Origin of the sequence: Mycolicibacterium rhodesiae, from assembly GCF_002086695.1 — a bacterium.
GTDB classification, from domain to species: Bacteria; Actinomycetota; Actinomycetes; order Mycobacteriales; family Mycobacteriaceae; genus Mycobacterium; species Mycobacterium rhodesiae.
In genome coordinates this window covers 169,081-224,342 of record NZ_MVIH01000008.1, presented here as the reverse complement: position 1 = coordinate 224,342, position 55,262 = coordinate 169,081, and the positions used below count along the sequence as shown (strand labels likewise).

Annotated in this window: 61 protein-coding genes (1 of these 61 running past the window's edge); 24 read left to right on the top strand and 37 right to left on the bottom strand. The window is 66.2% G+C overall.

Translation table 11 applies throughout. From position 1 onward, the window contains the following. The first annotated feature begins 58 nt into the window (after positions 1-58). A complete protein-coding gene (gene greA / locus BST42_RS18320) occupies positions 59-553 on the top strand; it encodes a transcription elongation factor GreA (protein WP_071950063.1) in 495 nt (164 codons plus the stop codon). A 12-nt stretch (positions 554-565) separates the two neighbouring features. Continuing rightward, positions 566-1,225, top strand: coding sequence for a GPP34 family phosphoprotein (locus BST42_RS18315; RefSeq protein WP_083120717.1), 660 nt, complete (start codon positions 566-568; stop codon positions 1,223-1,225). Here the strand turns inward: BST42_RS18315 and BST42_RS18310 are convergent. From BST42_RS18310 to BST42_RS18290, 5 genes are all read right to left on the bottom strand, one after another. Beyond that, entirely contained in the window at positions 1,217-2,389 is a 1,173-nt protein-coding gene (locus BST42_RS18310) for a cystathionine gamma-synthase (RefSeq protein WP_083120716.1), read from the bottom strand. The two genes, BST42_RS18315 and BST42_RS18310, sit on opposite strands and share 9 nt — an antisense overlap. 27 nt (positions 2,390-2,416) lie before the next feature. After that, complete coding sequence (locus tag BST42_RS18305) at positions 2,417-3,046, bottom strand: Rv1078 family RDD domain-containing protein (protein ID WP_083120715.1); 630 nt, start codon at positions 3,044-3,046, stop codon at positions 2,417-2,419. Between the two features lie 14 nt (positions 3,047-3,060). After that, the gene (locus tag BST42_RS18300; protein ID WP_083120769.1) at positions 3,061-3,723 is read right to left on the bottom strand and encodes an Rv1078 family RDD domain-containing protein; all 663 of its coding nucleotides are present in this window, start codon (positions 3,721-3,723) and stop codon (positions 3,061-3,063) included. A gap of 137 nt (positions 3,724-3,860) precedes the next feature. Then, positions 3,861-5,255 carry a cystathionine beta-synthase gene (locus tag BST42_RS18295; protein ID WP_083120714.1) on the bottom strand — a complete coding sequence of 465 codons (1,395 nt, stop codon included), beginning with the start codon at positions 5,253-5,255 and terminating at the stop codon, positions 3,861-3,863. A gap of 33 nt (positions 5,256-5,288) precedes the next feature. Then, positions 5,289-6,338, bottom strand: a complete 1,050-nt coding sequence (locus BST42_RS18290) for an alpha/beta hydrolase (protein WP_083120713.1) — start codon at positions 6,336-6,338, stop codon at positions 5,289-5,291. A gap of 191 nt (positions 6,339-6,529) precedes the next feature. On the opposite strand from BST42_RS18290, the gene BST42_RS18285 reads away from it, so the two are divergent. After that, on the top strand, positions 6,530-7,495 hold the full coding sequence (locus BST42_RS18285) for an SGNH/GDSL hydrolase family protein (RefSeq protein WP_083120712.1): 966 nt from the start codon (positions 6,530-6,532) through the stop codon (positions 7,493-7,495). Between the two features lie 38 nt (positions 7,496-7,533). Next, positions 7,534-8,751 carry an acetyl-CoA C-acetyltransferase gene (locus BST42_RS18280; RefSeq protein ID WP_083120711.1) on the top strand — a complete coding sequence of 406 codons (1,218 nt, stop codon included), beginning with the start codon at positions 7,534-7,536 and terminating at the stop codon, positions 8,749-8,751. Positions 8,752-8,793: 42 nt separating this feature from the next. Here the strand turns inward: BST42_RS18280 and BST42_RS18275 are convergent, their stop codons facing one another. Together BST42_RS18275 and BST42_RS18270 are read right to left on the bottom strand one after the other, a co-directional pair. Continuing rightward, on the bottom strand, positions 8,794-9,645 hold the full coding sequence (locus tag BST42_RS18275) for a hypothetical protein (RefSeq protein ID WP_083120768.1): 852 nt from the start codon (positions 9,643-9,645) through the stop codon (positions 8,794-8,796). Between the two features lie 164 nt (positions 9,646-9,809). Then, a complete protein-coding gene (locus BST42_RS18270) occupies positions 9,810-10,658 on the bottom strand; it encodes a Bax inhibitor-1/YccA family protein (RefSeq protein ID WP_083120767.1) in 849 nt (282 codons plus the stop codon). A gap of 225 nt (positions 10,659-10,883) precedes the next feature. Between BST42_RS18270 and BST42_RS18265 the strand changes: the two genes are divergently transcribed. The 3 genes from BST42_RS18265 to BST42_RS18255 are packed head-to-tail and all read left to right on the top strand — an operon-like array spanning position 10,884 to position 14,395. After that, positions 10,884-11,933 carry an enoyl-CoA hydratase/isomerase family protein gene (locus tag BST42_RS18265; protein WP_083120710.1) on the top strand — a complete coding sequence of 350 codons (1,050 nt, stop codon included), beginning with the start codon at positions 10,884-10,886 and terminating at the stop codon, positions 11,931-11,933. Further along, complete coding sequence (locus BST42_RS18260; protein ID WP_083120709.1) at positions 11,930-12,703, top strand: enoyl-CoA hydratase; 774 nt, start codon at positions 11,930-11,932, stop codon at positions 12,701-12,703. Before BST42_RS18265 ends, BST42_RS18260 begins: the two co-directional genes overlap by 4 nt. 9 nt (positions 12,704-12,712) lie before the next feature. Next, positions 12,713-14,395, top strand: a complete 1,683-nt coding sequence (locus tag BST42_RS18255; RefSeq protein WP_083120708.1) for an alpha/beta hydrolase — start codon at positions 12,713-12,715, stop codon at positions 14,393-14,395. Here BST42_RS18255 and BST42_RS18250 read toward each other — a convergent pair. Together BST42_RS18250 and BST42_RS18245 are read right to left on the bottom strand one after the other, a co-directional pair. Continuing rightward, on the bottom strand, positions 14,379-14,780 hold the full coding sequence (locus BST42_RS18250) for a rhodanese-like domain-containing protein (RefSeq protein WP_083120707.1): 402 nt from the start codon (positions 14,778-14,780) through the stop codon (positions 14,379-14,381). The genes BST42_RS18255 and BST42_RS18250 overlap by 17 nt on opposite strands. 4 nt (positions 14,781-14,784) lie before the next feature. Next, positions 14,785-15,345 carry a cupin domain-containing protein gene (locus BST42_RS18245; protein WP_083120706.1) on the bottom strand — a complete coding sequence of 187 codons (561 nt, stop codon included), beginning with the start codon at positions 15,343-15,345 and terminating at the stop codon, positions 14,785-14,787. Between the two features lie 114 nt (positions 15,346-15,459). Here BST42_RS18245 and lpqV point away from each other — a divergent pair, with 114 nt between their 5' ends. The 3 genes from lpqV to BST42_RS18230 all read left to right on the top strand — a co-directional run bounded on the left by lpqV (position 15,460) and on the right by BST42_RS18230 (position 17,390). Continuing rightward, positions 15,460-15,903, top strand: coding sequence for a lipoprotein LpqV (gene lpqV, locus BST42_RS18240; RefSeq protein WP_083120705.1), 444 nt, complete (start codon positions 15,460-15,462; stop codon positions 15,901-15,903). Positions 15,904-16,069: 166 nt separating this feature from the next. Next, positions 16,070-16,255, top strand: a complete 186-nt coding sequence (locus BST42_RS18235) for a hypothetical protein (RefSeq protein WP_083120704.1) — start codon at positions 16,070-16,072, stop codon at positions 16,253-16,255. Between the two features lie 82 nt (positions 16,256-16,337). Continuing rightward, the gene (locus BST42_RS18230) at positions 16,338-17,390 is read left to right on the top strand and encodes a patatin-like phospholipase family protein (protein WP_083120703.1); all 1,053 of its coding nucleotides are present in this window, start codon (positions 16,338-16,340) and stop codon (positions 17,388-17,390) included. Here BST42_RS18230 and BST42_RS18225 read toward each other — a convergent pair. The 6 genes from BST42_RS18225 to BST42_RS18200 form a co-directional block, all read right to left on the bottom strand. Then, on the bottom strand, positions 17,371-18,222 hold the full coding sequence (locus BST42_RS18225) for a patatin-like phospholipase family protein (RefSeq protein ID WP_083120702.1): 852 nt from the start codon (positions 18,220-18,222) through the stop codon (positions 17,371-17,373). The two genes, BST42_RS18230 and BST42_RS18225, sit on opposite strands and share 20 nt — an antisense overlap. Then, positions 18,219-19,442: an ankyrin repeat domain-containing protein gene (locus BST42_RS18220; RefSeq protein WP_083120701.1), complete on the bottom strand. Its 1,224-nt coding sequence runs from the start codon at positions 19,440-19,442 to the stop codon at positions 18,219-18,221. Before BST42_RS18220 ends, BST42_RS18225 begins: the two co-directional genes overlap by 4 nt. 156 nt (positions 19,443-19,598) lie before the next feature. Then, the gene (locus tag BST42_RS18215; protein ID WP_083120700.1) at positions 19,599-20,747 is read right to left on the bottom strand and encodes an aromatic ring-hydroxylating oxygenase subunit alpha; all 1,149 of its coding nucleotides are present in this window, start codon (positions 20,745-20,747) and stop codon (positions 19,599-19,601) included. A gap of 48 nt (positions 20,748-20,795) precedes the next feature. Beyond that, on the bottom strand, positions 20,796-21,674 hold the full coding sequence (locus BST42_RS18210) for an ABC transporter permease (RefSeq protein WP_083120699.1): 879 nt from the start codon (positions 21,672-21,674) through the stop codon (positions 20,796-20,798). Then, a complete protein-coding gene (locus BST42_RS18205) occupies positions 21,671-22,570 on the bottom strand; it encodes an ABC transporter permease (RefSeq protein WP_237159491.1) in 900 nt (299 codons plus the stop codon). The genes BST42_RS18210 and BST42_RS18205 overlap by 4 nt, the downstream gene beginning before the upstream one ends. Positions 22,571-22,575: 5 nt before the next feature. Beyond that, positions 22,576-23,820, bottom strand: a complete 1,245-nt coding sequence (locus BST42_RS18200; protein WP_083120697.1) for a polyamine ABC transporter substrate-binding protein — start codon at positions 23,818-23,820, stop codon at positions 22,576-22,578. A 134-nt stretch (positions 23,821-23,954) separates the two neighbouring features. Here BST42_RS18200 and BST42_RS18195 point away from each other — a divergent pair, with 134 nt between their 5' ends. Further along, complete coding sequence (locus tag BST42_RS18195; RefSeq protein WP_237159490.1) at positions 23,955-25,331, top strand: aspartate aminotransferase family protein; 1,377 nt, start codon at positions 23,955-23,957, stop codon at positions 25,329-25,331. Between the two features lie 25 nt (positions 25,332-25,356). Then, positions 25,357-26,499 carry an ABC transporter ATP-binding protein gene (locus BST42_RS18190; protein WP_083120766.1) on the top strand — a complete coding sequence of 381 codons (1,143 nt, stop codon included), beginning with the start codon at positions 25,357-25,359 and terminating at the stop codon, positions 26,497-26,499. On the opposite strand, the gene BST42_RS18185 is transcribed toward BST42_RS18190, so the two are convergent. Next, on the bottom strand, positions 26,496-27,149 hold the full coding sequence (locus tag BST42_RS18185; protein ID WP_083120695.1) for a TetR/AcrR family transcriptional regulator: 654 nt from the start codon (positions 27,147-27,149) through the stop codon (positions 26,496-26,498). The genes BST42_RS18190 and BST42_RS18185 overlap by 4 nt on opposite strands. Before the next feature lie 114 nt (positions 27,150-27,263). On the opposite strand from BST42_RS18185, the gene BST42_RS18180 reads away from it, so the two are divergent. Beyond that, complete coding sequence (locus tag BST42_RS18180) at positions 27,264-28,886, top strand: phytoene desaturase family protein (RefSeq protein ID WP_083120694.1); 1,623 nt, start codon at positions 27,264-27,266, stop codon at positions 28,884-28,886. Beyond that, on the top strand, positions 28,883-30,940 hold the full coding sequence (locus tag BST42_RS18175) for an acetate--CoA ligase family protein (protein ID WP_083120693.1): 2,058 nt from the start codon (positions 28,883-28,885) through the stop codon (positions 30,938-30,940). The genes BST42_RS18180 and BST42_RS18175 overlap by 4 nt, the downstream gene beginning before the upstream one ends. On the opposite strand, the gene BST42_RS18170 is transcribed toward BST42_RS18175, so the two are convergent. After that, the gene (locus BST42_RS18170; RefSeq protein ID WP_308207477.1) at positions 30,937-32,028 is read right to left on the bottom strand and encodes an ROK family protein; all 1,092 of its coding nucleotides are present in this window, start codon (positions 32,026-32,028) and stop codon (positions 30,937-30,939) included. The two genes, BST42_RS18175 and BST42_RS18170, sit on opposite strands and share 4 nt — an antisense overlap. Before the next feature lie 108 nt (positions 32,029-32,136). Between BST42_RS18170 and xylA the strand changes: the two genes are divergently transcribed. Then, positions 32,137-33,357 carry a xylose isomerase gene (xylA, locus tag BST42_RS18165; protein ID WP_083120765.1) on the top strand — a complete coding sequence of 407 codons (1,221 nt, stop codon included), beginning with the start codon at positions 32,137-32,139 and terminating at the stop codon, positions 33,355-33,357. Between the two features lie 106 nt (positions 33,358-33,463). On the opposite strand, the gene BST42_RS18160 is transcribed toward xylA, so the two are convergent. Both BST42_RS18160 and BST42_RS18155 read right to left on the bottom strand, forming a co-directional pair. Then, entirely contained in the window at positions 33,464-33,811 is a 348-nt protein-coding gene (locus BST42_RS18160) for a cupin domain-containing protein (RefSeq protein ID WP_083120691.1), read from the bottom strand. A 19-nt stretch (positions 33,812-33,830) separates the two neighbouring features. Continuing rightward, positions 33,831-35,027 carry an NAD(P)/FAD-dependent oxidoreductase gene (locus BST42_RS18155; protein ID WP_083120690.1) on the bottom strand — a complete coding sequence of 399 codons (1,197 nt, stop codon included), beginning with the start codon at positions 35,025-35,027 and terminating at the stop codon, positions 33,831-33,833. Positions 35,028-35,093: 66 nt separating this feature from the next. Between BST42_RS18155 and BST42_RS18150 the strand changes: the two genes are divergently transcribed. Beyond that, a complete protein-coding gene (locus BST42_RS18150) occupies positions 35,094-36,266 on the top strand; it encodes an acyl-CoA dehydrogenase family protein (protein WP_083120689.1) in 1,173 nt (390 codons plus the stop codon). Here the strand turns inward: BST42_RS18150 and BST42_RS18145 are convergent. Together BST42_RS18145 and BST42_RS18140 are read right to left on the bottom strand one after the other, a co-directional pair. Then, a complete protein-coding gene (locus tag BST42_RS18145; protein ID WP_083120688.1) occupies positions 36,263-36,736 on the bottom strand; it encodes an SRPBCC family protein in 474 nt (157 codons plus the stop codon). The genes BST42_RS18150 and BST42_RS18145 overlap by 4 nt on opposite strands. A 14-nt stretch (positions 36,737-36,750) precedes the next feature. Then, positions 36,751-37,809, bottom strand: a complete 1,059-nt coding sequence (locus tag BST42_RS18140; protein WP_083120687.1) for an NAD(P)H-dependent amine dehydrogenase family protein — start codon at positions 37,807-37,809, stop codon at positions 36,751-36,753. Positions 37,810-37,891: 82 nt separating this feature from the next. On the opposite strand from BST42_RS18140, the gene BST42_RS18135 reads away from it, so the two are divergent. Further along, positions 37,892-39,082: a lipid-transfer protein gene (locus tag BST42_RS18135; RefSeq protein ID WP_083120686.1), complete on the top strand. Its 1,191-nt coding sequence runs from the start codon at positions 37,892-37,894 to the stop codon at positions 39,080-39,082. On the opposite strand, the gene BST42_RS18130 is transcribed toward BST42_RS18135, so the two are convergent. The 5 genes from BST42_RS18130 to rpmB are packed head-to-tail and all read right to left on the bottom strand — an operon-like array spanning position 39,054 to position 40,278. Continuing rightward, entirely contained in the window at positions 39,054-39,329 is a 276-nt protein-coding gene (locus BST42_RS18130) for a hypothetical protein (protein WP_083120685.1), read from the bottom strand. The two genes, BST42_RS18135 and BST42_RS18130, sit on opposite strands and share 29 nt — an antisense overlap. Then, positions 39,326-39,577, bottom strand: coding sequence for a 30S ribosomal protein S18 (gene rpsR / locus BST42_RS18125; protein ID WP_435406045.1), 252 nt, complete (start codon positions 39,575-39,577; stop codon positions 39,326-39,328). Before rpsR ends, BST42_RS18130 begins: the two co-directional genes overlap by 4 nt. After that, positions 39,571-39,876: a 30S ribosomal protein S14 gene (gene rpsN / locus BST42_RS18120; RefSeq protein ID WP_083120683.1), complete on the bottom strand. Its 306-nt coding sequence runs from the start codon at positions 39,874-39,876 to the stop codon at positions 39,571-39,573. Before rpsN ends, rpsR begins: the two co-directional genes overlap by 7 nt. Position 39,877: 1 nt before the next feature. After that, complete coding sequence (rpmG, locus tag BST42_RS18115) at positions 39,878-40,042, bottom strand: 50S ribosomal protein L33 (protein ID WP_083120682.1); 165 nt, start codon at positions 40,040-40,042, stop codon at positions 39,878-39,880. Then, positions 40,042-40,278 (bottom strand): 50S ribosomal protein L28, encoded by a 237-nt coding sequence (gene rpmB, locus BST42_RS18110; protein ID WP_083120681.1) that lies wholly within the window; start codon positions 40,276-40,278, stop codon positions 40,042-40,044. The genes rpmG and rpmB overlap by 1 nt, the downstream gene beginning before the upstream one ends. Positions 40,279-40,392: 114 nt before the next feature. On the opposite strand from rpmB, the gene mrf reads away from it, so the two are divergent. Beyond that, complete coding sequence (gene mrf / locus BST42_RS18105; RefSeq protein WP_083120680.1) at positions 40,393-41,589, top strand: ribosome hibernation factor-recruiting GTPase MRF; 1,197 nt, start codon at positions 40,393-40,395, stop codon at positions 41,587-41,589. After that, complete coding sequence (locus BST42_RS18100; RefSeq protein WP_083120679.1) at positions 41,586-41,852, top strand: type B 50S ribosomal protein L31; 267 nt, start codon at positions 41,586-41,588, stop codon at positions 41,850-41,852. Before mrf ends, BST42_RS18100 begins: the two co-directional genes overlap by 4 nt. Here the strand turns inward: BST42_RS18100 and BST42_RS18095 are convergent. Together BST42_RS18095 and BST42_RS18090 are read right to left on the bottom strand one after the other, a co-directional pair. Then, a complete protein-coding gene (locus BST42_RS18095; RefSeq protein ID WP_083120678.1) occupies positions 41,836-43,464 on the bottom strand; it encodes a long-chain fatty acid--CoA ligase in 1,629 nt (542 codons plus the stop codon). The two genes, BST42_RS18100 and BST42_RS18095, sit on opposite strands and share 17 nt — an antisense overlap. A 46-nt stretch (positions 43,465-43,510) precedes the next feature. Continuing rightward, entirely contained in the window at positions 43,511-44,533 is a 1,023-nt protein-coding gene (locus BST42_RS18090; protein ID WP_083120764.1) for an alpha/beta fold hydrolase, read from the bottom strand. A gap of 95 nt (positions 44,534-44,628) precedes the next feature. Between BST42_RS18090 and BST42_RS18085 the strand changes: the two genes are divergently transcribed. Continuing rightward, entirely contained in the window at positions 44,629-44,961 is a 333-nt protein-coding gene (locus BST42_RS18085; RefSeq protein ID WP_083120677.1) for a YnfA family protein, read from the top strand. A 41-nt stretch (positions 44,962-45,002) separates the two neighbouring features. Here the strand turns inward: BST42_RS18085 and mbp1 are convergent, their stop codons facing one another. Further along, a complete protein-coding gene (mbp1, locus tag BST42_RS18080) occupies positions 45,003-45,236 on the bottom strand; it encodes a microaggregate-binding protein 1 (RefSeq protein ID WP_083120676.1) in 234 nt (77 codons plus the stop codon). 253 nt (positions 45,237-45,489) lie between these two features. Between mbp1 and BST42_RS18075 the strand changes: the two genes are divergently transcribed. Beyond that, positions 45,490-45,804 carry a hypothetical protein gene (locus tag BST42_RS18075; RefSeq protein ID WP_083120675.1) on the top strand — a complete coding sequence of 105 codons (315 nt, stop codon included), beginning with the start codon at positions 45,490-45,492 and terminating at the stop codon, positions 45,802-45,804. Here the strand turns inward: BST42_RS18075 and BST42_RS18070 are convergent. The 4 genes from BST42_RS18070 to BST42_RS29905 all read right to left on the bottom strand — a co-directional run bounded on the left by BST42_RS18070 (position 45,801) and on the right by BST42_RS29905 (position 49,803). Further along, positions 45,801-46,187 (bottom strand): nitroreductase/quinone reductase family protein, encoded by a 387-nt coding sequence (locus tag BST42_RS18070; RefSeq protein WP_083120674.1) that lies wholly within the window; start codon positions 46,185-46,187, stop codon positions 45,801-45,803. The two genes, BST42_RS18075 and BST42_RS18070, sit on opposite strands and share 4 nt — an antisense overlap. 21 nt (positions 46,188-46,208) lie before the next feature. Next, positions 46,209-47,348 (bottom strand): YncE family protein, encoded by a 1,140-nt coding sequence (locus BST42_RS18065; RefSeq protein WP_165760871.1) that lies wholly within the window; start codon positions 47,346-47,348, stop codon positions 46,209-46,211. A 686-nt stretch (positions 47,349-48,034) separates the two neighbouring features. Next, positions 48,035-49,285, bottom strand: coding sequence for a hypothetical protein (locus BST42_RS18060; protein ID WP_083120672.1), 1,251 nt, complete (start codon positions 49,283-49,285; stop codon positions 48,035-48,037). 44 nt (positions 49,286-49,329) lie between these two features. Continuing rightward, complete coding sequence (locus BST42_RS29905; RefSeq protein WP_207569526.1) at positions 49,330-49,803, bottom strand: hypothetical protein; 474 nt, start codon at positions 49,801-49,803, stop codon at positions 49,330-49,332. 177 nt (positions 49,804-49,980) lie between these two features. Between BST42_RS29905 and BST42_RS18050 the strand changes: the two genes are divergently transcribed. Next, complete coding sequence (locus BST42_RS18050) at positions 49,981-50,640, top strand: DUF3060 domain-containing protein (RefSeq protein WP_083120671.1); 660 nt, start codon at positions 49,981-49,983, stop codon at positions 50,638-50,640. A gap of 42 nt (positions 50,641-50,682) precedes the next feature. Here the strand turns inward: BST42_RS18050 and BST42_RS18045 are convergent, their stop codons facing one another. After that, positions 50,683-51,132 (bottom strand): cupin domain-containing protein, encoded by a 450-nt coding sequence (locus BST42_RS18045; RefSeq protein WP_083120670.1) that lies wholly within the window; start codon positions 51,130-51,132, stop codon positions 50,683-50,685. 183 nt (positions 51,133-51,315) lie between these two features. On the opposite strand from BST42_RS18045, the gene BST42_RS18040 reads away from it, so the two are divergent. Both BST42_RS18040 and BST42_RS18035 read left to right on the top strand, forming a co-directional pair. After that, a complete protein-coding gene (locus BST42_RS18040; RefSeq protein WP_237159496.1) occupies positions 51,316-52,701 on the top strand; it encodes an amino acid ABC transporter substrate-binding protein/permease in 1,386 nt (461 codons plus the stop codon). Further along, positions 52,698-53,471, top strand: coding sequence for an amino acid ABC transporter ATP-binding protein (locus BST42_RS18035; RefSeq protein ID WP_083120668.1), 774 nt, complete (start codon positions 52,698-52,700; stop codon positions 53,469-53,471). Before BST42_RS18040 ends, BST42_RS18035 begins: the two co-directional genes overlap by 4 nt. A 2-nt stretch (positions 53,472-53,473) precedes the next feature. Here BST42_RS18035 and thpD read toward each other — a convergent pair whose 3' ends face one another. The 3 genes in view from thpD to ectB are tightly spaced (at most 31 nt apart) and all read right to left on the bottom strand, a layout consistent with a single transcriptional unit that may run on beyond the window. Next, positions 53,474-54,376, bottom strand: coding sequence for an ectoine hydroxylase (gene thpD / locus BST42_RS18030; RefSeq protein ID WP_083120667.1), 903 nt, complete (start codon positions 54,374-54,376; stop codon positions 53,474-53,476). Beyond that, the gene (locus tag BST42_RS18025; RefSeq protein ID WP_083120666.1) at positions 54,373-54,765 is read right to left on the bottom strand and encodes an ectoine synthase; all 393 of its coding nucleotides are present in this window, start codon (positions 54,763-54,765) and stop codon (positions 54,373-54,375) included. The genes thpD and BST42_RS18025 overlap by 4 nt, the downstream gene beginning before the upstream one ends. Before the next feature lie 31 nt (positions 54,766-54,796). Next, positions 54,797-55,262, bottom strand: the 3' end of a protein-coding gene (gene ectB, locus BST42_RS18020) for a diaminobutyrate--2-oxoglutarate transaminase (RefSeq protein ID WP_083120665.1). 824 nt of this gene lie beyond the right edge of the window; only the last 466 of its 1,290 coding nucleotides appear in the window; its start codon lies off the right edge, out of view; its stop codon occupies positions 54,797-54,799.

Here is a 55,262-nt window from a genome sequence, read left to right as displayed (position 1 = left end):
AGCGACAACAGACTGCAACGCGAACATCGCGTAACCAACGAACGAGGAGCGCAGCGAGATGACCGATACCCAGGTGACCTGGCTGACCCAGGAGTCGTACGACCGCCTCAAGACTGAGCTGGATCAGTTGATCGCCAACCGTCCGGTCATCGCCGCCGAGATCAACGACCGTCGTGAAGAGGGCGATCTGCGCGAGAACGGCGGCTACCACGCCGCGCGCGAAGAGCAGGGCCAGCAGGAGGCCCGCATCCGCCAGCTGCAGGAGCTGCTGAACACCGCCAAGGTGGGCGAGGCACCCAAGCAGTCCGGCGTCGCGCTCCCCGGCTCGGTGGTCAAGGTCTACTACGACGGTGACGAGTCCGACACCGAGACCTTCTTGATCGCCACCCGCCAGGAGGGCATCGACCACGACAAGCTCGAGGTCTACTCCCCGAACTCCCCGCTGGGTGGTGCGCTGCTCAACGCCAAGGTCGGCGACACCCGCGAGTACGCGGTGCCGAGCGGCAAGACCGTGAAGGTCACGCTGGTCAGCGCCGAGCCCTACCACTCGTAACCTCTCTCGCGCGTGGCGCGCATCGCCGAAGACCTTCTGCTGCTGCTGCTCGACAATGCCGCGGCACAGCCTGCCGTGGAGCCGGCCCGGCTGCAACGGCTGTTGGCCGCCGCCGTGCTGCTGGACCTCGCCTACGACTGCCGGGTCCGGCCCGCGATACCAGGTGAACCCGTCCCGGCCGACCGACTGGTCGCGTTAGCCGGGCCGCCTCCCCTGGATCCGGTCGTGCGCCCGGCGCTGGCCCTGCTCGAACAGGCCCCGGTCAGCGCGGGCGAGGCGATCGGCAAGTTGCGCAAGCAGATCGAGGACGGCGTGATCGACCAGCTGCTGCGCACCGGCCAGATTCATCAGATTGCGTTGTCGCAGAATCGGTTTCGCAGGAGTACCTATGCCTGGCCGCTGGCCAGCAGGGCGCGGGTGGACCGGGCCCGATCCGCCATGCTGTCCGCCCTGTTCGACGGCAACCGCCCCGACCCGGCCACGGCGACGATCATTTCGCTGCTGCATACCGTCGGCGCACTGGGCGCGGTGTTGAGCCTCAACGACCGTGGCTGGCACTGGGTCTGCGATCGAGCCAGCGAAATCGCCAGCGGCACATGGGTTGACGATGCCAAGATGGCCGAAGTCAATCTGGCGGTGACGACCGCCGCGGTGCGGCCCGCACTAGTTTAGGGCTTGCTCGAGGTCGCCGAGCAGATCTGCCGGGTCTTCGATCCCGACCGAGAGGCGAACCAGGTCCTCTGGCACCTCGAGCTGCGATCCGGCGGTCGATGCGTGCGTCATGGCGCCGGGATGCTCGATCAGCGACTCGACCCCGCCCAGCGACTCGGCGAGGATGAAAACTTCGGTGCGCGAACACAACTGGCGTGCCGCGTCGATGCCGTCGCGCATCCGAACCGACACCATGCCGCCGAATCCGCTCATCTGCCGCGCTGCCACCTGGTGCCCGGGATGCGACGGCAGGCCCGGATAGAGCACCTGGCTCACCGCATCGTGCTCAGCCAGGAATTCGGCCACTTTCGCGGCATTCGCGCTGTGCCGCTGCATCCGCAGTTCCAGGGTCTTCAGACCCCGCATCGTCAGATACGCGTCGAACGGGCCGGGCACCGCGCCGGCGCCGTTCTGCAGGAACGCGAACTTGGTGTCCAGCTCCTCGTCGTTGGTGACCAGCGCACCGCCGACCACGTCGGAGTGTCCGCCGATGTACTTCGTCGTCGAATGCAGCACGATGTCGGCGCCGAGATTGAGCGGCTGCTGCAGCGCCGGTGAGGCGAAGGTGTTGTCCACCAACACCTTCTGGCCGCCGACAGCCGCGATCTCGGCGATCGCGGCAACGTCGGCGATCGATAGCAGCGGGTTGGTGGGCGTCTCGACCCAGATCAGCTTGGTGGCAGCGGTGATGGCCGCGCGCACCGCATCGAGGTCGGACAGTGCCACCGGCGTGTGCGCAACCCCCCACTGGGTGAATACCTTGTCGATGAGCCGGAAGGTGCCGCCGTAGGCGTCGTCGGGGATGACCACGTGATCGCCGGGACGCAGCACCGCCCGCAGTGCGCAGTCGGTGGCGGCCATGCCCGAACTGAACGCGCGTCCGCAGGTGCCGTCCTCAACCGCGGCGAGCACCGCCTCCAGCGCGGCGCGGGTCGGATTGCCCGTGCGGGCGTATTCGAAGCCACCACGCAGGCCGCCGACACCGTCCTGCGCGAAGGTGCTGCTGGCATAGATCGGCGCGTTCACCGCACCGGTCGCGGGATCGGGACGGTATCCGGCGTGGATGGCCCTGGTCGCGAACCCCTGGGCCCGGTGCCGGTCGGCGGCACTTCGTTGCTCACTCATCGGTTTCGAGCCTAACGGCTCGAGACATCAGAGCGGCACGCACACCGTCGTCATGATTTTATCGGCGAGCGTCTGCCGTTTGGCGTCCCACAACGGGAACAGGTAGCCGATGTAGCAGATGATCGCGTCGACGAAGTGGGCGATCTGGCGCACGATCGACATCCCGAAACCGATCGGCTGGCCGGTCTTTTCGCTGATCACCTTGAACTTCAGCACCGACTTGCCGATGCTCGACCCGGTGGTGCCCTGCCGGTAGCCGTAGTTCCAGACCCAGAACGCCAGGCTGGCGAGCCCGAACACGAACGACAGGATCAGGCCCAGCGTGGACGGCTGCGAGGTGCAGTAGACGCCGTAGCTGTTGTCGACGCTGCTCGAGGTGCAGTTGTTCTCGCCGGTGGCGACCATCAGACCCTGCCCGACTCCGGACAGGATCGCGATCGGGAGGGCATCGATGATGAAGGCGCCGACCCGTTTGATCCACGGGGTGTACGCCTCCTTCGACAGCACGCCGGCGCCAGGCGGAGGCGGCGGCGGATAGTTCCCCGGCGGCGGAGGCGGGTAATTCCCCGGCGGCGGATAGTTCCCCGGCGGAGGCGGCGGATAGTTCCCCGGCGGCGGGGGCGGGTAGTTACCGGGAGGAGGGGGCGGTTGCGTCATCGAAAGTCCTTTGTCTACAGGGGGAGGCAGACGGTCGTCATGATTTTGTCGGCCAAGGTCTGGCGCTTGCTGTCCCACAGCGGGAACAGCACGGCGATCAGCCACACGATGCCGAGGCAGATGTAGGAAGCCACCAGGTACAGGATCTCGCGGACGAAGGACAGTCCGAAACCGATTGGCAGCCCGGTCTTTTCGCTGACCACCTTGAACTTCATCACGGATTTGCCGATGCTCGACCCGGTGGTGCCCTGGCGGTAGCCGAGGTTCCAGACCACGAACGCGATCGCGACCAAGCCCGCGACGACGAGAGCAAGCGTGCCGACTGTCGAGGTGCCCGACGCGCAGTAGTCAGCGGTCTCGTACTGCGACGTGTCGGTCACGCATTCGGTGTCCGTGGTGGCGATCACGACGCCGTACCCGATGCCCAAGATGATGTAGGCCGGGATGTAGTCGATCAGCCACGCGACGACCCGGGTGAACCAGGACGTGTAGGCGCTCTGCGGCAGCTGGGGAACCGGCTGACCAGGCGCGGGGGGGCCGCCGAAGGAAGCCCCCGGTGGCGGCGGCGCGTAACCGCCCTGGGGCGGTGGCGGCGGCGGATAGTTACCGGCAGGCGGCGGCGGGTAATTCCCCGGCGGGTAGCTTCCCGGCGGGGGGCCTGGCGGTTGTTCGGTCATGGCGCCTTCCACTTCGAGAGTGATCACCTGGGATAAAGCGGCCTAAATGTACCTGAGAAGTACCTGCGTATCGCGACAAAGCGCAATCTTCATCTGAGCGCAATACACCGCCCAAAGAATTTGTCCGAGAAACTACTTCAGCGTCGACGGGGCCCGTCGGACAGGAAACCGAGCAGATCGTGGCGGGTGATGACACCGACCGGCTTACCCTCCTCGACCACCATCAATGCGTCCCGCTCCCCCAACGACTTCGCCGCCGCACTGACCAGCTCTCCCGCACCGATCAACGGCAGCGGTGGGCTCATGTGCACCGCCACCGCGTCGGCCAGCTTGGCGCGTCCCTCGAACACCGCGGACAGCAGTTCTCGCTCCGAGACGCTGCCTGCCACTTCGCCCGCCATCACCGGGGGTTCGGCGCCGACCACCGGCATCTGGGACACGCCGTACTCACGCAGGATGCCGATGGCGTCGCGAACGGTTTCCGACGGGTGGGTGTGCACCAGGTCGGGTAGCGCCCCGGACTTGCCGCGCAGCACATCGCCGACCGTCGGCTCGACCACCGACCCGTCCAGCCGGGTCCGCAGGAATCCGTACGACGACATCCAGCCGTCGTTGAAGATCTTGGAAAGGTAACCGCGGCCACCGTCGGGCAACAGCACCACGACCACCGAGTCGGGGCCGGCCTCCTGGGCCACCTTGAGCGCGGCGACGACCGCCATCCCGCAGGAGCCGCCGACCAGCAGCGCTTCTTCACGGGCCAGCCGCCGGGTCATGTCGAAGGAATCCGCGTCCGAGACCGCGATGATCTCGTCGGGGACGGCCGGGTCGTATGCGGCGGGCCAGAAGTCTTCCCCGACACCCTCGACCAGGTAGGGCCGTCCGGTGCCGCCGGAGTACACCGAGCCCTCCGGGTCTGCCCCGATCACCTTCACCTTGCCGCCGGACACCTCCTTGAGATAGCGGCCGGCGCCGGTGATGGTTCCGCCGGTGCCGACGCCGGCGACGAAATGCGTGACCTTGCCCTCGGTGTCCGCCCAGATCTCCGGACCGGTGGTTTCGTAGTGGCTGGCCGGTCCCATCGGGTTGGAGTACTGGTCGGGCTTCCAGGCACCCTCGATCTCGGTGACCAGCCGGTTGGACACGCTGTAGTAGCTGTCCGGGTCGTCGGGAGCGACGGCCGTCGGGCAGACGACGACCTCGGCGCCGTAGGCGCGCAAGACATTGCGCTTGTCCTCGCTGACCTTGTCGGGGCAGACGAAGATGCACTTGTAGCCGCGTCGCTGGGCGACCAGCGCCAGGCCGACGCCGGTGTTGCCGGAGGTGGGTTCGACGATCGTCCCGCCGGGCTTCAACTGACCGCTGGCCTCGGCCTCGTCGATCATCTTCACCGCGATGCGGTCCTTGGCGCTGCCGCCGGGATTGAGGTACTCGATCTTGGCCGCGACCACCCCCGAGCCTTCCGGCACGACGGAGTTCAGTTGGACCAGTGGGGTGTGCCCGATCAGCTCGCTGATGTGCGACGCGATTCGCATGCCTACATCGTGTCAGGCGGCGAATCCGCGCGGCTAGCCGGTCGCTTCGCGGATGTACTCGCCGATCTGACGCAGTGAGCGTTTGGCTTCGGGGATGAGCGGTGCGGCGAGCTGGAAGTCGTGGATCTGGCCGGGCCACACCCGCACTTCAGTGGGGACGCCGGCGGCGGCGAGCCGACGCGCCGCGAGCCGGGCGTCGTGCAGCAGTACTTCCGATCCGGACACGTGGATCAGCGTGCGCGGAAGGCCGGGCTCGATGTGGTCGAGCGGCTCATAGACGCCCTCGGGTTCGCCGTCGACGATGTTCTTGGCCGCGGCTCGCGCGACCAGGGCGACCAGGGCGTCGAACGCCTTGGGCGGGAACATCGCGTCGGTGCGCATATTCGGGTGGGCCACCTTCTGCTCATGGTCGAGCTGAAGCAGCGGCGAGATGGCCACCAGTGCGGCGGGCTCCTCGCCGAGGGCCTGCAGCCGCTGCGCCAGGGTCAGGGCCAGATAACCGCCCGCCGAGTCCCCGGCCAGCACGATCTGGTCGGGTTCGTACCCGCGGGTCCGCAGCCACTGGTACGCGTCATAGCAGTCGTCGACGGCGTTGCCGATGGTGTGCTTCGGGATGAGCCGATAGTCGACCACCAGCACCGGCGAGTCGGCGAACTTCGACAGCGCGACCGAGATGCGGCTGTGCGAGTTCACCCCGCAGGTGAGGAAGGCGCCGCCGTGCATGTACAGCACGATGCGGCGGTTGCCGTCGGCAGGCAGGACGCCGGGCGCCCGGACCAGTTGCGCTGAGGCGTTCGGCAAACCGACAGTGGCGCGCACCGTGCCGGGGGTGGGAAGCAGCGCGCGGGCGACGAAGTCGACCAGACCGAACGGCCATGGCCAGTGCGGCACATGGCTGAGCACTGCCAACGTGGGCCACATGGTGGCACGGGTGCCCATCGAGACCAGCCGCGCGGCGACACTCGGGCCGCTCTCGACGACCTCGACCGGCGCTCCGTCGCTGACCGGGTACCGGCGCGGGCGACCGCCACCAGCGTGAACATGATGAGGGGCAGAAGCCCGGACCTTGCTGGGTGCGGTCATCGTCAACACTCCCTACGCCAATGTAGATACGTGTCCCGGGCCTGTTAGTTAAGCCCGGTGACTTAGCTTGCCATCTGCCTTACCTATAACAACTAACGATCTGATTTCTTACCGGATCTGATACCTGTCTGTAATCGCGGGGCCACTGTTGCGCCCCGAATTGACGCCCGAGCAGCACCTAAACTGGACTCGTGGGGATACGCGCTCCGCGGAAGTCAACGGCCGCGCTGGCAGCGGCGGGGGTTCTGGCCTCGACCGGAACCGCCGTCCTGGGTGCGCGCAGTTTGCTCACCGGTCAGGCCGACCAGGTCCGCAATGTGATTCCGAAGTCGTGGGACATCCCACCGCGGGCGGACGGTGTCTACGCGCCGGGCGGCGGCCCCGTCCAGCGCTGGGAGCGCGGGATGGAGTTCGACCTGCATCTGATGGTGTTCGGCGACTCGACGGCCACCGGCTACGGCTGTCGCAGCGCCGACGAGGTGCCCGGCGTGCTGCTCGCCCGAGGCCTCGCCGAGGAGTCCGGCAAGCTCATCCGGCTGTCGACCAAGGCGATCGTGGGTGCGACGTCCAAGGGCCTGTCCGGTCAGGTCGACGCGATGTTCGTAGCCGGGCCCCCACCGGATGCGGCCGTGATCATGATCGGCGCCAACGACATCACCGCGCTCAACGGGATCAGCCCCTCGGCGCGCCGCCTGGGCGCGGCGGTTCAGCGCCTGCGTGCCTCCGGTGCGGTGGTGGTGGTCGGGACATGCCCGGATTTCGGCGTCATCAAAGACATCCCCCAACCCCTGCGATGGACGGCCCGTAACCGCGGCCTGCGGTTGGCCCGCGTGCAGGCGGCTGCGGTGCGCGCCGCGGGCGGGGTCCCGGTGCCGCTGGCGGATCTGCTGGCGCCGAACTTCCGGCAGGCGCCCGAGGTGATGTTCTCCGAGGACCGCTACCACCCGTCGGCCGCGGGATATGCGTTGGCCGCCAACCAATTGATGCCCGCGCTGTGCCATGCCCTCGGCGAGTGGACCGGTGTCACGGTGCCCGACCTGCCGTGGGCGACCAAGTCGGAGGTACGCGCACTGACCGACCGGCTCGGGCCGCTGGCACAGCTGCTGCGCCGCAGAACAACCGGGGTCCCCGCACCGATCGTGGTGACCGCGAGCTAGGTTCGTGTGCAGTCGTCGCTGCATACCAAGGAGCCGTCATGCCCGAAGCTGTCATCGTTTCCACCGCCCGCTCGCCGATCGGGCGCGCGATGAAGGGGTCGCTGGTCGACATTCGTCCCGACGATCTCGCCGCCCAGATGGTGCGCGCCGCGCTGGACAAAGTGCCCTCGCTAGATCCGCACGACATCGACGACCTGATCATGGGCTGCGGTCAGCCCGGTGGTGAGTCGGGCTTCAACATCGGCCGGGCGGTCGCCGTCGAGCTGGGTTACGACTTCATGCCGGGCACCACCGTCAACCGGTACTGCTCGTCGTCGCTGCAGACCACCCGGATGGCGTTCCACGCGATCAAGGCCGGCGAGGGCCACGCGTTCATCTCGGCCGGTGTCGAGACGGTGTCCCGCTTCGGCAAGGGCAACGCCGACGGCTGGCCGGACACCAAGAACTCGCTGTTCGCGGATGCGATGGCCCGCTCGGACGCGGCCACCGCCGGCGCCGACGAATGGCACGATCCGCGCGAGGACGGCCTGCTGCCCGACGTGTACATCGCGATGGGTCAGACCGCCGAGAACGTCGCGCTGTTCACCGGCATCAGCCGCGAAGACCAGGACCACTGGGGCGTGCGTTCCCAGAACAAGGCCGAGGAAGCCATCAACAGCGGCTTCTTCGAGCGCGAGATCGTGCCGGTCACCCTGCCCGACGGCACCGTCGTGTCCAAGGACGACGGACCGCGCGCCGGCACCACCTACGAGAAGATCAGCCAGCTCAAGCCGGTGTTCCGGCCCAACGGCACGATCACCGCGGGTAATGCGTGTCCGCTGAACGACGGCGCGGCCGCGCTGGTGATCATGTCCGACACCAAGGCCAAGGAGCTGGGGCTGACCCCGCTGGCGCGGATCGTGTCGACGGGCGTGTCCGGCCTGTCGCCGGAGATCATGGGCCTCGGCCCGATCGAGGCCGTGAAAAAGGCTCTCGCGCAGGCGAACATGACGATCGGCGACATCGACCTCTACGAGATCAACGAGGCGTTCGCTGTCCAGGTGCTCGGCTCGGCGCGGGCGCTCGGCATGGATGAGGACAAGCTGAACGTCTCCGGCGGCGCGATCGCGCTGGGGCATCCGTTCGGCATGACCGGCGCGCGAATCACCGCCACGCTGCTGAACAACCTGCAGACCCACGACAAGACGTTCGGCATCGAGACGATGTGCGTCGGCGGCGGCCAGGGCATGGCCATGGTGATCGAGCGCCTCAGCTAGTTCGCCATCGAGTCAGACCTCAGAGCGACGATCGCTACGACTTCATCGCCCTGGGGTCTGACTCGATGTCCATGCGCGCCTGGTCCGTTCGATGATGTCGGCCGTTCGGTCGCCGGCGACCACTCGGATTCTGCGCCACCCGATATCGGCGATGAATTCCGACCTGGTCCGATCGTTGCGATAGATGCCGCGATCCAGGCGATGCTGCTCGCCGTCGTACTCGACCGCGACCATCACATCGCGCCACCCCATGTCCAGGTAGTAGTGCGAACGACCGTCGGCGCGCAGCACTGGTATCTGCGTTTCGGGGCGCGGAAATCCAGCCGCGATCAGCAACAGCCTCAACCATGTCTCTCGCGGGGATTGCGATCCGGCATCGGCGAGGTCGAGGACCGCAGGCACTCGGCGCACTCCTCGCACATTGGGATGGCGTGGCAGCAACTCCAGTACCTCGTCGACGCTCAACCGGGTGGCGTTCGCGAGCGCATCGACTCGGGCCACCGCTTCGCCCAGCGTCCCCCGCCGCGCGAGATCGAAGGTCGTGCGCGCCAACGTGGTAACCGGTAAACCCGGTACGGAGTGCACCTCGTCTCCGAACAACGTCTCGGCGCGAGTGACGATCCCCGACGGCGCCTTGTTGTTCGGGTAGCTGAGCTCGATCGGTACCGATGCATCGATCCACTTCGCTCCGTGCACTGCAGACGCAGCCAAACCGGTCACGACAGCGCGACCTCGAGACCAGAGAACAGCCGCGACTGCACGGTCACGGACCGACAGCTCGCCGGCCCCGTATGCATACACGTCCGGAAAAATGCGTCGGCAGTGCGCCCGGAGCTGATATCTGGTCAGCTCGCCCGCAGCGATCGCGTCGCTTCCGATGAACACCCGCTGCACTCGCACAGGATGGCGGTGAACCGCCACTGCTGCGTTCGCTCATCCACAGCCCATCGAGTCAGAACTGAGTGCGCCGAAATCCGCGTGCGCATCGCACTGGCTTCTGACTCGACACAAAAAACAAAGCCCCGGCCGTCAGGCCGGGGCTTTGCACGGTGAGGCAGCTAGCGCTGTTGGAAGTAGCTGAGCAGCCGCAGGATCTCGATGTACAGCCAGACCAGCGTCACGGTCAGGCCGAGGGCCACGCCCCAGGCCGCCTTCTCCGGCGCACCGGCGCGGATCATCTGATCGGCAGCGTCGAAGTCGATCAGGAAGCTGAACGCCGCCAGCGCGATCACGAACAGCGAGAACATGATCGCCACCGGGCCGCCGCTGCGCAGGCCGAGGCCTTCGCCGCCGCCGACACCGAACATCGCCAGCACGAAGTTGCCCAGGATCAGCACCAGCACGCCGACCATGGCCGCGACGATCATGCGGGTGAACTTGGGGGTGACCCGGATGGCGCCGGTCTTGTAGACGACGAGCATGCCGAAGAACACGCCGATGGTGCCGAGCACCGCCTGGCTGATCAGCACACCGGCGTTGGCGCCGGACACCACCACGTTGGCGAAGATGAACGACACCGCGCCGACGAACAGCCCCTCGAGCGCGGCGTAGCTGAGAACGATGGCGGGGTTGTCCTGCTTACGACCGAACGTCGCGATCAGCACCAGGACCAGCCCGCCTAGCCCACCGATCAGGGTGAGCGGCGTGGCCAGGGCCAGGTTGGCCGAGACGAGGAAGTAGGAGATGACCGCGACGACGGACAGCACACCGAGGGTGATGCCGGTCTTGGTGACGACGTCGTCGATCGTCATGGGCCGCGAGACGCCGGTCTGCGGCTGGTAGGCGCCAGCGTAGGGATCGGTCTGGTAAGCCACCTGCTGAGCACCGGCTACACCGGTACCGAATTGTGCGTATCCGCCCTGCTGCTTGGGCAGCGAACGAAATACCGGGTTGCTGGTCTCCCGCACCGTCGGAATCCTCTCCTGGAAGTCGCGTAACACACCGTCAACGAACGGCTGCCGGAACCAGTTCCCAGGAAGTCCACAACGTTCTTCCCGGCGTGTCCGGCGCTACGAAGCCTGACCTTACCTGTGAGCGGCATCCGGCGGGTGACGATCTTTTGCCAACTGGTATTTTCCCCAGTGAAAAACTAGGACATCCAACCAATTTGATGGACGGAAGGACCGCCCGCCGTGACGGCTGAATCCGACGAAGTCTTGACCCGGGTCGACGGCGGCGTCGGCTTCCTGACACTCAATCGCCCGAAGGCCATCAACTCGCTGACCCACACCATGGTCACGATCATCGCGAAGGCGCTCACCGACTGGGCCGACGACGACGACGTCCGCGCGGTGGTCCTCGCCGGCGAGGGGGAACGCGGCCTGTGTGCAGGCGGCGACGTGGTGGCGATCTACCACAGCGCCCGCGGCGACGGTTCCGAAGCTCGCCGGTTCTGGCTCGACGAGTACCGCCTCAACGCCCAGATCGCCAACTTCCCCAAGCCCTTCGTGGCGATCATGGACGGCATCGTGATGGGCGGCGGAGTCGGCGTCGCCGCACACGGCAGCGTTCGCGTGGTGACCGACACCTCCAAGGTCGCCATGCCCGAGGTGGGGATCGGCTTCGTCCCCGACGTCGGCGGCACCTATCTGTTGTCCCGGGCCCCCGGTCAACTCGGCTCGCACGCCGCGCTGTCCGGCGCGCCGTTCTCCGGGGCCGACGCCATCGCGCTCGGATTCGCCGACCACTACGTCCCGCACGTGCAGTTGCAGGGATTCGTCGAAGCGATCGTCGCCGACGGTGTCGATGCCGCCGTTCAGGCGTTCGCCACCGACCCGCCGGCCAGTCACCTTCTGTCGCAACAGCATTGGATCGACGAATGCTATGCGGGCGAGACCGTCGCCGACATCGTCGCCGCCCTGCGCGCCTACGACGACGAGGACGCCAGGAAAGCAGGCGACCTCATCGCCTCCCGCTCCCCGATCGCCGCGTCCGTCGCCCTGGCCTCAGTGCGCCGCGCCGCCGCGCTGGAGACCCTGGAAGACGTTCTGGTGCAGGAGTACAGAGTGTCGTCGGCGTCGCTGGACTCCCACGACTTCGTCGAGGGCATCCGCGCGCAGATCATCGACAAAGACCGCAACCCGACGTGGAACCCGCCGTCACTGGCCGCGGTGACCGAGCAGGATGTGGAACAGTACTTCGCGCCGGCAGACCCGGACCTGACCTTCGAGGAGGACAAGTGAGTTACCAAACCATCCTGGTCGACCGCGACGAGCGGGTCGGCACGATCACCCTCAACCGGCCCAAGGCGCTCAACGCGCTCAACAGCCAGGTGATGGTCGAGGTCACCACGGCCGCCGCCGAATTCGACAACGATCCGGGGATCGGCGCCATCGTCATCACCGGCAACGACAAGGCGTTCGCCGCCGGTGCCGACATCAAGGAGATGGCCGAACTCTCGTTCTCCGAGGTTTTCGACGCGGACTTCTTCGCGGCGTGGAGCAAGCTGGCCGCCGTCCGCACCCCGACGATCGCCGCGGTCGCCGGCTACGCCCTCGGTGGTGGGTGCGAGCTGGCGATGATGTGCGACGTCCTGATCGCCGCCGATACCGCAAAGTTCGGCCAACCCGAGATCAAACTCGGCGTGCTGCCCGGCATGGGCGGCTCGCAACGGCTCACCCGGGCGATCGGCAAGGCCAAGGCGATGGACCTCATCCTGACCGGCCGCACCATCGACGCCGCCGAGGCCGAGCGCAGCGGACTGGTGTCGCGGGTGGTACCGGCAGACGACCTGCTCACCGAGGCGAAAGCCGTCGCGACGACCATCTCGCAGATGTCACGCTCAGCAGCACGGATGGCCAAGGAAGCCGTCAACCGCGCCTTCGAATCGACGCTGACCGAAGGTCTGCTCTACGAGCGTCGGCTGTTCCACTCCGCGTTCGCCACCGACGACCAGACGGAGGGTATGGCTGCCTTCACCGAGAAACGCCCTGCGAACTTCACGCACCGCTAAGGTGCTGACGTGACCGTCACCGAGCCGGAGGTTGTGGAGGAGCCCAAATCCGAGCCCAAGCCGGATTGGTGGCAGCGCCGCTACACGTTCACCGGAACGGCTGTCGGCCTGGTGTTCCTCGGCCTGTCCCTGAGCCCGTCGCTGCTGCCGCGCGGACCGTTGTTCCAAGGCCTCGTCAGCGGCGCCGCCGGCGCTGTCGGCTATGGACTGGGTGTGTTCGCCGTATGGCTGGTGCGGTTCATGTTGTCCCGTCCATCCAGCCCACGCCCGCCGCGGTGGGCGTGGCCGGTGCTGGTCGCCGTCGGAATCGTCTGGCTGGTCGTGACGATCTACTGGTTCCACGTCTGGCAGGACCACGTTCGCGACCTGATGGGTGTGCCGCGGCTGCAGTGGTACAACTACCCGCAGGCCGCGATCATCGGCGTGGTCGTGCTGTTCTTGTTCGTCGAAATCGGGCAACTGGTCGGCAGACTCGTCAGATATCTGGTCCGCCTGTTGAATCGGTATGCGCCACCGCGTGTTTCGGCGGTGGTTGTCGTGGTGCTGCTGCTCAGCCTGACGATTGCGATACTCAACGGCGTGGTGATCAGGGGCGGAATGAGCTTCCTGAACAGCACTTTCGCCTCGGTGAACGACGAGATGGATCCGGACAACCCGGCCCCGACGACGCCGCTGCGCTCCGGTGGCCCCGGCTCGCTGGTCGCCTGGGACACCCTCGGCCACCAGGGCCGCGTGTTCGTCGCCGGTGGACCATCCGTCGAGGAACTGACCAAGTTCAACGGCGCCCCGGCGGTGGAACCGATCCGGGCCTACGCGGGCAAGAACTCCGCCGACGGCATCAAGGCATCCGCCGAGCTGGCAGCGCGAGAGTTGGAGCGCGCCGGCGGATTCAAGCGCAAGGTCATCGCCGTCGCGACGACGACGGGGACGGGCTGGATCAACGAGGCCGAAGCGTCGGCTCTGGAATACATGTACAACGGCGACACCGCGATCGTCAGCATGCAGTACTCGTTCCTGCCGAGCTGGCTGTCGTTCCTGGTGGACAAGGAGAACGCCCGGCAGGCGGGCCAGGCATTGTTCGAGGCGGTCGACGCGCGACTGCGCGAGATGCCTGAAGCCCAGCGGCCCAAGATCGTGGTGTTCGGCGAGAGCCTGGGATCCTTCGGCGGCGAGGCGCCGTTCCTGAGCCCGAACAACATCATCGCCCGCACCGACGGGGCGCTGTTCTCCGGCCCGACGTTCAACAACACGATGTGGGACGACGTCACCGTCAACCGGGACGCCGGGTCCCCGATGTGGCTGCCGATCTTCGACGACGGCCAGAACATCCGGTTCGCCGCGCGTCCCGACAATCTGGGCAGGCCCGACAAGCCGTGGGGCTACCCGCGGATCGTCTACCTCCAGCACGCATCCGATCCCATCAGTTGGTGGAATCCGAATCTGCTGTTCGCCGAACCGGATTGGTTACGTGAGACGCGCGGGTATGACGTGTCGCCGGATATGTACTGGATTCCGATCGTCACGTTCTTGCAGGTGTCCGCGGACATGGCGGTGGCCGTCGACGTTCCCGACGGACATGGCCACCGTTACGTGCGCGACGTCGTCAACGCGTGGGCGTCGATCCTGCAGCCGCCGGGGTGGACGCCGGAGAAGACCGAGCGCCTGCGCGGAATCGTCAAGGCGCCGGAGTGAGCTCGCTCAACTCGGCGAGTATGTCGGCTGCGGCCAAGGCCTGATAGCCGCCGACGACATCGGTGGCGCGATGCAGTCCGAGGTCCTGCAATGCGGCCGCCGCCAAGCTCGAGGTGTAGCCCTGCGAGCACAGGATCACCCACTCGACGTCATCGTCTTTCGCCTGGGGCAGCTTGGCGTCGCTGGTCGGATCGCAGCGCCACTCCAGCACATTGCGTTCGATCACCAACGCGGCCGGCGTCTCGCCTTCGGCGGCGCGTTGCGCGGCCGGGCGGATGTCGACCAGGATGGCTCCGCGACGCAGCGCCGCTGGGAGCTCCTGCGCCGCCAGCCGGTGCAGTCGCGCCCGGGCGTCGGCCAGAACGCGGTCGATTCGGCTGCTCATCGGATCAGCTCCCTTCGGGTGCGTCGGTCAGTTCGGTGCGTGTGCGGCGCAGCGTATTGCGTTCGGTGACTTCGTAATACGACATCGCTGTCAACGGCGGTGAGTACGCGTGCACACTCAGTGTCGCAGACGCGGGGGCCGCGACGGCCGGTGCGCCGACGACGTCGTGCACCCACCCCAGCGGGAAGGCCGCCTGGTCTCCCGCGTCGAGGCGGCGGCGGTGCAAACGCTCACCGTCCCAACGGTATTCGTGCAGAGCGCCGGAGAGAACGGTCAGCGCACCCAGCGAGCCGCCGTGGTCGTGCAGTTCGGTGGTGTGGTCGGCGACCCAGCTGATCAGCCAGACGTCGAGCTCGTCGTCGGCGTGCAACCGGGTGAACCAGCGTTCGTCGCTCGGCGGACCACCGGCGGGCAGCAGCGCGTCGAACTGACCGCGCAGCACACCGTCGGCGTACCGATCGGTGGCGTGCATGAGGTCAGGCAACCGCAGCCGGGTTGGCGCGGAGACGGCGGGTGCGATGGACGGGAAGGTGGCAAGTGAAAGGGCAGCGCCCGAATACGGCATGACGAGAAACTTTCCGCACGTTGCAGGGTCAGATCGGGGGTCGGCTAGTACCGACAACACTCCCTGGACCTGGTCCGCTCCGTCATGGCCGCCAGTGTTGCATAGATTGACACGATGCGCCCCTACCGATGTCGCTCCCTGTCCGCCGCCGCGGCGTGTGTCGCGGGCGTGGCCGCCGTGCTGACGGCGTGCTCGTCAGGCGGCGGCGGGCAATCGCCGTCTACTACTGCGGCGCCGTCGAGCAGTGGAGCGCAGTCGACGGAAGCGGCTGCGCCGTCGGGCACAGTCGGCACCTCGCCGGGTGGCGTCACCACCCGGATTGATACGCCCGCTGAATCGACCGAAGAACAATATGCGCAGGCCTGCATGGCGACGAAGAAGTGGATGGAAGCCAAGGGCGGCGAGCCGGCGACGCTGGTCGAACCGTTCCTCAAGGAACTGCAGGGCGGCGCCGCCCCGGGCCCGGCGACGTTCAACAGCACCTGGGGACAGTTGTCGACGGCGCAACAGGCGGCGGTCATCATCGCGGTGAAGGCGGCCGCCGAGGGTGGCTGCTGACCGTTTCGATCACGGATAGCAAAAGTCGGCGCAGGGCGCGATTCTGCCAGCCGTCGCTCAGTTGCTGCCACCGGAATTAAATGCCTGACCACGCGGTTTACCTCTTTGTAATTGACCGGCGAAAAGCCGGCACACAAGAGGAAAACCAAAGAAGAGGCACATCATCATGACCAAGTACGCGATCACGGGCCTGCTCGGCACCGCGATGAGCGCGCTCGTCATCGGCCTGGCCGCCCCTGCGGCCGCCGCCCCCAGCGGGTCCGGTGACGCCCGCGACACCACAATCGACTCGCTCGGATACACCGTTGGTGGCGACAAGCTCGGCACCATCGACGTGATTCAACGCGACTGAGCGCGGCGCGGTGACACGCGCCACCACGGAAGGGCATCCCGAAAGGGGTGCCCTTCCGCTGTCGGTGAGCAGAATGGACCCCATGCCCGTCCGATCCCCCACCTCCCGGGTCGCTCTTGCGCTCGGCAGCGGTGGCGCGCGGGGATACGCGCACATCGGCGTGATCGACGAGCTGACGCGTCGCGGCTACGAGATCGTCGGTGTCGCAGGCTCGTCGATGGGCGCATTGGTGGGCGGCCTGCACGCGGCCGGCTCGCTCGACGAATTCGCGGAGTGGGCCCAGACGTTGACGCAGCGGGCCGTGCTGCGACTGCTCGATCCGTCGATCACCGCGGCCGGCGTGCTGCGCGCCGAGAAGATCCTCGACGCGGTCCGCGACATTCTCGGCGACGTCACCATCGAGAACCTGCCGATTCCCTATACCGCGGTGGCCACCGACCTGATCGCGGGTAAATCGGTGTGGTTGCAGCGCGGACCGGTCGACGCCGCGATCCGTGCCTCGATCGCCATCCCCGGCGTGATCGTCCCGCACGTGCTCGACGGCAGGCTGCTGGCCGACGGCGGCATCCTCGACCCGCTTCCGCTGGCTCCGATCGCCGCCGTCAATGCCGACGTGACGATCGCGATCAGCCTGTCCGGCCCCGACCCGGAGGCCGGCCAGGACAGCACCGCAACCCCGGAAGCGGCCGCCAGCAGCGAATGGCTGGGCCGGTTGTTGCGTAGCACCTCGGCGCTGTTGGACACCAACACCGCCCGTTCGATTCTGGACACCCCCGCGGCCAGGTCGATGCTGAGCCGATTCGGAACCAGTTCGGTGCCCGAGGACGGCGAGGAGGTCGAGCCGAGCAGCGACGATCAGCTGATCGACAGCTCACGAGAAGTTCCGATCCCCAAGTTGGGCAGCTTCGCGGTGATGAACCGCACCATCGACATCGCACAGGCCGCACTGGCCCGCCATCAGATGGCCGCCTATCCCCCGGACCTGCTCATCGAGGTGCCCCGAACCGCTTGCCGCAGTTTGGATTTCCATCGAGCCGCCGAGATCATCGACCTGGGCCGCGAACTGGCCGTCAAAGCGCTCGACGGCTACCGGCACATCGGACCGGAAATCATCATCACGCCAGAAACTCCGTGACGGCAGCCGCCACCCGGCGGCCCTGCTCGCGTCCGGCCAGCGCCGACGGAATCCGGCACCGCGGGTCCAGCGGGTTGGGCCCGAAGGCGCTCAGGGAGGCGTCGTCGGCGAAGACGGCGAAGGTGCGCGCACCGAGGCCGGCGATCTCGGCCGCGGTGCCACTGCTGAACGGGCTCGGCGCTGATTCGCTCGCCGGCACCAGCACCACGGCCGTCGCGCAGTCGGCGGCCACCGCGGTGTGGACCGAGCTGCTGACACCGCCGTCCATGTAGCGCCGGTCGCCGATCGTCACCGGCGGCCAGGTACCGGGCACCGCGCAGCTGGCGGCCACGGCGTCGACGAGGTCAACTCCGGAGGACGAGTCGAACACCACCAGTTCCCCGGTTGCGGTGTCGATGGCGGTGATCCGCAGATCCTGGTCCGGCCAACGATGTTCGGGGAGCCGAGCTTCGATCACACGTCTGCGTACCGACTCACCGACGGTGGGCGTGTCCAGCGCGATGCGTCCGATCCGCTGAAGTTTCTCGGTCAGCGCGCCGGGTTCGGCCATGGCCGAGAGGAACAGGGCGGAGATCGCGTCGATGTCCACCCCGGGGTCGATCTCCGATGAGGGTTCGGCGGTCTGACGTTCGAAGAGCGCCTCCAGCGACAGCGAACTGCTGATCTGTGCGGCGACGGTCGAGCCGGCCGAGGTTCCGACCAGCACATCCGAATCCAGCAGACTCTGAGCGGTATCCGGCGATTCGTCGGCGATCCCGCGCAAAATGCCGGTCTCCCAGCCGATGCCGGCGATACCGCCGCCGGCCAGTATCAGGGCCCGTTTCGTGGTCACAGAGTGTGAGTCTGCCAGTTGCGCAAGTAGTCGACCGCGTCGGTCTGGTAGGCGTGCTGCGCCCAGCCCAAAGGCGTCGTCCCATAGCGGAAGTCGACCAGACCCGGGTCCGCACCGGCATCGAGCAACCGACGTATCAGGTCCAGGTCACCGCTCCAGGCCGCGTGATGTAGCGGCGTCGCGCCGTCGGCGTCGCGGACGTTCGGGTCATCGGGAAACGATGGTTGCACCGGCTCGGCTCCCGAGACATCGATCCCGTGCCGAGCCAGCAGGACAAGTCGGTCGGCGAAGCCATGATCAGCGGCCCAATCGATTTGCCGCCGCCACATCTGGTCGCGGGTTTCCATCGCCTCACCAAGGCGACGCTCCCACGGACTCGGGCCTGCGTCGGCCAGACCGTGGTCCAACAACAACTCGAGGTGCGAATCGTCGGCGCGAAACATCCGGTTGTAGAGAGTCTGCTGGTCGACGGGATGCGCGCCACGCTCCAGCAACAGGCGAGCCAAGGCGGTCGCAAATCGGTGCCGGGGTTGACGACCGGGGCCCTGCTCGCCTTCGCCGAACACTCCGGTGAGCGCCGTGAACGGTGTGGACAGTGCGCGCCACAGATAACCGGCGTTCGGATCGGCGCCGGCGTCGAGCAGCACAGTGGCTGCAGCAACAACGTTACTCTCCTTGTGCGGCAACGGGACCCGCGAATAGCACAGATACATCAGCGGAACCCAGCCGAAGGGGCCGCCGCCCGTGCTGACCAGTTCCGGCTGATCCTCGAGGTGATGGTTCAGCGCGACCGGATCGGCCGCCGTTGCGGCGGCCCACACATGGTGCTGCGGCACAGCAGGATTGGCCTCGAGTAGTGTCGCGGCGACTTGCCAGCGCGGTGGGGCGTCGGTGTGGTCATAGCGCAATGACGCGAGCGAGCAGAACTGATCGGCTACGCCCAAGCTCGCCTCGTCGACCCCACCGGGATCCACGGCGAGTTCGTCGGCGATCGCCATGAACTCGACGAGCGCGGGCCAGCCGCTGAATCCGTACCGGCGAGCGATCGTGAGTTGCGCGTCGTGCAGCCGAAAGCGCTGCAGCGCAATGTCAGGCCGGGGGTGATGACGGTAGACGGCCTCGATTGCTTGGCGTTCGTTGAAATTGACTCCGCGTTGCAGAGCACGGGCGTCGGAGCGCAAATGCTCCAATGACGGATTGTCGGGAAGGGTGCTGGCCATGACGGCCTCCTCTCACATGCCCTGCGTCCGCGAGGCCGGGCCGAGAAGGAGGTCGGTCAGAAATTCACAAGCCAAAAGCAGGGAGGCTGAGCCTCTTCGAGCGGACGTCGGGCGGTCCTGCGCGCCCGAACCGCACGTTACCAGCTCCGCGGGCGATCAGCGAGATCCCATGTAGGCCCGCGCGACCCGGGTGACGAACTGATAGACGCCGTCCTCATCGGGTGCCAGCGGCCCCGGCTGGGCATGGGGCGAGCTCAGCCCGCGCTGCACCGACTCGCATGCGGCCCAGTCCTGCCGATTGGTCAGGTCCCAGAAGTCCACCGCGTAGGAGGGGTCGAAACCGGGCTTGTCCAAAGCTTCCCTGGGGAAGGCCCACGCACATTCCACGTGGGTGCGGTCGACGGCCAGTGGTGTCATCAGATGGGTCATCACATAGTCCGGGTGCAGGCTCACCAGCAGGTTGGGAAATCCCACCAGATACATCACGGTGCGCAACTCGTGCTCGGACAGGCCCTTGATCGCGACGCCGCCGCTTCGCCCGCTCAGCGACATCGTCTCGGCCTCGTCGATCATGCCCATCCAGCCACCCATCCAGTCGCCGGGCAGGTCGATGTTCTCGCCACTGGTCGGGGGGCTGATCTTCGACAGCTCGGGGTGGATCGTCGAGCAGTGGTAGCACTCCTGATAGTTCTCGACGATCACCTTCCAGTTGGTGTCCAACTCGTAGGAGTGCCGCGCGACCACCCTCAGGTCCTCGGTCCGGTAGGGGCCGACGACCTCCTCCAGTCCCGCGATGTGCAGGGCGAAGTCGCCGTCGCTGCCGCTGGGGTCCACGAAAAGATAGCCGTGCCAGTCCACCAAAGCCAGTTCGGTCAAACCGAATTCGACCGGATCGGGGCCGCTGATGCCGTCGAAGGCCGGCGCATTGCGCAGCTCACCGTTCAGCTTGTACGACCACGAGTGGTAGGGGCAGATGATCCCGCGCCGTTTGGCACTCGCACCGCAGGCAAGCAGTTCGTGACCGCGGTGGCGGCACACGTTGGCGAACGCACGCACCCGGCCGTCCTCGCCACGCACCAACAGGATTCCGTCCGAACCCGAGCCGACCGCCTTCTGGGCGCCGACTCCATCCAGATCACCGGCATGACCCACACAATGCCAGCCGCCGAAGATGTTCTGTTTCTCCCAGTCGAAGACCTTCGGGTCGACGTAGGCCTCCCGCGGCAACATCCGCGACTGCCCGAACGGGGCGAGGGCGGCCGCAAGGCCATCGGCAGGCACCGGTGCCGGAGTCTGTTTGAACATACAGTCAGACTAGTCCGGCGACCGGCGCAGGTCCAGAGATGGCACAGCTCAGGCCTCCCCGGCGAATGCGGCGATGCCGCCGCCCGCGGTGTCGTCACCACGGGTCAGGCGGCGGTACACCAGATATCCGACCGTCACCGCTATCAGCGCCGCAACCAGCAATAGGGTCGCCAGTGCGTTGAGTGCCGGGGTCGGTGCCGCGCGGGCGGTGTTGTAGATCTTCACCGAAACCGGCTCGGTAGCCGAGTTTCCGGACAGGTAGCGCACCAGCACGAAGTCGTCGATGACGTCGGCAAACACCAGCACCGTGCTGGCGAAGATCGCCGGAAACAGCATCGGCACCGTCACCCGCCGCAGCGCCTGCATCGGAGATGCCCCCAAATCCATTGCGGCTTCTTCATATTGGGAACCGATCGTGGCCAGCCGGGCGCGTACCAGAACCGCCGGGTAGGCGATCTGAAACGTGACCAGACCGATCACCTGCGCGGAGGTTCCCAGCCCGAACGGCAATGCCAGCGACGTCATCACGAACAGCAATGCGACAGCGAGCAGCACCTCCGGGACCACGAACGACACCAGCATCATCAAGTTGGCGCCGGCCGGCAGCCGCCCACGCCACCGGTCGATCCCGATGGCGAACAACACACCCAGCGGCACCGTGATCAGCGTGGTGATCACCCCGAGTTTCAACGTCTGCAGCAGAGCGGTGTGCAACGACGCATCGTGCCACACCGACTTGGTCGCGTCGCCCCAGTACCAGCGAAAAGAGAAGCCCTGCCAATTGGTTCGCGACCTGCCGTCGTTGAAGGAGAACGCCACCGCGATCAACACCGGCAGCAACGACCACACCAGATACCCGGCAGTGACCGCCGTCAGGATCCGCGGTGGCCGCCACGGATCGCGCCACCACGCCAGCGGGCCTCTCATGTGGACACCTCGTCGCCGCGTGAGGTCACCCGCACGTAATAGAACATCGGCACCACGGTCACGATAAGCACCAGCATCACGAACGCGCCGGCCTGCCCGGTCTGCCCGGGAGACTGCACGCTGTCGTTGATGAGGTTGCCGACCATGGCCGTCTTCGGGGAGGCCGACAGCATGTCGGAGGTGAAGTAGTCACCGAGCATCGGCAGGCAGGTCAGCAGCACCGCGGCCACGATCGTCGGCCGGCACATGGGCAACGTAACTCGCCAGAACGACCCGAACCTGTTGGCGCCCAGATCCCGAGCGGCTTCCAAGGTTGCCTGGGGCAACCGGTCCAGGCCTGCGTAGAGCGGCAGGATCATGTACGGCACATAGCCGTAGACCAGGCCGAGCACCACCACCACCGGCTGCCCGGTGAGCCAGTGCACGTTGACGTCGAACAGGCCGCCGAGGCGCAGCAGCCGGTTCACCATGCCGTCGTCCTGAAGCAGGTTGACCCAGGCCAGCATTCGCATCATGTAGCTGATCCAGAACGGTGCGATCAACGCCGCCAGCAGTGCCCCTGCCCACCGCCCCGAGAGCCGCGCGGTGAAGTAGGCCACCGGAAACGCGATGAGCAGGCACAGGACGCTGGCGAGCAGGACGTAGAGCGCGGTGCGCACCAGCGCAGGCCCGTAGACACCGTCGGGGCCGACGATGTGGGTGAGCACATAGCTGAACTGCGACGGGTCCCACTCCAACGGGTTCCACACCGGGATGGGAGTGCGGAAGATCGGGTCGACCTGACCGAAGACGATGGCCAGCACCACGTAGAGCGGCGCCAGGAAGAACACCGCCAGCCACACCGTGCCGGGCAGCGCCAGCAGGGGCCACAGCCGGCTGTTGCGCGTGCGGGGCACCGCGGTCAGGATCCCCCGGCCTTGAATGCTCGCCAAACATTGTGCCAGGCAGCATCATTGGTGGCGTCCAGTTCCAACAGCCGGTAGCCGGTGTCGAAGTACTCAGGACGTACGATCGCGCTCTTCAGGTTCTCCGGGACCAGGCCTTCTGCGACAAGCGAATCCGGGTTCAGCGACACCTGCGGCGGCTGATACCCGATTTGCTTGAAGTTCTGCTTGGCCACCTCGGTCTCGAGCATGTGGTTGAGGAACAGATGTCCGAGCACCGGGTTCTTTCCACCGCGCAGCAGCACGATCAGATCGTTGTCCACCAGCCCCTTGCCGTCAGACGGGAACCAGTAGCGCAGGATCTCCGGACCCGTCCCCTCCGGGAGGTAGTTGACGGCGTTGACGATGTCCCCGGACCACATCTGCGACAGTCCGAGTTGGCCGGCGGGTAGGTCGCTGTACATCGTGACGGTGACCTTTGGCGACGTCGCCTTCACCAGCTCGGTCAGTTGGTCGCCGAGCTTCTTCAGATCGTCGGCCGAAGAGGTGTTGACGTCGGTGATACCCAGCTTCAGCAGCACCATGGCCATCGCAGTGTGCCAGTCGTCGATGACGGCAGTCTTGTTCTTGTAGGCCGGATCCCACAGCGACTCGTAGGGGTTCTTCAACGCGCCGATGTCGGCGGGCACCTGGTCGGTGCGCCAGCCGATGCCGGTGGTGTACACGGTGTAGGGCACGGTGAAGCGCCATTCCTGGTCGTACCAGGGGTTGGCGAAGAACGGCCAGACGTTGGTGATGTTGCCGATGTAGCTGTGGTTGAGCGGACGGACCAGGCCGCCGTTGACCAGCCGACTGATCTGGTCGTAGCTCGGGAAGTAGATGTCGTAGTCGACGTTTCCGCCACGGATCTTGGTGATGGCCTCGTCGGTGTCGTTGAACGTCGACACCGCCACCTTGGTCGCGTATTTGTCCTCGAAGGACTTGATCGCGTCCGGCGCGATGTAATCGGCATAGCTGTACAGCTGCAGCGTGGCGCCCTTTTCGGGTGCCAGCCCGTCAGCGATGGGTTTGTTGTCGTTCGGTATGTCCCACTTGACCGGGTTCTGCGGTGAGGCGATCTTGAGGGTGGGAGCCGAAGTTGATTGCCCCCCTTTGGAACACGCGTCGAGGAACGCCACGAGCGCGGGAGTGCCCGCGGCCAGCAGGGCGGCCCGCTGGAGGAACTGCCGGCGGTTCGGGCCGGGACCGATGGGTGCTGGCATCCGCGCCTCCGTGGTTCGAGTCGTCTCGAGTCTTGATCGCTCCCTGGACTCTGACATAGACTGAACGCTCAGTCAATAGATGTGGGACGGCTTTTTCGCAGGTCCGCACGCTAATCGAGCGGAAGGTGCCCGGAGTGGCTTCGCCGACGATCGAGAGCCCGGTTCAAGATGCGGTCGACAGACTGATCGCCGACGAAGAGAAGGTGTTTCTGGCGCGGCAACCGCGTAGTACCGAAATGATCTGCCGTGCACGTGAACACCTCGCGGGTGGGGCTACCTCGAACTGGCAGATCGCCCAGCCGCAGGCGGTGTGGATGAGCCACGGCGCGGGCTCGAAGGTCTATGACGTCGACGGCACCGAATACGTCGACATGCACGGCGGCTACGGGGCGTCGATCGCCGGCCACGCCCACCCCGCGATCGTCGCGGCGGTCAGCGGCCAGGTGCGCCGGGGCACGCACTTCGCCCAGCCGACCGAGGACGCGATCTGGATCGCGACGGAGCTGGCGCGCCGATTCGATCTGCCGTTGTGGCGCTTCGCCAATTCCGGCACCGAGGCCACCATGGATGCCGTGCACCTCGCTCGGTCGGTCACCGGGCGAGACCTGATCATCAAGGTCGAGGGTTGCTATCACGGCCATCACGATTCGGTGCAGGTCTCGGTGCTGCCCGATGCCGACCAGGTTGGGCCGCGTGACCATCCGATCGGGGTGCCGGGCAACACAGGCATCCCGGCGGCGATCCGCGATCTGGTGGTGGTGGTCCCGTTCAACGATCCCGAGGCGGTGGCCCGGGCGCTGGCCGAGCACCGCGGCCAGATCGCCGCGATGATCTTGGAACCGGTGATGATGAACGCAGGCATCATTCCACCCGACGCGGGTTACCTGGCCGCCATACGCGACCTGTTACACGCCGACGGTGCCCTGCTGATCTACGACGAGGTGAAGACCGGCTTCACCACCGGCCCGGGTGGGGTCACCGCGACATCGGGAGTGGTTCCCGACATCGTCTGCCTGGCGAAGGCTTTGGGCGGCGGCATCGCGGTCGCCGCAATCGGCGGAACCACCGCGGTGATGTCGGCGATCGCCGACGGCCGGTATGAACAGGTCGGCACCTTCAACGGCAACCCGCTGGCGATGGCGGCCACCAGGGCCACCCTCTCAGAGGTGCTCACACCGGCGGCGTACACCCGGATGGCCACGCTGGCGCAGCGGCTCCGCGGCGCTCTGGAGGCGACGACGGCCCGATACGGCTACGGTTGGCACGTGGTCAGCGTGGGAGCGAAAGGCTGTGTGACGTTCAAGCGCGAGCCGGTCCATGACTTCCGCGATTTTCTGCAGATCGATGATCGATTGGGCCACCTGCACTGGCTCATGCAGCACAATGGCGGTGTGTTCCTACCACCGTGGGGCAAGGTGGAGCAATGGTTGTTGTCTGTTCAGCACGACGAGGCCGATGTCGACCGGTTCGCCGCGAATTTCGCCCGGCTGGCCGAGGCGGTGTCGGCCTGACCGCCTGGTGTCGGGACGGCCGCCGGTGACCGGCGGCGCCATCCGGCTGCATCAGTTGGCCAAGGCATTCGACGGTGTTCCCGCCGTGACGGGAATCGACCTGGATATTCCAGCGGGACAGTTCTATTCGCTGCTCGGGGCATCCGGGTGCGGCAAGACCACCACGCTGCGGATGATCGCCGGATTCGAGAAGCCCGACTCGGGAAGTATCGAGCTCGACGGCCGCGACGTCGCGCAGGATCCGCCTCATAAGCGACCGGTCAACACCGTCTTCCAAACCTACGCGCTCTTCCCGTTCATGTCGGTCTGGGACAACGTCGCGTTCGGCCTGCGCTACCAGAAGACACCCAAGCAGGACATCAAACGCCGTGTCGGTGAGGCACTCGATCTGGTCCGGATGCACGAGTTCGCCAAACGGCGTCCCACCCAGCTGTCCGGCGGCCAGCAGCAGCGCGTCGCCCTGGCCCGTGCCTTGGTGCTGCAGCCCCGGGTGCTGCTGCTGGACGAACCGCTCGGCGCTCTGGATGCCAAGCTGCGCAAGCAACTTCAGCTCGAACTGCGAGCAGTCCAGCGCGAGGTCGAGATCACGTTCGTCTACGTGACCCACGACCAGGACGAAGCGTTGACGATGAGCGACCAGATCGCCGTGCTGGCCGAGGGCCGCGTCGAACAGGTCGGTCCGCCGCAAGAGATCTACTCCGCTCCGGCAACGACGTATGTGGCCGGATTCCTCGGCGCGGCCAATATTTTCGATGCCGAGGTGCTGGAGAACAACGACGGGGCGGCGCTGTGCTCGGCGCTGGGGACGCGCCTGGGCGCCACGGTCGACACCTCGTGCCGACCCGGGCCTGCTGCGATCGTGATCCGGCCGGAGCGCGTCACACTGCAGTCCCCCGACGATCCGGTGTCCCCGGGGCACAACGCGATCCGGGGTACGGTCGCCCAGGTCGTCTACCACGGCGCGTCGACCCAGGTGCACGTCGATGTCGGCGGTCCGACCGCACTCGTCGTCGACGTCCCCAACCGATACGGTCCCGGGTCGGCGGCTTACGACGCCGGAATGCCGGCCACCTGTGTGTGTTCGACGGATGCCGTGCGGGTCCTGGCCCGCAGTGCGGCGGCCGTGATCAAGGATCCGGCGGCGGATCTGGTCGCCGGCCCGGTCTAGCGCGAGCGTCGGCCCTTACCGGCCGCCACCAGACTGCGCTTTTCCCGCGGCAGGTCCAGCTCCCGCTCGGCGAACCGCATCGCGATCTCGTAGGCCACCTTCGAATCGACTTCCGGATCCTCGAGTGCCACCTGGATCGACAAGCCGTCCAGCAGAGCGGAGAACTCCAGGGCGAACATCTTCGCGTCGACGTCGGACTTCAGGTCGGCCGATTCCACGGTGTCGACGATCATCCGGCGCCAGCGTGCGTCGAGTTCCACCCGGCCTGCTTTGACCTCGTCGTGCCGGAATGCCTGCGCCCACAGATCGAACCACAGGCCCCACGCGCCGGGGATCTCGTTCTCGGCCTCGGGAACACACGTCCACTGGATCAGCAGGGACAACCGTTCCCGAACGGACGGCACCTCGGCGAGCATCTGCTCGGCCGCTTCGTAGAACGATTCCTCGGAGTGTCGCAGTGCGTCGACCAGCAGCCGGTCCCGGGTGCCGAAGTAGTAGATGACCAACGCGGAGCTGACCCCGGCCCGCTTGGCCACATCAGAGATCCTGGTCTCCGAGAAACCGCGTTCGCAGATGAGCTCCGCTGCGGCACGCAACATCTGGATGCGCCTCGCCTCGTTGTTCTCGGTCGCGGGTGCGGGATCTGCCATCTCGTCGTACTCCCCTCTGCGGCGCCGGTGCCGGCTCTTGTTGAAAGCCTAACACTCGATTAGATTGAACAGTCAGTCAAAGATGCCCCGAACGGGCGACGGGAGTGGAGCGCCATGTCGAACACCTACGACGCAATCGTGATCGGCGGCGGGCACAACGGGCTGGTCTCCGCGGCCTACCTCGCACGCTCGGGCGCCAACACCGTGGTGCTGGAATCGCGTGGTTCGCTCGGCGGCGCGGCCACCACCGAGGCGCCGTGGGAGGACGCGCCACATCTGCGGGTCACCCGGCTGTCCTATGTGATGAGCCTGATGCCACCGACGATCGTGCGGGATCTGAACCTGGAACGGCACGGCTACAAGGTGCACCCGATGGGCCCGTACTACCAGGCATTTCCGGAGGGCGGGTCGCTGACCATCTACGAGGACGACCCGGCCCGCACCTATGAGCAGCTGGCCAAGTTCTCCAAGAAGGACGCCGACACCTGGCCGAAGTGGAACGCCTGGCTCGAAGGTATCGCCGACGTCATGGGCCCACTGCTGACTCAGGTGCCGCCCAACATCGGATCGCACAAGCCGTCGGATCTGTTCGAGCTCGCGAAGCTCGGCTGGAGCCAACGCGGGATGACGACCCGGATGATGGGAGACGTCACCCGGCTGCTCACCATGAGCATCGCCGATCTGCTCGACGACTGGTTCGAATCACCGCAAATCAAAGGCGCTCTGGCCGTCAACGGTGTGATCGGCACCTGGGCAGGACCGTATGAGCCCGGCACCGCCTATGTGATGGCGCACCACTCCATCGGCGACGTCGGTGATGGCCAGCTCGGCAGCTGGGGGTATCCGGAGGGCGGGATGGGCGCGGTCTCCGAAGCGATCGCCCGCTCGGCCCGCAGCTTCGGCGCAGAGATCCGCACCAAGGCCCGGGTATCTCGAATGTTGGTGCGGGGCGGGCGAATCGAGGGCGTGGCGCTCGAGAACGGCGATGAGCTGCGAGCACCTTTGGTCGTCACCACCTTGCACCCGAAAACCGCTTTCCTGGACCATATTCCGCGCACCGAGCTGCCTCCGGAGTTCGTCGCCGATATCGAACATTTCAAGACCCGCAGCGGCGTGGTCAAGATCAACCTGGCCCTGGCCGAGTTGCCGAACTTCACCGCCGATCCCAGCAACGGGCAGGCCGAGCACCACACCGGTTCGGTCGAGATGGCGCCCACGATGGAATACATCGAGGCGGCATTCCAGGACGCTCGCATCGGCAAGCCGGCGTTGATGCCCTTCAGCGACGGTGTCATTCCCACGACACTGGACAAGACGCTCAATCCCGATGGCACACATATCATGTCGCTGTTCACCCAGTGGGTGCCTGCCGACTGGGCGAACGAACCCCACACCGCGGATCTGGATGCCTACACCGATCGCCTGGTCGACCTGTACGACCAGGTGGCACCGGGGTTCAAATCGTCGATCCTGCATCGCGACATCGTCGGGCCGCATGAGATGGAACAGGAGTACGGCCTCATCGGTGGCAACATATTCCACGGCGAGCTCTCCCTGGAGCAGTTGTTCCACATGCGACCCGCACCGGGTTATGCCGACTACCGCACGCCGATCGCCGGACTGTACAACGGCAGCTCCGGCACCCACGCCGGCGGTGGGGTGTGCGGCATCCCCGGCTGGCAGGCAGCACGCGCCGCTCTGGCGGACACGAAGAAGAAGCGCTTCCGCAAGCGATGACCGACAGCCGGCGGGGCCCCGTCGCCACCATGCTGGAGGCCCGCTCGGTGGCACTCGTCGGGGCGTCTGCGAAACCGGGTAGCTTCGGCGAGCGGATGATCATCGAAGCGCGCCGCAGTTCGGCGCGTATGCATTTGGTCAATCCGCGCTATGACCGGATCGACGGCGTCACCTGTGCCCCGTCGCTGTCCGCGCTCGACGAGCCGGTCGATCTGGTGCTGCTCGGCGTTCCCGACACCGCCCTGCTGGCGGAGCTGAAAGCCGCGGCGGCAGTGGGCGCACGGTCGGCGGTCATCTTCGGTTCCGCGCACGGCACCCAGTTACGGCGTGCCGTGGCGGAGGCCGCCACCGACGCCGGGATGGCAGTGTGCGGCGGGGGTTGCATGGGGTTCGTCAACAATGTCAGCGGGCTGCGCGCACTAGGCTATCTGGAAACCAATCCCCTTCCACCGGGCGGGGTTTCGCTGGTCACCCACTCGGGGTCGGCGTTCTCCACCATCCTGCGGGCGTCCCGCGGGTTCGGGTTCCGGATGGCGATCTCCTCGGGCCAGGAACTGGTCACCAACACCGCCGACTACGTGGACTACATCGTCGAGGACCCGGGCACGACGATGATCGCCCTGCTGCTGGAGACACCCCGGTCGGTGGGACGGTTGCGCGCCGGGCTGCACCGTGCGGCGCAGCGCGACATCCCTGTGGTGATCCTGCCGGTCGGCCATTCGCCGCGCGGGCGCGCCATGGTCGCCGCCCACTCAGGTGCGCTCGCCGGCGACGCTGTCGGCTGGCAGGCGTTCTGCGCCGACACCGGCGCAATCCGGGTCACCGACATGGCCGAGTTCGTCGACACCATTGAGCTTTTCGAGTCGGGCCGTCGGCGTCGTGCCGGCTCGCACGGTATCGCCACGGTGCACGATTCCGGGGCCGAACGTGCGCTCTGCGCCGACCTGGCCCACGAGTTGGCGGTGGACTTCACCGAACTCTCCGCCCCGGCTCTGAACACACTCGCAGAACTGCTCGACGACGGGCTGTCCCCCGGGAACCCGCTGGACGTCTGGGGCACGGGCGCCGACACCCGCGCGTTGTTCAGCAGCTGTCTGCGAGCACTGATCGATGATCCCGGCGTGGCCGCGACCGCACTCGCCGTCGACCTGGTGACCGAATTCGACGACGATACCGCCTACCCCGACGCTGTGCTCGATGTCGCCAACGGCACCGATGCCCCGCTGGCGGTGCTTGCATCGGTACCGTCGGCGATCGACACCTCCACCGCGAAGCGGCTGCGCGATAACGGTATTCCGGTCCTCGAAGGTGCCCGCAGCGGCATCGCCGCGCTGGGTCACCTGGCCCGCTGGCCGCTGCCGGTCTGGACCACGCTCCCCCAGATCGACATCGAGCGCGCACAGCGCTGGACAGCTGCATTGACCGCGGCCGAGTGGAGCGCGCCGGCCGGCTTCCGGCTGCTGGCCGACTACGGCATCCCGGTCACCCGCTCATACCCCGCTCACACCGTCACGCAGGTGCTGGCCGCCGCCGATGCCGTCGGCTACCCGGTGGTGCTCAAAACCCTTGGCGCCGCGCACAAGAGCGATGTCGGCGGAGTGGTGCTCGGCATCGGTGACCGTGAATCGCTCTGGGTGGCCTACGAGGAGATGGCCGAACGGTTGGGACCCGGCGTCAGCGTCGACGCGATGGCCCCTGCAGGCGTGGAGATTTCGCTCGGTGTGGTGCGCGACGACAACTTCGGCCCATTGGTCGTGGTCGCCGCAGGCGGGACGCTGGTCGAGCTGCTGGCGGACCGTGCGGTCGCCTGTCCACCGATCAGCCGGCCCAGTGCCGGCGAGCTGGTGCGCTCGTTGCGCAGCGCGCCGTTGTTGACGGGCTGGCGAGGCTCACCCGCGGCCGACGTCGACGCCCTGGCTGACGCAATCGTCGGATTCTCGCAATTGGCAACCGAACTCGGCGAACATCTGGACGCCATTGAGGCCAACCCGGTGATCGTGTCGCCGACCGGCGTGGTGGCCGTCGACGCTCTGGTCATCCCGCGCCGGCGTTAAGCGGAAGCTACTGCCGCCGGGTCGGCCAGCAGTGGCGCGAAGGCTAGCTCGGCCGCACCGATCATCAGTGTCTCGGCCCCCAGTGATGCCGGCACCACGCGTACCAGATTGTGCGCGGCGCGCAGGCTGTGTCGCGCCATCTCAGCTGCCAGTAACTCACCGGCAAGCTCGGGAAATGCCCGCAGGAATCCGCCGAGCACGATCAGCCCCGGGTTGAGCATGTTGACCGCGTTGCTCAGTGCGATCGCCAGGTACCTGGCCTGGCGGTCGATGGCGCCCCCGCCCTGGCTCACCTGGGTTTCCAGGCATCCGATGTTTCCGCAATGACACTGTGCATCACCGCCGACGTAGGTATGCCCCAGTTCCCCGGCATACCCCGCCAGCCCCTCGAGCAGCTCACCGGCCACCACGAAACCCGCGCCGATGCCGCCCGGGCCGCCGTTGACATAGATCATGTGGTCGGCGTTGTGATGCCTGCCGAAGATGTGCTCGGCAATGGCCCCGGCATTCGCATCGTTGGCCGCGAACACCGGTAAATCGGTGGCGACGTGAAGCATGTGGCCGAAGTCGGCGTCGTGCCACTCCAGGTGTGGCGCCAACCGTACTGCCGAACCACCGTGCACCAACCCGGGCACCGCGGCGCCGATGGCAGCGATGTCACATCCGGGTTCCAGCTGCGAGCGAAGCTCGTCGACCGCGGACTTCGCGATCGCCACCGCAGCCCCGGGAGTCGGTGCACCGTCGGTGGGATAACGGCGCGTCTGCAGCACCGTCCCGCCCAGCGCCACCAAGCCGACGGTGACGGCATCCGTCTCGGGGTTGATCGCGACACACAGCGTCTTGGGCTGCGGGGAGACGATGGGACTGGGCCGGCCGACTTGCGGGACGGCAGCTTGGATTTCGGCAACCAACGCCAGCTCGGCGAGTTGTTCGACCAGATCCTTGACCGTCGAGCGGGAGAGTCCGGTGCGCCGGGTCAGCTCGGCACGACTGAGCGCCCCATGCCGATGGACCAGCGTCAGCACCACCGACAGGTTCCGCCTGCGGACGTCGTCGGTATTGGAGCCGATTCTCCCTGCACGGGTCACAGATGCCACCCTTTCCGGTTTTCCTCGTCGGCAGACGCCGCGGGGCATTGACAGTGGCGCAGCGCACATCTTATGTTCGGCGTCAGAACAAATCTAGGAGAAGTCGCCGTGTCCATCCTCGAGTCCCTCGCCACCGCCGCCGAACTGACCCCACAGCCCTCTGACAAGTTCTCCTTCGGACTGTGGACCGTCGGATGGCCGGCCAACGACCCGTTCGGGGTGGCCACCCGTCCACCGCTGGATGCCGTCGAGGCTGTCGAACGGCTGGCCGATCTCGGTGCCTCTGGGTTGACCTTCCACGACGACGACCTGTTCCCGTTCGGCTCATCCGACGACCAGCGCCGGCACGCGATCAGCCGCCTCACTGCCGCGCTGAGTTCAAGCGGGTTGGTCGTACCGATGGTCACCACGAACCTGTTCAGTCACCCGGTATTCAAGGATGGCGCCTTCACCAGCAATGATCGTGCGGTCCGGCGATTCGCACTCCGCAAGACACTGCGCAATATCGACTTGGCCGCCGAGCTCGGCGCCGAGACCTTCGTGATGTGGGGCGGACGTGAGGGTAGTGAGTACGACAGCGCCAAGGATGTCCGGGCGGCGTTCGAGCGCTATCGCGAAGCCTTGAACCTGTTGTCCCAGTACGTTATTGACAACAAATATTCGCTACGGTTCGCGATCGAACCCAAGCCCAACGAACCCCGCGGTGACATCTTGTTACCGACCGTCGGCCACGCGCTGGCCTTCATCGAGACCCTGGCCCACCCACAGCTGGTGGGCGTCAACCCGGAGACCGGCCACGAGCAGATGGCCGGGCTCAACTTCATGCACGGCATCAGCCAGGCCCTATACAGCGGCAAGCTGTTTCATATCGACCTCAACGGTCAGCGCGGGATCAAGTTCGACCAGGATCTGGTTTTCGGCCACGGCGACCTGGCCAACGCGTTCTCACTGGTGGACCTATTGGAAAATGGCGGTGTCGACGGCTCACCGAGCTATACCGGTCCGCGGCACTTCGACTACAAGCCCAGTCGAACCGAGGACATCGACGGCGTGTGGGCGTCGGCCGCGGCGAATATGCGCATGTACCTTCTCCTCAAGCAACGCGCCCAGGCATTCCGGTCCGACCCCGAGGTCGCCGAAGCAATGGCCGCCGCCCGGGTGGCCGAGCTTCGCCAGCCCACGCTCGACCCTGGCGAAACCTACCGGGAACTGTTGGCCGATCACTCAGCTTATGAGGACTTCGAGCCCGATTCTTATTTCGGTGCAAAGGGTTTCGGCTTCGTACGACTGCAACAGCTGGCGATTGAGCATCTTATGGGCGCCCGGTGACGATCCGATTCAACTCCCGAAAAGCGATGGCGTGAAGAGACTGAGCGCAGCGGCGTTCGCCGTGGCGGCCGGTGTGAGTTAGGTTGCGACGCAGCGGTTATCCGACTCAGAACATGGCGTAGGCTTTGCGCAGCGTCTCGTGGATCACCCACGTACCGGTCCAGCCGACCGGGAAGACCGCGAGGTCACCGGCGCCGACTTCGCTGGGCTCGCCGCCGTCGGGGGTGACGGTCATCCGTCCGGACACCACATAGATCATCTCGTTGATCTCGAGCGTCCAGTGCGACGGGCCGGGGGCGCATTGCCAGATGCCGGCCGACTTGTCGCCATCGACCCACACCTCGATACCGTGCGTCGCCATCGGGTCCCCGGTGGCCTCCTCCAACGGGCCCCAATCCTCGAGTTCGGCGTCGGCCGCCTGGGCCAGGACAGTAGTCAGCACAGCAGCGGTCATATGAGGAAAACCTTTCCTGTCAGGCGTGTTCGGGAAATGGCAGAGAGATCGGTTCGGGGTCGAGCCGGCTGTTGCCGTCGGCATCGAAGCGGTCCAAACCGAGGTCGGTCAGGTCCAGCCAGTCACACCTACCCGTGAGCGTCAGGTCCGCGGCCGCCTCGGCGACCGCAGGGCCCCACATCATGCCGTGCCCCGCCGGACTGGCCACCACGGTGCCGTCCACCGCACCGTCGTCGGTCAGCAGCGGACCCAGTATCGGCAGATGATCTCCGGTGTAGTCGATCGTCGCCGCCCATACGCGCCGAAGCCCCAGCCCGCGCACCGCGGGAAACAGCGACTCGATGCGTGCCAACGCCTTCTGGTAGTAGCTCCAGTCGAACTCGGTTGCCTCACCAGGACGTTCGGCCGGATTGCTCATCCCCCACAGCACGCCACCGAATTCGCCGGGACGCCAGTAGATTCCCTCGCTGACGTCGAACACCATGGGCAGTTCATCGATGTCGGCGTCACGCAATGGTTCGGTGACCACAACCTGGTGGCGGGTACCGCCCGCCGGGATGCGTCCCCCTGCGGTCGCGCCGACGTCACCGAGCATCGGCCCACCCGTGAGCACGACGCGGTTGGTGTCGATCGGACCGTCTGAGGTATCGACGCCGACCACCCGCCCGTTGGCCACCCGTAGACCGGTGAAGCTGCAGCGTTCCCGGACATCCACTCGGTGCGCGGTCAGCGCCGCGGCATAGGCGAGTACGTTGCGTGGCGCGTTGATGTATCCGTCGCCGGGTGCGTACGAACCGCCTGCGGTCACCCCGGGCGCCAAACCCGTGTGCCGGTCGTCGATATCAGAACTGGACAGCCACTCCACGGCCAGTCCCAGCCGGCGCTGCAACGCAATCCGATCGTGCGCCTGGTGCACTTCGGCATCGGTGAAGCACGGCATCAGGTAGCCCTGCGCCACGAAGCCGCAGTCCAGTGGGTAGCGGTCCCCGCTGGTGGAGTAGAACTCCTGGCTGCGCAGCCCCAACCGGATCGCGGTCTCGGTGCCGCCTTGCGCGCGCACCATTCCGGCGGCGCGGCTGCTGGCCCCGTCACCGAGTGTCTGCGCCTCCAGGAGCACAACCCGGCCCGCGTCGCGTTCGGCCAATTGCACGGCCGTCCACGCCCCGACGGTTCCACCACCGACGACCACGACGTCTGCACCGCGACTGCTGGCCATACCTCAAGACCGTGGCATAGACTGAACGCTCAGTCAAGAGCTTCCAGCGAGCGGAGAGTACCGCGAATGTACGGGTTGACAGCCGAAGACCTGCGGATCCAGAACACCGCCCGCGAATTCGTCGACACCCTGATCCCCTACGAGGTGGATGCCGAGATGTCCGGCGGCCAGCTACCCAAGGAGCTGACCGCCGAGCATCATGCCAGGGCGATCGAACTGGGCCTGTACGCCACCAACATGCCCACCTCGGTGGGTGGACCGGGATTCACTGCGCTGCAACAGGTTCTGGTCCAGGAGCAGGTCGGCAGGGTGACCAACGCGATCGCCTGGGTGATGCACACCCCGCCGCAGTGGTGGGCCGAGGTGGCCACCGAATACCAAAGGCAGCGCTGGCTGCTACCTGCGGTGCGCGGCGAGAAGCACGAGGCGTACGCCATCACCGAGGAATTCGCCGGCTCCGACGTATCGGCACTGGAGACCACCGCGCGCCGCGAGGGCGACGAGTACGTGATCAACGGAATCAAGTGGCACGTCACGTCGTTCAATCTGGCCGAGTACGTCTTCGTCCAAGCGGTTCTGGTCGGCGGCCCCAATGAGGGTGACCATGTGCTGCTGGTGGTGGACCTGCCGTGGCCCGGGGTCGAGGTGGTACGCACGCCGCACTATTCGCACAACATTCCCGACGAGCATCCGATCGTGTCGTTCACCGACGTCCGGGTGCCGACGACCCATCTGGTCGGCGCCGAGGGCGAAGGTATGACGTTCACGCAGGACTGGTTCCGGTTCGAGCGGATCATGGTGGCCTCCCGCTGCGTGGGTGCCGCTCAACGTCTGGTCGACGAGATGACCGCGTTCGCAACGGATCGCATTGTGGACGGCAAGCCGCTCGGTGAATACCAGTTGGTGGCCGGCATGCTCGCCGACAGTGCCACCGAGCTGTTCGCCGCGCGAAGCATGCTCTACGAGGTGGCCCGCGGGATCGACGCCGGGCTCGACCGCAAGGCACTGCACGGGCAGGCCTCGATGGCCAAGCTGTACTGCTCGGAGATGGCCGGCCGGGTCGCCGATCGGGCGGTGCAGATCTTCGGCGGGCGTGGATACATGCGTGAGAACATCGCAGAGCGGATGTTCCGCGAGCTGCGGGTGGAGCGAATCTGGGAGGGCGCCAGCGAGATTCAGCGGATCATCATCGGGCGCCAGCTGATGCAACGCGGGCCTGCGGCGTTGCTGGGCTCCTAGCTCAGCAGATGATCCGAGAGGGTGGCCAGGGCCTGGTTGGCGTAACCGCGCCAGATCCGGGCGAACACCGGGAGCAACGGCGCGGTCAGCGCCGACTTGGGGTGCAAGGTCCATTGCCACGTCACATTCGTGCCGGTGCCGCGTTCGCTGAACTTCCAGAGCCCCTCGACGTGATCGATCAGCGGCGCCATCGCGCCGCGGACGTCGGTGAGGGTGTAGCCGAATGCAGTGGGAGCATCCATGCGGGTGAGTGTCTCCCGCATGCCGCCGCCCCCGAGCAGGGCGATGGTGCGGGTCTGCCCCACCGCTGACCAGTCGCCGGTCTGGTCGTGCACGGCTTTGATCGGCGGGATCGGTCCATACCAGCGGTGGAACAACTGGGGAAGCGGCATCGGCAGCGTCTTGGCGAACGCATCCGGTACCGCGACGGGAATGGCGCGGGACTGCGCGACGACGAGGGGGTGAGCCATCTCGCCAAGAATAGTCAGCGCGCGAGCTGAGGCGCTGCGCGTCCGGTGATCGGCGGCAGGTCGAAGAAGCCGGCGATGCCCGGCGCGGCGGCACAGGTCGCCGGCACGGAGTTGACGCAGTGCGCCGCGGTGGCCACCACACCCGGGTTGCTGACCAATCCTTCCTCGACGCTCTCCGGCTGCCAGCCCTTGACCGTGACGAAGGTGTTCGGGTTGCCGCGCACCTCCATCTCGTAGCGCTCCCCCGCCGGCCCGAAAGACCATGCCGGATCGAGGTTTTCCTCACCCATCAGCCAGTTGACGGTGATGCGCACGACGATGGTGTTGGTGACCACGGCATCCCAGTGGAAGCGCCGCCCGGCCACCTGGCCGGGTTCGATGACCCCCATCGGCGAGTCGATGGGGGCGGTCGCGACGGCCACCTCCTGGGATGTGCGGATCTGGGGCTCGGCGGCAAAACCGAGGCGGTCGACGATGAGCCGAACCGATTGGAAGAAGCCACCGTTGAGCAGCTTCTGCATCGGTCCGGTCAACGCGCTCTCGGGCGTCCCGCCGAAGCCCATCACGTGGCGCAGCACGTCGGGTGCACCGTAGGTCCGAAGGTCGGAGAACTCCTCGGCGCGAACGTAGGTCACCCCGGTGGACATCACCGACAGCAGCAGTGGGAACAGCTCGGTGGCCGCACCCGGTCCGATACCTGCGCCGTGCAGGGTGACGTTGCCTTCGTGCGCGGCGGCCTCCAGCGGGGCGGCTTCGGATTCACTCGGGTAGAACCAGCCCAGCGGACTGACCACGTTCTTGCCCGAGCGCAGCAGTGCGGTCACTTCCTCGACATTGGGCAGCAGCGGCGCGTAGATCACCGCGTCGGCGTCCAGGGCGAGGATGTCGTCGATGCTGTTGGTGGCCGTGACGCCCAGCGGATCGGTACCGATGATCTCGCCGACGTCCTTGCCGGCCTTGTCCGGGGAATGCACCCAGCAGCCGGCCAGTTCGAGTTCGGGATGTTCGCGCACACCCTTGATCGCCGCGACCCCGACCGACCCGGTTGCCCACTGCACGACTCGCAACGTCACTGGTGCTCCTCCGCAGAAAACTAGAACGTGTTACAGCCGGGTCTACACTAGCGGGATCGTCACTGCAGACGGAAGGATTGTTATGCCGAACAGGGTGTTCGTCGTCGGGGTCGGGATGACCAAGTTCGAGAAGCCGGGCCGCCGAGAAGGCTGGGACTACCCCCAGATGGCCAACGAGTCAGGCACCAAGGCGCTGGCCGACGCCGGCATCGACTACGCCGAGGTGCAGCAGGGGTACGTCGGCTACTGCTCGGGTGACTCGACCTCCGGGCAGCGTGCGCTCTACGAACTCGGCATGACCGGCATCCCGATCGTCAACGTCAACAACAACTGTTCGACCGGCTCGACGGCGCTGTACCTGGCTGCGCAGGCCATCCGCGGTGGCCTCGCCGACTGCACCATTGCCCTGGGCTTCGAGAAGATGCAGCCGGGCTCACTCGGCGGTGGCGCCGAGGACCGCGAGTCGCCGCTGATGCGCCACATCGTCGCCCTCAACGAGACCGACTCGATGACGTTTCCGGTGGCGCCGTGGATGTTCGGCGCGGCGGGTCGCGAGCACATGAAGAAGTACGGCACCACTGCCGAGCATTTCGCCAAGATCGGCTACAAGAACCACAAGCATTCGGTGAACAATCCGTACGCGCAGTTCCAGGAGGAGTACACCCTCGACGACATCCTGGGCGCGAAGATGATCTCCGATCCGTTGACCAAGCTGCAGTGCTCGCCCACCTCGGACGGCTCCGGAGCGGCGATCGTGGCCAGCGAGGCCTTTGTCGACAAGCACGGCCTGGCCGGCCAGGCAGTGGAGATCGTCGGGCAGGCGATGACCACCGATTTCCAGTCCACCTTCGACGGCAGCGCCAAGAACATCATCGGCTACGACATGAACGTACAAGCCGCACAACAGGTTTACGACCAGTCCGGCCTCGGCCCGGCCGACTTCCAGGTCATCGAGTTGCACGATTGCTTCTCGGCCAACGAGCTGTTGCTGTACGAAGCACTGGGCCTGTGCGGTGAGGGCGAGGCTCCCGAGCTGATCGACGCAGGCGACACCACCTATGGCGGACGCTGGGTGGTCAATCCGTCGGGCGGCCTTATCTCCAAGGGCCATCCGCTGGGCGCGACCGGTCTGGCCCAGTGCGCCGAGCTGACCTGGCAGTTACGCGGCGCCGCGGACAAGCGTCAGGTCGACAACGTCACCGCCGCGCTGCAGCACAACATCGGCCTCGGCGGAGCGGCGGTCGTCACGGCCTATCAACGCGCGGAGCGCTGAGGTCGATCCACCGCGCAGGACCGATTGGCGAGCGGTCGGCGCGGCACGGCTGGAGCATGGCGACCGCACCCTCGTCGCGGTGCGCCTGACAGCCGTCCGGGCAGCCATCCGGGCCGAGCAGGCACGGCGTGGAGACGAGCATTCCGCCTGAGCTGTCACGCACCATGGTTCGCAACGCGTCGAACACCGACGTGTCCGGTGCCGTGCAACCGGCGCACACCACGAGGGTGAAGGGCGTGGGCATCATTTCGCCCCGGGGTACGGCAGAAGCGCCATCTCCCTGGCGTTCTTGATGGCGGTCGCGACCTGCCGCTGCTGGCGCACCGTGAGGCCGGTGACCCTGCGCGATCGGATCTTTCCGCGTTCGGAGATGAACACCCGCAAAGTGGCGGTGTCCTTGTAGTCCACTTCGCTCAGTCCCATTCCGGTGAGAACGTTGCGCCGGGGCTTGACCTCTGCCGTGGGCCGCCGGCTACGGTTCTTGGCCTTCACCAGCTCGCCTTCCGCACGCCGGAAAGCTCACCTCGGTGGACCAGTTCGCGCACCCGGACCCGCGACAGCCCGAACTTCCGCAGATGTCCGCGGGGACGACCGTCGACGGCGTCACGGTTGCGCACCCGCACCGCGCTGGCATCGCGGGGCTGGCGGGCCAATTCCTGCTGCGCCTGCAGTTTCTGCTCGGCGGTGCTCTGCGGCGAGGAGATGATGCGCTTGAGTTCGCCGCGCCGCTCGGCGAAGCGAGCGACGGTCTCGACGCGCTGATTGTTCTTGACGATCTTGGATCGCTTGGCCACCTCAGCGCTCCTCGCGGAACTCGACGTGGCGCCGGATCACGGGGTCGTATTTTCGCAGCACCAAACGGTCGGGATCGTTGCGGCGGTTCTTCTTGGTCACGTAGGTATATCCGGTGCCGGCTGTCGACCGTAGCTTCACGGTCGGCCGGATCTCGTTGCGCGCCATCAGATTTTCTGTCCTTCCCGGCGCAAGCGCGCCACCACGGCTTCGATCCCGTCGCGGTCGATGACCTTGATGCCCTTGGCGCTGACCCGAAGCCGGACGCGCCGCCCCTCGGATGGCAGGTAGTAGGTCTTGATCTGGATGTTCGGCGTCCAGCGCCGGCTGGTGCGCCGATGCGAGTGGGACACCGAATTGCCGAAACCCGGTGTGCGCCCGGTGACTTGGCATCGTGCAGACATCGACAACCCTCCTGCGGCAGTTCGTGTTATTGAAAATGATTTTCGACAAGTGCGTTCTCGCACTGTAGCGTGTGTCAGGACTTAATGGAAATCGTTTTCAATACGGGAGGTGCGGTGCGAACCCCGGTACTGCTGGTCGCAGGTCACGGTGACAGCGATGCCGTGGCCAGAACACTGCTGCGGCAGGAGGGAACTCTGGTCATACGGCACCACTTCGACGGCCACGTGGTGCACCGAGTTCTGACCACCGTGCAGAACGCCGTTCCCACCTCTGCCGGTTATGTCCTGGAACTGGAACACGGCTGCCTGTCCTGCACGGTGCGCAACGACCTGCTCCTGCTGTTGCGCCGACTGCACCGCCGCGCCGATGTGGAGCGGATCGTCGTACACCTGGAGTCCACCCTGGAGCCCGAACCCGTCTGCTGGGCCATCAACCACGTCAGGACCCGCCTGGGTCCCGGCTACCTCGACGGGCCTGCGTCGCGCGATGTCGAAATCATCGGCGTCATAACCTGTTTGGATTCACCTATCTGGCTCGCCCACGCGCTCTGCGATGACGAACTCGACGACGGGCGGACCGTGGCCCAGGTGGCCGTCGGTCACAGCGAGTTCGCCGACGTCATCGTGGCACCAAGAGTGGACCGCACCACCGTGGCCGTCCTGCGCCGGTTGGCGCCTCGCGCGTGGATCATCCAGCTGCCCGATCACGTCGAGGAAGCAGTGGCGAACCTGGAGCCCGGCGCGCGTCGCGGCCGCAGTGACGATCCGCACGGTCCGCTGCTGGACGGTGAACCACCACTGGAAACCGACGGGCAAGTCGGCATCATCGAGTTCACCGCCGACCGCCCGTTTCACCCTGAGCGCCTTCACGATGCGCTCGACGTCCTGCTGACCGGAGTGGTGCGCACCCGCGGCCGGATCTGGCTGGCCAATGAGCCCGACAACGTGATGTACCTGGAGTCCGCCGGTGGCGGCCTGCGCGTCAGCTCGGGCGGAAAGTGGCTGGCGGCGATGAGCGAGTCGGAAGTCGCCTACGTCGGACCGGAGCGCCGGGTGATGGCCGGCCTGGCGTGGGACGACCGATACGGCGATCGCCGAACGTCGATGACCGTTCTGATCTGCGGGGCGGAACGCCTCGAGATCGAGGACGCGCTGCGGCAGGCGCTGGTGACCGACGACGAGATGGACAGTCCCGACAGTTGGGCCGACTACCCCGACCCGTTCGGTCATTGGCACGAGGAACCGTGCGGCAACCCGACCGGGCCCACCGAACTATCCAAGCCGACAACCAATCACGGAGAAGAACGATGAAACCCGATATTCACCCCGACTACCGCCCGGTCGTCTTCCAAGACGCCACGACCGGCACGACGTTCCTGACCCGTTCCACGATCACGACGTCACGCACGATCGATGTGGACACGGCCGACGGCGTGCGCACCTATCCCCTCGTGGTCGCGGAGGTGACCGCGGACTCCCATCCGTTCTGGACCGGTGAGCGTCGGATCATGGACGCGGCGGGGCAGGTCGAGAAGTTCCGCCGACGGTATGGCCGGACTAACCCAGGTGCGTGACGTCGTAGACGTCGTCGGCGTGCCGGGCGCGGATGGTCTTCTTGTCGTACTTGCCGACACTGGTCCGCGGGATCTCGTCGACGAATGTCCACCGTTCCGGCAGCCACCACCGAACGACCTTGTCGGACAGAAAGTTCCGTAGTTCCTCCGGCGACGCCTGCGCCCCCTCGTGCAGCACCACCGCGGCCAGCGGCCGTTCCTGCCAGCGTTCGTCGGGCACCCCGACCACCGCGGCCTCCCGCACCGCGGGATGGGCAATCAGACAGTTTTCGAGTTCGACCGACGAGATCCACTCGCCGCCGGACTTGATGACGTCCTTGGCGCGGTCGGTCAACGTGATGTAGCCCTGGCCGTCGATGCGCCCCACGTCCCCGGTGCGCAACCAGCCCGACTGGAACTTCGACTCGTCGGTGTTGCGGTAATAGGAGCCGGTGATCCACGCACCCCGCACCTCCAACTCCCCGACCGCCTCGCCGTCATTGGGCAGCACGGCGCCCTCGTCGTCGACGATGCGAGTCTCGACACCACAAATCGGCCGGCCTTGCGTTCCGCGGACCTCCCACTGCTTTTCCGGGGTCAGGCCCGGTGGCGGCCAGGCCAGGGTGGCGATCGGCGACGTTTCGGTCATGCCCCACAGCTGGCGGATCTCCACGTCGAACTTCTCCTCGAACGCCTTCATCAGCGACACCGGCACAGCGGAGCCGCCGCAGGACACCAACCGCAGCGAGGAAATGTCATGGCCGGGGTTGCGGTCCAGGTGGTTCATCACGTCGTTCCAGATGGTCGGCACCGCCCCGGCCACCGTTGGGCGCTGGCTTTCGATCAGGTTCACCAACGAGGTGGGATCCATGAATCGGTCGGGCAGCACGAGATCGGCGCCGGCCATCAATGCCGCATAGGGCAGACCCCAGGCATTGGCGTGGAACATCGGCACGATCGGTAAGGCCTTGTCGGAGAAGCTGAGTCCGAGCCCGTTACCGCTACAGACCGCCATCGAGTGCAGGTAACTCGACCGGTGTCCGTAAACCACGCCCTTCGGATGTCCGGTGGTACCGCTGGTGTAACACATTGCGGCAGCCGAGTTTTCGTCGATGTCCGGCCAGTCGAACTCATCGGACTCGGCACCGAGCACGTCGTGATAGCGCACCACCCGCTTGCCCGACGCCTCGAAGGGCGCCAGGTCGCCGGAGCCGACGGCGATCACCGTGTGCACCGTCTCCATCTTGGGCAGCACGGGGGCCAGGATCGGCGCCAGCGACAGGTCGGCGATCACCACCTGATCCTCGGCCTCGTACGCGACGAACTCGATCTGCTCGGGGAACAACCGGATGTTCAGCGTGTGCAGCACAGCCCCCATCGAGGGCACCGCGACGTAGGCCTCCAGGTGTTCCTGGTTGTTCCACATGAAGGTGGCGACCCGGTCGTCGCCCTTGATGCCCAGGCGCCGTAACGCATTGGCCAGCCGGGCGGCCCGCTGTCCGACCTCGCGGTAGGTGGCGTGCCGGAACCCGTCGCCGGTCGCGGTGGTGACGGTCCGATCGCCGTGAACGGTGGCGGCGTAGCGCAGGATCGCGGCAACGGTCAGCGGAAAGTTCTGCATCGTGCTCTGCATAGGCCCGAATCTATCGCGGCGGGCAACTCAGCAGGTCCGGGATCGGTTACCCGGTCAACGAAACCGGCACCCGGCGGCGGGGCGGCCACCGTAGAGCCAACGTGCGACGGCGCGGCCGGCAGCGCGTGGCCGGCGATCGGAGCAGCTCGAGCTCGACGGGATCGAGTTCATCGGCGCTCAGGTCCGGGATATCCCGGTACAGCCGTTCCAGCGCCCGGCCGAGTTCGGCGCCGAGCAACTGGCGCACCATGTCGGCGCCCTGACGCGGGCGAGCCAGCATCCACGAATGGTGCGCGCCCGGCACCCGGTAGAGGGTCGCGTCGGCACGCTCGGCCATGTCGTAGGCGTTCTCGAACGGCACGACACCGTCCTTCTCGCCGTGCACGACGATGGTGGGCACGGCGTTGGTACGCATCGCGACCAGCTTGTCCGCGAAGTCGCCGGAGCCCAGCAGCGCCCGCAGGGAACCGGTCAGTCCGAATGGCGCGCGCGCGTTGCGCGCCAACGCACCCGCCATCAGCCGCACGTATCCGGCCAGTTCGCCGAGCGGGAGCCGCCTCGGGTCGCCCTGCGCATCGACGGCAACGGCCAGTAACCGCTCGGCGACAGCGCGGGGCGAGCGATGCCCGGGCGAGATCGACTCGTCGAACGGCGCGCCCGCGGCGGCGTTGAGCAACACCGCTGCCAATACCCGCTCGGGGGCGCGGGACGCCAGGTCGACGATCATCCGTCCGCCCATGGAGTGCCCGAGAAAGACCGCTTTACCGACGCCCATCGCATCCAGGGCGCGCAGCGTCAAGTCCACCCGGCCTTCCAGCGTTGCCTCCGCAGGCAGCGTCGGCGTTCCACCATGGCCTGCCGCATCGAGGGCGATCACGGTGAATCCAAGCGCTCCCAGCCGGCTCAACAGCCGCAGATAGGCCCGCGCGTTGAGACCGTAGCCGTGCAGGAACACCAGCGGCACGCCGCGACCGCCGGTCAGAACGCCGACCCGGTGGCCGTCGTCAAGGCGCAGCACGTCGTGGTTGAGCCGGACACGGCTGCCAGAGAGTGGTTCTTCGGTGGTCACCGGTCTGGGGTTCACCGCAGCCCGCGTTCGCACACTGTGGCGTTGCCGACTGCTCGGCGTGGGTGTGAGCAATTCGCCCGTGCCATGCTGACCCGATGGTTGTGCTGAAATCAGCGGCGCTGTTCCTGGCCGCGGCGCTGCTGGAGATCGGCGGCGCCTGGCTGGTGTGGCAGGGCGTCCGCGAACATCGGGGCTGGATTTGGGCCGGCTTCGGCGTAATCGCTTTGGGTGCTTATGGTTTCGTCGCGACGCTGCAGCCCGACGCGCACTTCGGCCGGATCCTGGCTGCCTACGGCGGAGTGTTCATCGCGGGTTCGCTGCTGTGGGGCATGGCGGCCGACGGGTTCCGCCCAGACCGCTGGGACGTGACCGGTTCGGTGATCTGCGTGGTGGGAGTGGCACTGATCATGTACGGCCCACGGGGCTGACAGAAAAAACCCGGCCGGGTTCACCGGCCGGGTTCTGTCGTCTACTGGTGCGACTCTTGTCGCTTCTCTTGGGCGTTCGCCTCGCCGCGAGCCTTTTCGGCCTCGGCTTCCTTGGCCGCAGCGTCACGCTGAGCCTGCGCCTTGTCCTGCTGCGCCTTGCCCTCTTCAGTGAGGCTGTCGCTGCCGGTCACGGCGCCGACGGCTTCCTTGGCCTTGCCCTTGGCGTCTTCGACGACGCCCTTGATGCCCTCTTCGGGTCCGCTGTTGCCTGCCATGGGTCCTCCTTGGCGTCTGTTCCTGCAGTGCAGGATGAGGCGCATGCGCACCGTGCATCCCATTGATCGGGTGATTTCTCGTGCAGCGCCAGTCGCTTTCGACCGCGGGGCCGCACATCCGCCCGCAGGTGCGGGGTTCCCGAACCTGCAGCAGGTAAACAACCCCAGGCGAATCTGCAGGAGCGGGAACGTTTTCGTCGGCAACGACGATGTACCTGGAGGATCATTGGGCGGGAAAAGAGGAGGTGCGATCATGCGGACCGCATATGCGCTCGCCGCGGTGGCGGCCGCGGGTGGCATCGTCGCAGGGCCGGCCGCGACGGCGTGGGCTGACAGCTCGGCTCAGGCGACCATCAGTCAGCTGCAGAGTCAGGGTTACACCGTGAACATCGACCGCATCGGCACCGGTCCGATGTCGAAGTGCGTGGTCACGAACGTGCGCAATCCCCAGACCGTCACTCAGTGGGTGCCGTACACCGGACCGGGGCGCGGCAACAATCGCACCATCCTGGTGCCGGTCGTCACCAGCCAGACGATTTCGGTGTCACTCGACTGCAGCGCCCACTAGTCCAAGTCCACACGGATGGTGAGCAGGTTGTCTCCCATCGCACGCACCGCCGCACTGTTCATCCGCGGAAGCTCGGCCAGTCGCGCCCGCGCGTCGTCTTCGGGTAGGAGCACGGCGGTTCCGCTGTGCCAGCGACCGCGAACGCGGACCCGTACCCGGGGGTTGGCCGCAATGTTGCGGACGTATTGGGATCGATCGCCGAATTCCGACACCAACCAGAAGGTGTTGCCGTCGAGTCGACCGCCGATCGGGGTGGTCCGTGGTTGGCCGGACTTTCGCCCGGTCGTTTCCAGCAGAGTCTGAATCGGGACCAGCCGCATCAGTGGGTTGGCGACCCGCCGCTGGACGACGTTGACGACGCGCTGCCGTGGAGTCGAAGTCATGACTCCATCGTGGCAGCCCGGTCAGGAAGCCGCGACGGCCAACTGCGCCTGCGGGACGGCCGGGTCCAGCCGGATGGCGGTGATCGCACCCGCGTAGTCCGCCGCGTACAACCGGTTCCGGACCGGGTCGACGGCGAGGCAGGACAACTGCGGGCCGATGACGACGCTGTCGACGATCTCGGTGGTGGCGGTGCACATCACCGCGATCTCGTCACGGTCGACGATGTAGGCGCATGCGCCGCCGCGGCTGAGCACCAGCTGCGTAGGGACACCGCCCATGTCGATGGTGTCGGTCACCCGAGCACCGGGGACGTTGATGACGTAAATGACTCCGCCGAGCTCGACGTCCCACCCGGTGGCAAAAACGGTGCGGCCGTTGGGCACAACTGCAATGTCACCGATCGGACCGTCGATGGACACGCCGGCCTTCACCGCACGGGCCCTGGTATCGATGACGGCCAGCATGCCGCCCGTCGGGGTGGTCAGCGCCGCGAACAGACGCGTGCCATCGGCGTTGAGCCGAACCGTCTCGATGGAGGCACCGGGGGCGGCCGGGATGGCGACGCTGCTGAGCGCGCCGGATTCGATGTCGATGACCGCGATATCGACATCCTCCTCGCCGGTCCTGCCGACGTAGAGCACGTCACCGGCCGGGCTGACGGCCAGGCCCGAGAGGGTCGTGTCGAACGTCTTAGCCGCGAGCGGTGTCGCGGTGCGGGTGTCGACGGCGACGACGGCGTCCTCGGCGTTGGACGCTGCACTGACATAGGCGCGGTCACCGACGATGACGGCCGCGTAGGGCTCACTGAGCCCGTCGATGGTCGCAGTGACCGAGAGCGTCGCGGTGTCGATGACGCACACGACGTCGGCGCCGTAGTGGGAGGTGACGAGATGTCGGCCATCGGGGCTGACGGCAATGTCGCTGACGGGTCCGTGCCCGGTGGCCAGGGTGCGGGCGACCGTCATCACCGGCGCTTCGATCGGCTCGGTCAGCGGCTCAAGTTCGGCGCCACCCAGCAACTGCGGCAGCAGGTCCCCGATCGGGGCCCGCCGGATCGACGGCAGCGCCGACAGCCACAAAGAGCGCTCCGCGGTGGCCCGCTCAGCCACCGCGACACCGGTGACTTTGGACCCTTCCGTAACTCCCGTTGTGTTTGCCATGATCTCGTACCTCCGGCGGCCTGGACTGCGCCGCGCATTGTCTTTAGTCGTTTTCGCGTTACCTGCCGGTAACCGCCTGCGTCGAGTGTAGCGAGTCAATTCACGGAGAATTCGCGGCTTTTCGGAACCCATTACCAAGCACGCCGAAGGTCTCAGCAACTACTAAGACAACGATCGTTATCAATTCGTTGCAAAGGCTCGGCCCCGGTAGATAATTGCGTTCTGACATGGGCTTTTAGCGGCATTCAAGATCGCAAACGAATGAACGCAACGACCGCAGTCCTTAGATTTTCTTACCGGCGCCAAGCCGAAAGAGGCACAAATCACAATGCCTCAGCCGCGTCTAAATTCCTAAGGAAAATCCTTAACTTATTGACGCTCCTGGAGGCCGACCGCGGCTTGACGCGACTTCCCGCGATCTTGATCCCGAACGAGTTCGCTGATCGGCGCACTTAGCGAGTGAGTCTCAGCAATTCGCCAGTGGTCCAGATCACACCATCTGGTCGACGGATTCGCGGCTGCGGACCGGTGTGGTCGACTCCGGTGCCGTCGGCCACCCGCCGGCAGGCCCTGCTGGGACTCCGGCAGAGGATCCATCGCGAGGTGCGTCCCGCTCCTACCGGATGAGGTGGCTGGCCGGCACGCTGGGCGATGATGTCGACGCCGTCGTCGCCCATGCCGTTCGGCTACTGCTGCCGAATTAGTCCCTCACGTCCGGGCGCCACCCACACCGCCGCCAGCCCGGCCAGGACATTGAGGCCCAAGATCGTGATGATCGGGCCGACCACCGCGGCGCTCTGGGCCACCGCACCGAGTGCCGCTCCGAGAAGCGACGACTCCACGGCGATGATCAGCGAACCGAAACCCAGCAAAGTAGCGCGGTGGTCCTGGGCGGCGAAGGCGCCGATCCAGGCCAGGCTGGCGCTGAAGATGGCTTGGTTCGCCATGGTCGCCAGGATGAACACGATTCCGTAGATCCAAATGTGGTTCAGGTCGTCGCGGTACTCCATCACCACGCAGATCGCGGCGGCCGCCGAACCGAGCAGAGCGCTGTTGACCAACATGCCGCGCACCCCGAGCGCGCGGCTGACGAAGCGCCAGAACAGTGCGCCCGCCACCATTCCGATGCTCGACGAGATCACCAGGACGTGCAGGCTGCCCGCGGTGTCGCTGTGATTGACCGAGGCATGGATGCTGTAGAACGACGTGCCGAGACTGACCGGGACGAACAGCAACTGGACAATCGCGTACCTGCGGAACCACGATTGCGATCGCGCGGCCCGCACACCGTCGCGGTAGGTGTCCTTGAACGTCACCCGGTCGACCTCGGATGCGCGCACCGGACCGATGAACACCGCGGCGATCGCGGCGGCAAGCAGTCCCGACGAGCCCAGCCAGAGCAGGTCCAGATGGCTGTGCGCCGGGTCGCGCTGAGCCAGGAAAGGCAGCAGCACCAAGGTGGTCCCGATCGCCAGGATCGCGCCGATGGCACCCTGGGTGAGAATCAGATCGCTGCGACGCTGCTCGGCCAGCTTGCTCGAAACCACCTCGGAGAAAGCGACTTTCGAGACCCCACCGACGACTCCGGTGGCCAGTGACACCGCAAGGAAGATGCCCGCGATGAACCACTTGGTCCACGCCGAGAACGCGCTGATGACCACCAGCGTGGCCATCAGCAGGGTGGTGGCGGCGATGACCAGGTGTTTGAGGTGGCGAGCTCGGGCGAGGATGTAGGGCGCCAGTGAGTTACCCCCCACGATTCCGACGCAGTAGGCGGGATAGAGCAGCCCGGCAGCCCAGTAGTACCCCTCCTGGGCGCAGATGAACGGCAGCACCACCGAGACGTTGGCCAGCTGGGTGCCCGTCGTGTAGAGCGTGCCCTGGGTGAGCAGCACACGATAGGCCCGACCCGGCGCGCGCGCACTCACTTCGGTCATCGGACCTCCACCGTCGCGGAGAAGTTGCCGAGAGGACCGTATACCTAGGCAGCCAGGCGGGCAGGGCGAAACGCGACGATCGGCAGGCGGTGCGCGAGGTCGACGTGCGCGGCCGGACTGCCGTCGTACTCCCGGCAGAGCAGGATCCCCATCACGCGGTAGACGATGGGGCGGATCAGCCAGTGGCGACGTTCGTATTCGGCGATCACCGCGACAGCCTCCGGCTCACTGAGCACCCGGTGCTCGGCGGAGAACGTCGTCCCGCCGAGTTCGATCGATGCCGGTGAACCGGATGCGATGTCGCGGAACCATTCACATGACGGCCCGAGACCGGCGATGACCATCACCTCGTCGTCGCTGGCGCCGATGACTTCGAGGACCGTGCGGCAGTCGCACGACTCGGATTCGCCGTGACTGAGGCGAACGAAGCGCTTGCCGAGCAGCCTGCCGAAGCCGTGCTCGTAGATCTCGACCGGCGCGTGAAGCGCCAGCCGGATGATGGGGTGCGGTCGAACCATGCCGGCAGATACCCGTATGCGACCAGCGCAAAACGGGCGCTTTCGACATCAAGCAATGACCCTTTCGAGGTCAAACACCGGCAGTTTCGCGCACACGTAAAAGTTGGCCTCATCAACCCCGTGGCGGGCCTGGATGGGCAATATTCTGTCGGGAACCGGAACGAGGAGTGCGAGCCGATGAACCCAGACGACGATCCCGAGGAACGCATCCGACAACTCGAGCGACCGCTGACCGAGCAGGCGCACACCAGCGAGCTGGGGACCGCGGCACCGCCGGGCAACTGGGCACCACCTCCCCCCGGCTACTACGGGTCGCCGATGCCGCCCCCGTCAGGTTCGTCGTCCACACCCGGCCTGCGACTCGGCTGGATTGTGTTCGTGCTGTTGGTGGTTGGGCTCACCATCGGCGGTGGCGCGATCCTGATCACCAGTCACCTCAACGCCGGCCGGACCTCGCCGGGCCTGCCTACGATCTCCGGCGGCGGTGGCACATTCACCACGGTCACCCGGCCCAGCCGCAGCACCCCGACTCCCCCGCCGAATTCGGCCGCCACCGTGGCCCCGCCCGAATCGGGCGCCACTCTCAGCGTCTCCGGTGTCAACGAGAACAAGCGGCTCGCGTGCGACAACAGCGTGGTCACCATCAGCGGTATGGACAACACCGTGGTGATCACCGGCCGCTGCAAGCGCGTTCAGGTATCCGGCATGAACAACATCGTCACCGTCGACGCGGCCGACGCCATCGAGGCGTCCGGCATGGACAACAAAATCACCTACCACGGCGGCTCACCGACGGTCGACAAGTCCGGCTTCTCCAATACCGTCGAGCAGGGTTGACGTAATGCTTGCCGAAAGATATTGGCAGATAACGGGATCGGACTATTCGGCGCACACGTCGGGAGCGTCCTCGCGGACCGGGGTGGCGACCGGCAGCGTGTAGGTGACGACGACCTCGGCGCGCGAACCGGATTCGTTGGCGACGCGATGCGGAACGCCCGCGGGAATGGCGACCGCCTGCCCGGCAGCGTAGGTCACCGGGGCACACGCACCGGCGGTCTGCAACGCCACCGACCCGCCGGTGATCACCGACAATTCGGCGCCGGGGTGGGTGTGCCAACCGCTGGTCGCGCCGGGACCCATCGACAGGCTCTGGACGATCTGGGTGGCGGGCCCGTCGGTGGTGATCGACACCGACGTCTCGGTGTCCCCCTTGGCCAGGTCGGTGCGCGTCACGTCGCCGCCGGGCGGCGTCGCCCCGGCCGTTACGGTGGGCATCGCCGAGCACAGCAGGAGCACGATCGCGGCACAGGTCACCACTCGGGTGGTCATGACACTCCTCGTCGTCGATGGGCAGTTACCCACACACGCGGCAAGTCTTGACGTTAGCGTGAACTGCACGCGCACAATCGGAAAATGGGAGGGCAGCGCATGCCGACCGGATGGTTACGCCGAAAGTCTCACCGAAGTACGGCGCGAGCGTTCGCCTTGGTGGCGCTGGCCGCCGTCTTGACGATGCTCACAACCGGACTGTTCGCGCCCGCGCGGGCGTCAGCCGACGGCGAGAACTACTTGATCGCCACCGACACCACCTTCGCTCCGTTCGAATTCCAGGACAAGCAAGGCAATTTCGTCGGAATCGACATGGATCTCATCCGCGCGATCGCCGAGGATCAGAAATTCACCGTCGACATCAAACCGCTCGGCTTCGACGCCGCACTGCAGGCCGTACAGGCCAACCAGGTCGACGGCGTGATCGCCGGCATGTCGATCACCGACAAGCGCAAGCAGGTCTTCGACTTCTCCGAACCGTACTTCGAGTCCGGCATTCAGATGGCGGTCCTGAAGACCAACAACGACATCAAGTCCTATGAGGACCTGCGCGGCAAGCGGGTGGCGGTCAAGAACGGCACCCAGGGTGCGACGTTCGCCAACTCGATCAAGGACAAGTACGGCTTCCAGGTGGTCTCGTTCGCGGACTCGTCGTCGATGTTCGACGAGGTCAAGACCGGCAACTCGGTGGCGGTCTTCGAGGACTACCCGGTGCTGCTGTACGGCATCGCGCAGGGCAACGGCTTCAAGACCGTCACCCCCAAGGAGGAGCCGACCGGCTACGGCTTCGCGGTCAACAAGGGCCGCAACGCCGAGCTCATCAAGAAGTTCAACGCCGGCCTCGACAACCTCAAGAAGTCCGGGAAGTACGACCAAATCGTCAACAGCTACCTCGGTGAAGGCGCCTCAAAGGATGACAATTCATTCTTCGGGCTGATCAAGAGCACCTACCCGATCCTGCTGCAGGGCCTGAAGATGACCGTCATATTGACGGTCGTCTCGATCGCGATCGCCCTGGTGCTCGGAGTCATCTTCGGCCTGTTCCGGGTGTCCCGATCGATTGTCCTGCGTGGAATCGGCACGACGTTCGTCGACATCTTCCGCGGCACCCCGCTACTGGTGCAGGCCTTCTTCATCTACTTCGGCATCCCGTCGGCGCTGGGCTTCCAGATGAGCGCGCTGACCGCCGGCATCATCACCCTGTCGCTGAATGCGGGCGCGTACATGACCGAGATCGTGCGCGGCGGTATTCAATCCGTCGACAAGGGACAGATGGAGGCGGCCCGCAGCCTGGGCATCGGATATCTGCCGACGATGCGTAAAGTCATACTGCCCCAGGCCATCCGGACGATGATCCCGTCGTACATCAACCAGTTCGTGATCACGCTGAAGGACACGTCGATCCTGTCGGTGATCGGCATCGCCGAGTTGACGCAGACCGGGCGCATCATCATCGCAGGCAACTTCCAGTCGTTCAAGATGTGGCTGATCATCGGGATCATCTACTTCATCGTCATCATGGCGCTCACCAAACTCTCCGACCGCGTCGAGAAAAGGATCGTGAAATGACCGACCTCGTTCCCGATTCCGCCGACACAAAGCCGGCAGGCACGGTGATGATCCACATCGAAGATCTCAAAAAGTCGTTCGGTGAACTGCTGGTGCTCGACGGCATCACCACCGACATCAAGCAGGGCGAGGTGGTGTGCGTGATCGGCCCGTCCGGGTCGGGAAAGTCGACGTTCCTGCGCTGCCTGAACAAACTCGAAGACATCACCGCGGGCAAGGTGGTGGTCGGCGACTTCGATCTCACCGACCGCAAAGTCGATCTGGACAAGGTGCGGCAGCACATCGGCATGGTGTTCCAGCATTTCAACCTGTTCCCGCACATGACCGTGCTGCAGAACGTCACGCTGGCACCGCTGACGACCAAGAAGATGGACAAGGCCGCCGCCGAGAAGAAGGCGATGGAGTTGCTCGGTCAGGTCGGTCTCGCCGAGAAGGCCCATGTGAAGCCGGCCACGCTCTCCGGCGGCCAGAAGCAGCGGGTCGCGATCGCGCGGGCGCTGGCGATGGATCCCTCGATCATGCTGTTCGACGAGGCGACCAGTGCCTTGGACCCGGAGATGGTCGGCGACGTGCTGCAGGTTCTGCGGGACCTGGCCGAAGGCGGTATGACGATGGTGGTGGTCACCCATGAGATGGGTTTCGCCCGCGAGGTGGCCTCCCGGGTGATCTTCATGGCCGACGGCAACATCGTCGAGGACGATGCCCCCGACCAGGTTTTCGACCACCCCAAAAGCGAACGGCTGCAAGAGTTCCTGTCGAAGGTGCTCTGAACCTATGCGGTCGCGGACTGCACGGAAAAGGGCTCGGTGGTGCGCGCGGCGAGATACTCCGGGCGCGGCTCGGCCGCCGCGAAGGGTTGGCAGAGTTTGTTTTCGACCGAGTTGAACACCAGGAAGATGTTCGACCGTGGGAACGGTGTGATGTTGGATCCCGATCCGTGAATGATGTTGCAGTCGAACCACAATCCGGCGCCGGGCGGGCCAGTGATCTGGTCGACTCCGTGTCGATTCGCTGCCGCGGTCAGGGTTGCTTGATCGGGCACGCCGACTTCCTGCCGGACCAGCGAGGACGCGTGGTTGCGTTCCGGCGTAGCACCCACACATGGGAAGAACGTCCTATGCGATCCGGGCATGACCATGAGTGAGCCGTTGTACGGGTAGTTCTCGGAGAGCGCGATCGAGCACGACACCGCCCGCATCGTCGGCATACCGTCCTCGGCGTGCCAGGTCTCGAAGTCCGAATGCCAATAGAAGCCGGTTCCCGTGAATCCCGGCATCAGGTTGACCCGCGCCTGGTGGAGATAGACGTCGCTGCCCAGCAATTGACGCGCTACCGGTAGAACAGTGTCGAGGCCGATGACTTCCGCGATGACGTCACTGAACAGATGCGGTTCGAACACCGAACGGATGCCGCCCTGCCGTTCGCGAATGATGCGCGGATCGTCATCACCCATCAGGCCGCCGATACGAGCCAGCTCATCACCCATCGGCCTGAGCCAGTCTTGCCCGAGTGTCTGAGGACGAGCCAGATAGCCGTTGGCCGCCATCGATTCCAGGTCATGGTCGGACAGCGGTCCGTCGTTGCCCGCGCCCCACACCGTCGGCTCGATTCGAGCGATCGGGTCGGCCGGGCGTTCGAGCCGGGTCGGGTAGTTGTCGTGGGGGTGACCGCTCACCTGACGGGCTCCGCGGGTGGGTAGGTTCCCGTCTCGTCATGTACCTCGGTGCCGGTCACCGGCGGATTGAATACGCACATCATCCGCATCTGCTCGGTACACGTCACCCGGTGGCGCTCATGGCCATTGAGCAGATACATCGTGCCCGGGGCGAGCGGATGCTCCTCACCGGTCTCGTGGTTGGTCAACGTCCCGCTACCCTCGACAACCCACACGGCCTCGACGTGGTGGCGGTAGTGGAATTCGCTGACCGAATCGGTGTTGATGGTGGTCTCGTGGAACGAGAAGCCAACTCCGTCGCCGGCCAGAATGATGCGCTTGGACCTCCAGTCCTTGGCGGCCACGTCACGATCGGTGCCGGTGATCTCATCAGTGGTACGGACAATCACAAATGAACTCCTTTTGCTGGTCTGGCGGATGTCAGGACAACGTGCTGGCGACCGACTCGGCGAGTATGTCGATGCCGAGCACAATCTCGGCGTCCGGTGTGGTCAGTGGCGGTAGCAACTTGACCACTTCATCTGCGGGACCGCTGGTTTCCATCAACACGCCGCGCTCGAACGCGGCACGGCATACCTTGGCGGCTGTCGGCGCGTCCTCGAATTTCAGCCCCTGCGCCATACCACGTCCGCGGGCGCTGATCTTGGGGTTCGAGGTCGCAATGGCGTCCAGCCGGTCCCGCATCAGGCCACCCTTGGCCAGGGTCTGGTCAGCGAAAGTGGTGTCCTGCCAATACGCTTCGAGCGCCGCTGTGGCCGTCACGAAAGCCGGGTTGTTACCGCGGAAGGTGCCGTTGTGTTCCCCGGGCGCCCACACATCCAGGTCGCGCCGGAACAGGGTGAGCGCCAACGGAAGCCCGTAACCGCTGATCGACTTGGAGAGTGTC

What these genes read in the sequence shown, in the direction of transcription:
- greA (WP_071950063.1), top strand. Translation starts at nt 59, where the DNA reads ATGACCGATACCCAGGTGACCTGGCTGACCCAGGAGTCGTACGACCGC.
- BST42_RS18310 (WP_083120716.1), bottom strand. Translation starts at nt 2,389, where the DNA reads ATGAGTGAGCAACGAAGTGCCGCCGACCGGCACCGGGCCCAGGGGTTC.
- BST42_RS18305 (WP_083120715.1), bottom strand. Translation starts at nt 3,046, where the DNA reads ATGACGCAACCGCCCCCTCCTCCCGGTAACTACCCGCCCCCGCCGCCG.
- BST42_RS18300 (WP_083120769.1), bottom strand. Translation starts at nt 3,723, where the DNA reads ATGACCGAACAACCGCCAGGCCCCCCGCCGGGAAGCTACCCGCCGGGG.
- BST42_RS18295 (WP_083120714.1), bottom strand. Translation starts at nt 5,255, where the DNA reads ATGCGAATCGCGTCGCACATCAGCGAGCTGATCGGGCACACCCCACTG.
- BST42_RS18290 (WP_083120713.1), bottom strand. Translation starts at nt 6,338, where the DNA reads ATGACCGCACCCAGCAAGGTCCGGGCTTCTGCCCCTCATCATGTTCAC.
- BST42_RS18280 (WP_083120711.1), top strand. Translation starts at nt 7,534, where the DNA reads ATGCCCGAAGCTGTCATCGTTTCCACCGCCCGCTCGCCGATCGGGCGC.
- BST42_RS18250 (WP_083120707.1), bottom strand. Translation starts at nt 14,780, where the DNA reads ATGAGCAGCCGAATCGACCGCGTTCTGGCCGACGCCCGGGCGCGACTG.
- BST42_RS18245 (WP_083120706.1), bottom strand. Translation starts at nt 15,345, where the DNA reads ATGCCGTATTCGGGCGCTGCCCTTTCACTTGCCACCTTCCCGTCCATC.
- lpqV (WP_083120705.1), top strand. Translation starts at nt 15,460, where the DNA reads ATGCGCCCCTACCGATGTCGCTCCCTGTCCGCCGCCGCGGCGTGTGTC.
- BST42_RS18235 (WP_083120704.1), top strand. Translation starts at nt 16,070, where the DNA reads ATGACCAAGTACGCGATCACGGGCCTGCTCGGCACCGCGATGAGCGCG.
- BST42_RS18230 (WP_083120703.1), top strand. Translation starts at nt 16,338, where the DNA reads ATGCCCGTCCGATCCCCCACCTCCCGGGTCGCTCTTGCGCTCGGCAGC.
- BST42_RS18220 (WP_083120701.1), bottom strand. Translation starts at nt 19,442, where the DNA reads ATGGCCAGCACCCTTCCCGACAATCCGTCATTGGAGCATTTGCGCTCC.
- BST42_RS18215 (WP_083120700.1), bottom strand. Translation starts at nt 20,747, where the DNA reads ATGTTCAAACAGACTCCGGCACCGGTGCCTGCCGATGGCCTTGCGGCC.
- BST42_RS18210 (WP_083120699.1), bottom strand. Translation starts at nt 21,674, where the DNA reads ATGAGAGGCCCGCTGGCGTGGTGGCGCGATCCGTGGCGGCCACCGCGG.
- BST42_RS18200 (WP_083120697.1), bottom strand. Translation starts at nt 23,820, where the DNA reads ATGCCAGCACCCATCGGTCCCGGCCCGAACCGCCGGCAGTTCCTCCAG.
- BST42_RS18185 (WP_083120695.1), bottom strand. Translation starts at nt 27,149, where the DNA reads ATGGCAGATCCCGCACCCGCGACCGAGAACAACGAGGCGAGGCGCATC.
- BST42_RS18180 (WP_083120694.1), top strand. Translation starts at nt 27,264, where the DNA reads ATGTCGAACACCTACGACGCAATCGTGATCGGCGGCGGGCACAACGGG.
- BST42_RS18175 (WP_083120693.1), top strand. Translation starts at nt 28,883, where the DNA reads ATGACCGACAGCCGGCGGGGCCCCGTCGCCACCATGCTGGAGGCCCGC.
- BST42_RS18160 (WP_083120691.1), bottom strand. Translation starts at nt 33,811, where the DNA reads ATGACCGCTGCTGTGCTGACTACTGTCCTGGCCCAGGCGGCCGACGCC.
- BST42_RS18155 (WP_083120690.1), bottom strand. Translation starts at nt 35,027, where the DNA reads ATGGCCAGCAGTCGCGGTGCAGACGTCGTGGTCGTCGGTGGTGGAACC.
- BST42_RS18150 (WP_083120689.1), top strand. Translation starts at nt 35,094, where the DNA reads ATGTACGGGTTGACAGCCGAAGACCTGCGGATCCAGAACACCGCCCGC.
- BST42_RS18145 (WP_083120688.1), bottom strand. Translation starts at nt 36,736, where the DNA reads ATGGCTCACCCCCTCGTCGTCGCGCAGTCCCGCGCCATTCCCGTCGCG.
- BST42_RS18135 (WP_083120686.1), top strand. Translation starts at nt 37,892, where the DNA reads ATGCCGAACAGGGTGTTCGTCGTCGGGGTCGGGATGACCAAGTTCGAG.
- BST42_RS18130 (WP_083120685.1), bottom strand. Translation starts at nt 39,329, where the DNA reads ATGATGCCCACGCCCTTCACCCTCGTGGTGTGCGCCGGTTGCACGGCA.
- rpmG (WP_083120682.1), bottom strand. Translation starts at nt 40,042, where the DNA reads ATGGCGCGCAACGAGATCCGGCCGACCGTGAAGCTACGGTCGACAGCC.
- rpmB (WP_083120681.1), bottom strand. Translation starts at nt 40,278, where the DNA reads ATGTCTGCACGATGCCAAGTCACCGGGCGCACACCGGGTTTCGGCAAT.
- BST42_RS18100 (WP_083120679.1), top strand. Translation starts at nt 41,586, where the DNA reads ATGAAACCCGATATTCACCCCGACTACCGCCCGGTCGTCTTCCAAGAC.
- BST42_RS18095 (WP_083120678.1), bottom strand. Translation starts at nt 43,464, where the DNA reads ATGCAGAGCACGATGCAGAACTTTCCGCTGACCGTTGCCGCGATCCTG.
- BST42_RS18085 (WP_083120677.1), top strand. Translation starts at nt 44,629, where the DNA reads ATGGTTGTGCTGAAATCAGCGGCGCTGTTCCTGGCCGCGGCGCTGCTG.
- mbp1 (WP_083120676.1), bottom strand. Translation starts at nt 45,236, where the DNA reads ATGGCAGGCAACAGCGGACCCGAAGAGGGCATCAAGGGCGTCGTCGAA.
- BST42_RS18075 (WP_083120675.1), top strand. Translation starts at nt 45,490, where the DNA reads ATGCGGACCGCATATGCGCTCGCCGCGGTGGCGGCCGCGGGTGGCATC.
- BST42_RS18070 (WP_083120674.1), bottom strand. Translation starts at nt 46,187, where the DNA reads ATGACTTCGACTCCACGGCAGCGCGTCGTCAACGTCGTCCAGCGGCGG.
- BST42_RS18065 (WP_165760871.1), bottom strand. Translation starts at nt 47,348, where the DNA reads ATGGCAAACACAACGGGAGTTACGGAAGGGTCCAAAGTCACCGGTGTC.
- BST42_RS18060 (WP_083120672.1), bottom strand. Translation starts at nt 49,285, where the DNA reads ATGACCGAAGTGAGTGCGCGCGCGCCGGGTCGGGCCTATCGTGTGCTG.
- BST42_RS29905 (WP_207569526.1), bottom strand. Translation starts at nt 49,803, where the DNA reads ATGGTTCGACCGCACCCCATCATCCGGCTGGCGCTTCACGCGCCGGTC.
- BST42_RS18050 (WP_083120671.1), top strand. Translation starts at nt 49,981, where the DNA reads ATGAACCCAGACGACGATCCCGAGGAACGCATCCGACAACTCGAGCGA.
- BST42_RS18045 (WP_083120670.1), bottom strand. Translation starts at nt 51,132, where the DNA reads ATGACCACCCGAGTGGTGACCTGTGCCGCGATCGTGCTCCTGCTGTGC.
- BST42_RS18040 (WP_237159496.1), top strand. Translation starts at nt 51,316, where the DNA reads ATGCTCACAACCGGACTGTTCGCGCCCGCGCGGGCGTCAGCCGACGGC.
- BST42_RS18035 (WP_083120668.1), top strand. Translation starts at nt 52,698, where the DNA reads ATGACCGACCTCGTTCCCGATTCCGCCGACACAAAGCCGGCAGGCACG.